Annotated in this window: 57 protein-coding genes and 2 tRNA genes (2 of these 59 cut by a window edge); 28 read left to right on the top strand and 31 right to left on the bottom strand. The window is 69.9% G+C overall.

Annotated features, from left to right (window positions below):
- The 4 genes in view from V1227_RS20540 to V1227_RS20555 are tightly spaced (at most 37 nt apart) and all read left to right on the top strand, a layout consistent with a single transcriptional unit that may run on beyond the window.
- Positions 1–245: the end of a DUF6346 domain-containing protein gene (locus V1227_RS20540; protein WP_329787219.1), read on the top strand. The gene continues 730 nt to the left of window position 1, outside the view; only the last 245 of its 975 coding nucleotides appear in the window; its start codon lies off the left edge, out of view; its stop codon occupies positions 243–245.
- 37 nt (positions 246–282) lie between these two features.
- Entirely contained in the window at positions 283–732 is a 450-nt protein-coding gene (locus V1227_RS20545) for a YbaB/EbfC family nucleoid-associated protein (protein WP_236222931.1), read from the top strand.
- Positions 733–741: 9 nt separating this feature from the next.
- A complete protein-coding gene (locus tag V1227_RS20550; RefSeq protein ID WP_236222929.1) occupies positions 742–1,047 on the top strand; it encodes a hypothetical protein in 306 nt (101 codons plus the stop codon).
- Positions 1,048–1,050: 3 nt separating this feature from the next.
- Complete coding sequence (locus tag V1227_RS20555; protein WP_329787220.1) at positions 1,051–2,091, top strand: WXG100-like domain-containing protein; 1,041 nt, start codon at positions 1,051–1,053, stop codon at positions 2,089–2,091.
- A 66-nt stretch (positions 2,092–2,157) separates the two neighbouring features.
- Here the strand turns inward: V1227_RS20555 and V1227_RS20560 are convergent, their stop codons facing one another.
- Genes V1227_RS20560 through V1227_RS20570 form a run of 3 tightly spaced genes read right to left on the bottom strand, consistent with a single transcriptional unit; the run spans position 2,158 to position 6,541 of the window.
- Entirely contained in the window at positions 2,158–2,574 is a 417-nt protein-coding gene (locus tag V1227_RS20560) for a DUF4233 domain-containing protein (RefSeq protein WP_329787221.1), read from the bottom strand.
- Complete coding sequence (folC, locus tag V1227_RS20565; protein ID WP_329787222.1) at positions 2,571–3,917, bottom strand: bifunctional tetrahydrofolate synthase/dihydrofolate synthase; 1,347 nt, start codon at positions 3,915–3,917, stop codon at positions 2,571–2,573. Before folC ends, V1227_RS20560 begins: the two co-directional genes overlap by 4 nt.
- Complete coding sequence (locus tag V1227_RS20570; protein ID WP_329787223.1) at positions 3,914–6,541, bottom strand: valine--tRNA ligase; 2,628 nt, start codon at positions 6,539–6,541, stop codon at positions 3,914–3,916. Before V1227_RS20570 ends, folC begins: the two co-directional genes overlap by 4 nt.
- A 252-nt stretch (positions 6,542–6,793) precedes the next feature.
- On the opposite strand from V1227_RS20570, the gene V1227_RS20575 reads away from it, so the two are divergent.
- Positions 6,794–9,082, top strand: a complete 2,289-nt coding sequence (locus tag V1227_RS20575) for an FdhF/YdeP family oxidoreductase (protein WP_329787224.1) — start codon at positions 6,794–6,796, stop codon at positions 9,080–9,082.
- On the opposite strand, the gene V1227_RS20580 is transcribed toward V1227_RS20575, so the two are convergent.
- The 4 genes from V1227_RS20580 to V1227_RS20595 all read right to left on the bottom strand — a co-directional run bounded on the left by V1227_RS20580 (position 9,083) and on the right by V1227_RS20595 (position 11,950).
- Positions 9,083–9,244 carry a hypothetical protein gene (locus tag V1227_RS20580; RefSeq protein ID WP_329787225.1) on the bottom strand — a complete coding sequence of 54 codons (162 nt, stop codon included), beginning with the start codon at positions 9,242–9,244 and terminating at the stop codon, positions 9,083–9,085.
- A gap of 27 nt (positions 9,245–9,271) precedes the next feature.
- Positions 9,272–9,829 (bottom strand): winged helix-turn-helix domain-containing protein, encoded by a 558-nt coding sequence (locus V1227_RS20585; protein ID WP_329787226.1) that lies wholly within the window; start codon positions 9,827–9,829, stop codon positions 9,272–9,274.
- Between the two features lie 67 nt (positions 9,830–9,896).
- Positions 9,897–10,388, bottom strand: coding sequence for a hypothetical protein (locus V1227_RS20590; protein ID WP_089922227.1), 492 nt, complete (start codon positions 10,386–10,388; stop codon positions 9,897–9,899).
- Between the two features lie 47 nt (positions 10,389–10,435).
- A complete protein-coding gene (locus tag V1227_RS20595) occupies positions 10,436–11,950 on the bottom strand; it encodes a phytoene desaturase family protein (protein WP_329787227.1) in 1,515 nt (504 codons plus the stop codon).
- Between the two features lie 65 nt (positions 11,951–12,015).
- Between V1227_RS20595 and fdhD the strand changes: the two genes are divergently transcribed.
- The 3 genes from fdhD to V1227_RS20610 are packed head-to-tail and all read left to right on the top strand — an operon-like array spanning position 12,016 to position 14,874.
- A complete protein-coding gene (gene fdhD, locus V1227_RS20600) occupies positions 12,016–12,843 on the top strand; it encodes a formate dehydrogenase accessory sulfurtransferase FdhD (RefSeq protein ID WP_329787228.1) in 828 nt (275 codons plus the stop codon).
- Entirely contained in the window at positions 12,830–13,960 is a 1,131-nt protein-coding gene (locus tag V1227_RS20605; protein WP_329787229.1) for a CaiB/BaiF CoA transferase family protein, read from the top strand. The genes fdhD and V1227_RS20605 overlap by 14 nt, the downstream gene beginning before the upstream one ends.
- 38 nt (positions 13,961–13,998) lie before the next feature.
- A complete protein-coding gene (locus tag V1227_RS20610) occupies positions 13,999–14,874 on the top strand; it encodes an alpha/beta hydrolase (protein ID WP_329787230.1) in 876 nt (291 codons plus the stop codon).
- Here V1227_RS20610 and V1227_RS20615 read toward each other — a convergent pair.
- The 6 genes from V1227_RS20615 to tig form a co-directional block, all read right to left on the bottom strand.
- The gene (locus tag V1227_RS20615; protein WP_329787231.1) at positions 14,871–16,169 is read right to left on the bottom strand and encodes a serine hydrolase domain-containing protein; all 1,299 of its coding nucleotides are present in this window, start codon (positions 16,167–16,169) and stop codon (positions 14,871–14,873) included. The genes V1227_RS20610 and V1227_RS20615 overlap by 4 nt on opposite strands.
- Before the next feature lie 20 nt (positions 16,170–16,189).
- A complete protein-coding gene (locus tag V1227_RS20620) occupies positions 16,190–16,768 on the bottom strand; it encodes an RBBP9/YdeN family alpha/beta hydrolase (RefSeq protein ID WP_329787232.1) in 579 nt (192 codons plus the stop codon).
- A gap of 98 nt (positions 16,769–16,866) precedes the next feature.
- A complete protein-coding gene (gene clpX / locus V1227_RS20625) occupies positions 16,867–18,147 on the bottom strand; it encodes an ATP-dependent Clp protease ATP-binding subunit ClpX (protein ID WP_090100149.1) in 1,281 nt (426 codons plus the stop codon).
- A 241-nt stretch (positions 18,148–18,388) separates the two neighbouring features.
- Complete coding sequence (locus V1227_RS20630; RefSeq protein WP_236223015.1) at positions 18,389–19,003, bottom strand: ATP-dependent Clp protease proteolytic subunit; 615 nt, start codon at positions 19,001–19,003, stop codon at positions 18,389–18,391.
- Positions 19,004–19,038: 35 nt separating this feature from the next.
- Positions 19,039–19,626: an ATP-dependent Clp protease proteolytic subunit gene (locus V1227_RS20635; protein WP_236223014.1), complete on the bottom strand. Its 588-nt coding sequence runs from the start codon at positions 19,624–19,626 to the stop codon at positions 19,039–19,041.
- 196 nt (positions 19,627–19,822) lie between these two features.
- A complete protein-coding gene (tig, locus tag V1227_RS20640) occupies positions 19,823–21,169 on the bottom strand; it encodes a trigger factor (protein WP_329787233.1) in 1,347 nt (448 codons plus the stop codon).
- A gap of 564 nt (positions 21,170–21,733) precedes the next feature.
- Here tig and V1227_RS20645 point away from each other — a divergent pair.
- Entirely contained in the window at positions 21,734–22,633 is a 900-nt protein-coding gene (locus V1227_RS20645) for a LysR family transcriptional regulator (RefSeq protein WP_236222903.1), read from the top strand.
- A 94-nt stretch (positions 22,634–22,727) separates the two neighbouring features.
- On the opposite strand, the gene V1227_RS20650 is transcribed toward V1227_RS20645, so the two are convergent.
- Complete coding sequence (locus V1227_RS20650; RefSeq protein ID WP_329787234.1) at positions 22,728–23,720, bottom strand: LacI family DNA-binding transcriptional regulator; 993 nt, start codon at positions 23,718–23,720, stop codon at positions 22,728–22,730.
- Between the two features lie 106 nt (positions 23,721–23,826).
- On the opposite strand from V1227_RS20650, the gene V1227_RS20655 reads away from it, so the two are divergent.
- The 7 genes from V1227_RS20655 to V1227_RS20685 all read left to right on the top strand — a co-directional run bounded on the left by V1227_RS20655 (position 23,827) and on the right by V1227_RS20685 (position 32,265).
- Positions 23,827–25,080 carry an ABC transporter substrate-binding protein gene (locus V1227_RS20655; RefSeq protein WP_329787235.1) on the top strand — a complete coding sequence of 418 codons (1,254 nt, stop codon included), beginning with the start codon at positions 23,827–23,829 and terminating at the stop codon, positions 25,078–25,080.
- Positions 25,077–25,946, top strand: coding sequence for a carbohydrate ABC transporter permease (locus tag V1227_RS20660; protein WP_329787236.1), 870 nt, complete (start codon positions 25,077–25,079; stop codon positions 25,944–25,946). The genes V1227_RS20655 and V1227_RS20660 overlap by 4 nt, the downstream gene beginning before the upstream one ends.
- Positions 25,943–26,749, top strand: coding sequence for a carbohydrate ABC transporter permease (locus V1227_RS20665; protein WP_329787237.1), 807 nt, complete (start codon positions 25,943–25,945; stop codon positions 26,747–26,749). Before V1227_RS20660 ends, V1227_RS20665 begins: the two co-directional genes overlap by 4 nt.
- A gap of 16 nt (positions 26,750–26,765) precedes the next feature.
- Positions 26,766–27,872: a glycoside hydrolase 5 family protein gene (locus tag V1227_RS20670; protein WP_329787238.1), complete on the top strand. Its 1,107-nt coding sequence runs from the start codon at positions 26,766–26,768 to the stop codon at positions 27,870–27,872.
- A gap of 5 nt (positions 27,873–27,877) precedes the next feature.
- Entirely contained in the window at positions 27,878–30,784 is a 2,907-nt protein-coding gene (locus tag V1227_RS20675) for an alpha-mannosidase (protein ID WP_329787239.1), read from the top strand.
- A 4-nt stretch (positions 30,785–30,788) separates the two neighbouring features.
- The gene (locus V1227_RS20680) at positions 30,789–31,688 is read left to right on the top strand and encodes a glycosyl hydrolase family 18 protein (RefSeq protein WP_329787240.1); all 900 of its coding nucleotides are present in this window, start codon (positions 30,789–30,791) and stop codon (positions 31,686–31,688) included.
- Between the two features lie 400 nt (positions 31,689–32,088).
- The gene (locus V1227_RS20685; protein WP_329787241.1) at positions 32,089–32,265 is read left to right on the top strand and encodes a hypothetical protein; all 177 of its coding nucleotides are present in this window, start codon (positions 32,089–32,091) and stop codon (positions 32,263–32,265) included.
- A 75-nt stretch (positions 32,266–32,340) separates the two neighbouring features.
- On the opposite strand, the gene V1227_RS20690 is transcribed toward V1227_RS20685, so the two are convergent.
- The 3 genes from V1227_RS20690 to V1227_RS20700 are packed head-to-tail and all read right to left on the bottom strand — an operon-like array spanning position 32,341 to position 36,259.
- Positions 32,341–33,297 carry an ABC transporter substrate-binding protein gene (locus V1227_RS20690; RefSeq protein ID WP_329787242.1) on the bottom strand — a complete coding sequence of 319 codons (957 nt, stop codon included), beginning with the start codon at positions 33,295–33,297 and terminating at the stop codon, positions 32,341–32,343.
- A gap of 11 nt (positions 33,298–33,308) precedes the next feature.
- Complete coding sequence (locus V1227_RS20695) at positions 33,309–35,246, bottom strand: ABC transporter permease (RefSeq protein WP_329787243.1); 1,938 nt, start codon at positions 35,244–35,246, stop codon at positions 33,309–33,311.
- Positions 35,246–36,259 (bottom strand): quaternary amine ABC transporter ATP-binding protein, encoded by a 1,014-nt coding sequence (locus V1227_RS20700; RefSeq protein ID WP_329787244.1) that lies wholly within the window; start codon positions 36,257–36,259, stop codon positions 35,246–35,248. The genes V1227_RS20695 and V1227_RS20700 overlap by 1 nt, the downstream gene beginning before the upstream one ends.
- 248 nt (positions 36,260–36,507) lie before the next feature.
- Between V1227_RS20700 and V1227_RS20705 the strand changes: the two genes are divergently transcribed.
- A complete protein-coding gene (locus tag V1227_RS20705) occupies positions 36,508–37,446 on the top strand; it encodes an ABC transporter substrate-binding protein (RefSeq protein ID WP_329787245.1) in 939 nt (312 codons plus the stop codon).
- Between the two features lie 9 nt (positions 37,447–37,455).
- On the opposite strand, the gene V1227_RS20710 is transcribed toward V1227_RS20705, so the two are convergent.
- The gene (locus V1227_RS20710) at positions 37,456–39,210 is read right to left on the bottom strand and encodes a hypothetical protein (RefSeq protein ID WP_329787246.1); all 1,755 of its coding nucleotides are present in this window, start codon (positions 39,208–39,210) and stop codon (positions 37,456–37,458) included.
- A 19-nt stretch (positions 39,211–39,229) separates the two neighbouring features.
- Between V1227_RS20710 and V1227_RS20715 the strand changes: the two genes are divergently transcribed.
- Positions 39,230–40,000 (top strand): alpha/beta hydrolase family protein, encoded by a 771-nt coding sequence (locus tag V1227_RS20715; RefSeq protein WP_329787247.1) that lies wholly within the window; start codon positions 39,230–39,232, stop codon positions 39,998–40,000.
- 46 nt (positions 40,001–40,046) lie between these two features.
- On the opposite strand, the gene V1227_RS20720 is transcribed toward V1227_RS20715, so the two are convergent.
- Positions 40,047–40,120, bottom strand: a tRNA-Pro gene (locus V1227_RS20720).
- Between the two features lie 62 nt (positions 40,121–40,182).
- On the opposite strand from V1227_RS20720, the gene V1227_RS20725 reads away from it, so the two are divergent.
- A tRNA-Gly gene (locus V1227_RS20725) sits at positions 40,183–40,253 on the top strand.
- Between the two features lie 125 nt (positions 40,254–40,378).
- Here V1227_RS20725 and V1227_RS20730 read toward each other — a convergent pair.
- Entirely contained in the window at positions 40,379–40,933 is a 555-nt protein-coding gene (locus V1227_RS20730; protein WP_329787248.1) for an NAD(P)-dependent oxidoreductase, read from the bottom strand.
- 57 nt (positions 40,934–40,990) lie between these two features.
- On the opposite strand from V1227_RS20730, the gene V1227_RS20735 reads away from it, so the two are divergent.
- The 3 genes from V1227_RS20735 (at position 40,991) to V1227_RS20745 (ending at position 42,160) form a co-directional block, all read left to right on the top strand.
- The gene (locus V1227_RS20735) at positions 40,991–41,293 is read left to right on the top strand and encodes a winged helix-turn-helix transcriptional regulator (RefSeq protein ID WP_329787249.1); all 303 of its coding nucleotides are present in this window, start codon (positions 40,991–40,993) and stop codon (positions 41,291–41,293) included.
- Positions 41,290–41,625 carry a VOC family protein gene (locus V1227_RS20740; RefSeq protein ID WP_329787250.1) on the top strand — a complete coding sequence of 112 codons (336 nt, stop codon included), beginning with the start codon at positions 41,290–41,292 and terminating at the stop codon, positions 41,623–41,625. Before V1227_RS20735 ends, V1227_RS20740 begins: the two co-directional genes overlap by 4 nt.
- Before the next feature lie 199 nt (positions 41,626–41,824).
- The gene (locus tag V1227_RS20745) at positions 41,825–42,160 is read left to right on the top strand and encodes a histidine triad nucleotide-binding protein (protein ID WP_236222874.1); all 336 of its coding nucleotides are present in this window, start codon (positions 41,825–41,827) and stop codon (positions 42,158–42,160) included.
- On the opposite strand, the gene V1227_RS20750 is transcribed toward V1227_RS20745, so the two are convergent.
- The gene (locus tag V1227_RS20750) at positions 42,141–42,749 is read right to left on the bottom strand and encodes an MBL fold metallo-hydrolase (RefSeq protein ID WP_329787251.1); all 609 of its coding nucleotides are present in this window, start codon (positions 42,747–42,749) and stop codon (positions 42,141–42,143) included. The two genes, V1227_RS20745 and V1227_RS20750, sit on opposite strands and share 20 nt — an antisense overlap.
- Positions 42,746–43,420, bottom strand: coding sequence for a 2-phosphosulfolactate phosphatase (locus tag V1227_RS20755; RefSeq protein WP_329787252.1), 675 nt, complete (start codon positions 43,418–43,420; stop codon positions 42,746–42,748). Before V1227_RS20755 ends, V1227_RS20750 begins: the two co-directional genes overlap by 4 nt.
- Before the next feature lie 21 nt (positions 43,421–43,441).
- Between V1227_RS20755 and V1227_RS20760 the strand changes: the two genes are divergently transcribed.
- Both V1227_RS20760 and V1227_RS20765 read left to right on the top strand, forming a co-directional pair.
- Positions 43,442–43,906, top strand: a complete 465-nt coding sequence (locus V1227_RS20760) for a ribose-5-phosphate isomerase (protein WP_329787253.1) — start codon at positions 43,442–43,444, stop codon at positions 43,904–43,906.
- A complete protein-coding gene (locus V1227_RS20765) occupies positions 43,906–44,706 on the top strand; it encodes an Fpg/Nei family DNA glycosylase (RefSeq protein ID WP_329787254.1) in 801 nt (266 codons plus the stop codon). The genes V1227_RS20760 and V1227_RS20765 overlap by 1 nt, the downstream gene beginning before the upstream one ends.
- Positions 44,707–44,764: 58 nt before the next feature.
- On the opposite strand, the gene V1227_RS20770 is transcribed toward V1227_RS20765, so the two are convergent.
- The 4 genes from V1227_RS20770 to V1227_RS20785 all read right to left on the bottom strand — a co-directional run bounded on the left by V1227_RS20770 (position 44,765) and on the right by V1227_RS20785 (position 48,437).
- Positions 44,765–45,478, bottom strand: a complete 714-nt coding sequence (locus V1227_RS20770; protein ID WP_236222865.1) for a hypothetical protein — start codon at positions 45,476–45,478, stop codon at positions 44,765–44,767.
- A 57-nt stretch (positions 45,479–45,535) separates the two neighbouring features.
- Complete coding sequence (locus V1227_RS20775; protein WP_329787255.1) at positions 45,536–46,747, bottom strand: GNAT family N-acetyltransferase; 1,212 nt, start codon at positions 46,745–46,747, stop codon at positions 45,536–45,538.
- A 41-nt stretch (positions 46,748–46,788) separates the two neighbouring features.
- Positions 46,789–48,141: an aldehyde dehydrogenase family protein gene (locus V1227_RS20780; protein WP_329787256.1), complete on the bottom strand. Its 1,353-nt coding sequence runs from the start codon at positions 48,139–48,141 to the stop codon at positions 46,789–46,791.
- A 101-nt stretch (positions 48,142–48,242) separates the two neighbouring features.
- Complete coding sequence (locus tag V1227_RS20785; protein WP_329787257.1) at positions 48,243–48,437, bottom strand: hypothetical protein; 195 nt, start codon at positions 48,435–48,437, stop codon at positions 48,243–48,245.
- Between V1227_RS20785 and V1227_RS20790 the strand changes: the two genes are divergently transcribed.
- Positions 48,436–48,672 (top strand): hypothetical protein, encoded by a 237-nt coding sequence (locus V1227_RS20790; protein WP_329787258.1) that lies wholly within the window; start codon positions 48,436–48,438, stop codon positions 48,670–48,672. The genes V1227_RS20785 and V1227_RS20790 overlap by 2 nt on opposite strands.
- Positions 48,673–48,764: 92 nt before the next feature.
- Here V1227_RS20790 and V1227_RS20795 read toward each other — a convergent pair whose 3' ends face one another.
- Entirely contained in the window at positions 48,765–49,373 is a 609-nt protein-coding gene (locus V1227_RS20795; RefSeq protein ID WP_329787259.1) for a mycothiol-dependent nitroreductase Rv2466c family protein, read from the bottom strand.
- A gap of 163 nt (positions 49,374–49,536) precedes the next feature.
- Here V1227_RS20795 and pepN point away from each other — a divergent pair, with 163 nt between their 5' ends.
- Entirely contained in the window at positions 49,537–52,098 is a 2,562-nt protein-coding gene (gene pepN, locus V1227_RS20800; RefSeq protein ID WP_329787260.1) for an aminopeptidase N, read from the top strand.
- Positions 52,099–52,161: 63 nt separating this feature from the next.
- Positions 52,162–52,797: a GNAT family N-acetyltransferase gene (locus V1227_RS20805; protein WP_329787261.1), complete on the top strand. Its 636-nt coding sequence runs from the start codon at positions 52,162–52,164 to the stop codon at positions 52,795–52,797.
- A gap of 48 nt (positions 52,798–52,845) precedes the next feature.
- Here the strand turns inward: V1227_RS20805 and V1227_RS20810 are convergent, their stop codons facing one another.
- Genes V1227_RS20810 through V1227_RS20820 form a run of 3 tightly spaced genes read right to left on the bottom strand, consistent with a single transcriptional unit; the run spans position 52,846 to position 54,744 of the window.
- The gene (locus tag V1227_RS20810; protein ID WP_329787262.1) at positions 52,846–53,325 is read right to left on the bottom strand and encodes a DUF5130 family protein; all 480 of its coding nucleotides are present in this window, start codon (positions 53,323–53,325) and stop codon (positions 52,846–52,848) included.
- Complete coding sequence (gene ctaJ, locus V1227_RS20815; protein ID WP_329787263.1) at positions 53,312–53,557, bottom strand: aa3-type cytochrome oxidase subunit CtaJ; 246 nt, start codon at positions 53,555–53,557, stop codon at positions 53,312–53,314. Before ctaJ ends, V1227_RS20810 begins: the two co-directional genes overlap by 14 nt.
- Positions 53,558–53,577: 20 nt before the next feature.
- On the bottom strand, positions 53,578–54,744 hold the full coding sequence (locus V1227_RS20820) for an MFS transporter (RefSeq protein WP_329787264.1): 1,167 nt from the start codon (positions 54,742–54,744) through the stop codon (positions 53,578–53,580).
- A gap of 249 nt (positions 54,745–54,993) precedes the next feature.
- Here V1227_RS20820 and V1227_RS20825 point away from each other — a divergent pair, with 249 nt between their 5' ends.
- A complete protein-coding gene (locus V1227_RS20825; RefSeq protein WP_329794069.1) occupies positions 54,994–55,629 on the top strand; it encodes a DUF2345 domain-containing protein in 636 nt (211 codons plus the stop codon).
- Between the two features lie 17 nt (positions 55,630–55,646).
- Here V1227_RS20825 and V1227_RS20830 read toward each other — a convergent pair whose 3' ends face one another.
- Positions 55,647–56,251: the 3' portion of an HNH endonuclease gene (locus tag V1227_RS20830; RefSeq protein WP_176959939.1), read on the bottom strand. It continues 64 nt past the right edge of the window; only the last 605 of its 669 coding nucleotides appear in the window; its start codon lies off the right edge, out of view; it ends in the stop codon at positions 55,647–55,649.

Below are 56,251 nucleotides of genomic sequence, written 5' to 3' on the forward strand. Positions count from 1 at the left end.
GACAGTCCTACCTCGACGGGAAGAAGCCGGTGCCCAGCGGCGGAAGCAGCTGGGTGCCGACGGCGTTGCTCGCCGCCCTCGTCGTGTGGGCGGTGGTGGAAGTGGTCCTGGCCGTGGGAGACGCGCCGCCGCTCGTGTGGCTCGCGGGCAGCCGGGACGCGCTCGTGCTGCTGGCGGTCCTCGCGGTCGTGGCCTCCACCCGGCAGTCCGCAAAGGACGTGGTCGCGCAACTGGTCCGCGAGTAGCGGGAACCGGGAGGCGGCCGCGGCAGTCTCACGGGGCATGACTTCCGCAGAACTGGGTGCTGGGCAGCAGCGTCTCGAGGAGTACATGCGCCGGGTCGGTGACATCCAGCGCAGAGCCGAGGAGACGCAGGCCCAGCTCAAGGCGTTGCGCGCGGACGTGAGCAGCCCCGACCGCGCGGTCACGGTCAGGATGGCGCCGGGCGGCCGGCTCGAGAAGCTGAGCCTGACGCCCGCGGCGATGCGGATGTCGCACGAGCAGCTCGCCGCCCTGATCACCGAGACGGTCGGCAGGGCGCACGCGGCCGTCGCGGGGCAGATGGAGGCGACGATGCAGCCGTTGATCGGCGGCACGTCCGCGATGGACTTCCTGCGCGACCAGGTCACCGCGGCGCAGCAGCCGGAGGAGACCGAGGAGCAGCAACCGCAGCAGCGTCAGCGTCCGGCTCGCCCGGACGACGACGAGCCGTTCGGCACGATCTACCGGTAAGGGGTCCCGGTGTCAGAATTCGCAATGGTGCCCGCCGACGTGGTGAACCACGCCGGCAACGTGCAGTCGATGGGCATGGAGCTCACGAACGCCGCCGCGCGCGGTCAGAGCGTCGACCTCGGCGTCGAGACGTACGGGATCATCGGCCAGGTCTTCAGCGTGCCGGTGCGCATCCACATCGCGGCGATCGCGAACTCGATCAACGAGCTGGCGAACGCGCTGCCCGACGTCGCCGACGCGTTGCGCGACTGCGCCGACGCCACCCGCCAGACCGACGACGACCACGCGAAGCTCTTCGCGAAGTACCAGGGGTGAGTGATGGTTCTCGACGTCAGTGCGGACAACGCGACCGACGGTGCGCGGATCGTCGACACCGTCTGGAAGTGCGCGGAAGACTTCAACAACCCCAGTGACTGGGCCTTCGACGGTGTCGCGCTGGGACTCGACGTGCTCGGCTTCGTCGCGAACCCGCTCGGCACGCTCGTCGGCGCGGGCATCGGCTGGCTGATCGAGCACGTGTCGTTCCTCAAGGAGCCGCTCGACGACCTCGCCGGCGACCCCGGCGCGATCAACGTCGTCGCGGCCGCCTGGGGCGAGGTCGCCAAGGCGTGCGCGAAGGTCGGCAACGACTACGCGCAGGCCGCGACCAGCCAGACCGGCACGTGGACCGGCCAGTCCGGCGACGGCTACCGCAAGGCGGCCGCCACCCTCGCCGAGCAGGTCAAGGCGCTGGAAGGTGCCGCGAACGCGGTCGCCACGGGCATCCGCGGCACGGGCGTCCTGGTCGCGGCGGTGCGCGGCATCATCCGCGACATCGTGGCGGACGTCGTCGCGGAGTTCATCATCGCCGCCGTGACCGCGCTCGCGACGAGCTGGTGCAGCTTCGGCGCCTCGATCGCCGCCTTCACCGGCTGGGCCGTGGCCCGCGCGGCGTCGACCGCGGGCAAGATCGCGGGCAAGGTCAGCAAGCTGCTCATGAAGCTCGCCCAGGCCGTCCGCAAGTTCGACAACCTCAAGGGCGTGTCCGACGCGCTCGCGAAGGCCGCCGTGAACATCGGCCGCAAGGCCAAGGACGTCGGCCGCGCGATCGGCAGGAACCACTCCTCGGTCAGGCAGATCGAGGACGGCTTCTCCAGCGCCAACAACGCCATCCGCGACAAGCTGACGTTCGGCAACGACGCGGCGAAGAACGCGGCGAACCGGGTCGACGACATCATGGCGCCGCGCGGCCGTGACGGGTTCGCGGACACCATCAAGCCCATCTCGCTCGGCCGGACCGGTGCCTCCGAGGCTTTCAAGGAAGGCGCGAACTGGGACGAGAGCTACGAGAAGGGGCAGGAGGAGCTCAGCAAGAAGTAGGCGCCGGGGCCTGGCCACGTGGGCGCGGGGTCAGGCCCCTTCCGGGGTGCGAGGAGCCGGACCGGCTCACTCGGGCTTCGGCGCCTGCTCCGACTCCTCCTCCTGCTGCTGCGCCGGCAACCGCCCCTGCGCCATGCGCTTGAGCAGATCCCGCCGCAGCCACAGCAGATAGGCCCACACCAGCCCGAAGATCACGCCGATCACGCCCATGGCCGGCAACAGCAGCCACGAGGCGATCAGCAGCACGTGCAGGCCGACCACGGTCGGGATGGCCCACGGCTTGCGCACGAACGCGCACATCGCGATGAACACCGCGATGAAGCCGAACGCCACCCAGCCGACGAGCGACGTGACGCCGCCGTGCAGCTTCGCGATGACCGGCAGGGCCAGGGCCACGACGATGACCTCGAGGATCAGCGTGCCGGCCATGATGCCGCGGAACGCCTTCATCGGGTCTTTCTTCAGAGGGGCCGGAGCGGTCATGCCGGTTCCTTCCCGAACAGCGCGCGGGCCTCGCCCGCGGTGACGACGGAGCCGGTGATGATCACGCCGCCGCCGGACTGCTCGTCCTCGATGAGGTGGATGGCCTCCTCGACGGCGTCGACCAGGCGGGGACGCACCTCGAAGCGGTCCTCACCGAAGATCGGGACGGCCAGGCCCGCGAGGACGTCCGGGTCCATCGCGCGCGAGGAGGAGTTGGTGGTGATCACCAGTTCCTGCACCACCGGTTCCAGCGCGGCGAGAATGCCCTCCGCGTCCTTGTCGGACATGACGGCGACGACGGCGACGAGCTTGCGGAAGCCGAACTCCGACTCCAGGGCTTTCGCCAGTGCCGCGGCGCCGTGCGGGTTGTGCGCGGCGTCGACGAAGACGTTGGGCGCGGAACGCACGCGCTCCAGCCTGCCCGGCGTGATCACCGAGGCGAAGCCCTCGCGGACCATCTCGATGTCGATCTTGCGCTCGGGGCCGGCGCCGAAGAACGCCTCGACGGCGGCCAGCGCCAGCGCGGCGTTCTTCGCCTGGTGTTCGCCGTGCAGCGGCAGGAAGACGTCCTCGTAGACGCCTCCGAGGCCCTGCAGCGTGATCATCTGGCCGCCCACGGCGACGGCCCTGGTCAGGACGCCGAACTCGCTGCCGAAACGGGCCACCATCGCGTCCACCTCGGCGACGCGTTCGAGGATCACCCTCATGACTTCGGGGGTCTGCTCGGCGACGATCGCGACGGAGCCCGGCTTGATGATGCCGGACTTCTCCACCGCGATGTCCTCTGGACGGTTGCCCAGGTACTCGGTGTGGTCGACGCCGATCGGGGTGAGCACGGCGACGCGGGTGTCCACGATGGACGTCGCGTCCCACGTGCCGCCCATGCCGACCTCGACCACGGCGACGTCGGCCGGCGCTTCGGCGAAAGCCGCGTAGGCCATGCCGGTGAGCACCTCGAACTTGCTCATCCGGATCTCGGACTGGGCGTCCACCATCGCGACGTACGGCTCGATGTCGCGGTAGACCTCGACGTAGCGCTCCGGCGAGATCGGCTGGTTGTCGAGGCTGATGCGCTCGGTCGCCAGCTGCAGGTGCGGGCTCGTGTACCGGCCGGTGCGCAGGCCGATGCGCGTGAAAAGCGCGTCGACCATGCGCGACGTCGACGTCTTGCCGTTCGTGCCTGTCAGCTGCACGACCGGGTACGACGTCTGCGGGTCGCCCAGCACGTGGGCCAGCGCCTTGATCCGCTCCAGCGACGGCTCGAGCTTGGTCTCGGGCCACCGCTGGTTGAGCTCGTTCTCGACGTCGAGGAACTCGTCGAGGTTGGTGTCCACCGTGCTCACGCCTCCGGCAGCGCGGCCAGGCGCTCGTTGATGCGGGCGATCTCGGACTCGGCCACGGCCTTGCGCTCCTCGATCTTGGCCTTGACGTCGGCGGGCGCCTTGGCGAGGAACGCCTCGTTGCCGAGCTTCTTCGTCGTGCCGTCGAGCTCCTTCTGCGCCGCCGCGAGGTCCTTCGCGAGCCGCTTGCGCTCGGCCGCGACGTCGATCGCGCCGGACAGGTCCAGCTCGACCTTCACCGCGCCCTTGGGCAGGCCGACCTCGAGCGTGGCCGAGACGGTGAAGTCGTCGCCCGGCTCGGTCAGGCGCGTCAGGGAACGCACCGACGGGACCTGGTCGGTGAGGCCGACGCAGCACGCGCCGCGGACCTTGCCCGCGACCTTCTGACCGGGCTTCAGGCCCTGCTCGGAGCGGAACCGGCGGATCTCGGTGGCGAGCTTCTTCAGGCCCTCGACCTCGGCCTTCGCGTCGAGGTCCCGCTCGGCACCGGAGGCCTTCGGCCAGTCGGCGACCACGAGCGACTCGCCGCCGGTCAGCGACGTCCACAGCGTCTCGGTGATGAACGGGATCGCCGGGTGCAGCAGGCGCAGCAGGACGTCGAGGACGTGGCCCAGGACGGACTGCGTGGCCTCGGCGCGGCCCTCCGCGATCTGGACCTTCGCGATCTCCAGGTACCAGTCGCAGAACTCGTCCCACGTGAAGCTGTAGAGCGCCTCGCAGGCACGCGAGAACTGGAACGCCTCGAAGTTCGTGTCCACAGCGGACACCAACGCGTCGAGCTCGTCGAGGATCCAGCGGTCGGCCGCCGTCAGCTCGTCGCGCGGAGGCAGCGGACGGGCGACCGTCGCGCCGTTGGCCAGCGCGAAACGGGTGGCGTTCCACAGCTTCGTGGTGAAGTTGCGGGACCCGGCGGCCCACTCCTCGGCGACGGCCATGTCCGAACCGGGGTTCGTGCCGCGCAGCAGCGTGAACCGGGTGGCGTCCGCGCCGTAGCGCTCCATCCAGTCCAGCGGGTCGATGCCGTTGCCCTTGGTCTTCGACATCTTCTTGCCGAACTGGTCGCGGATCAGACCGTGCAGGAAGACGTCGTTGAACGGCTGCACGCCGTCCATCGCGTACAGGCCGAGCAGCATCATCCTGGCGACCCAGAAGAAGATGATGTCGTAGCCGGTGGACAGCACGGACGTCGGGTAGAACTTCTCCAGGTCCTCACTGGACTCCGGCCAGCCGAGCGTCGAGAACGGCCACAGGCCCGAGGAGAACCACGTGTCGAGGACGTCCTCGTCCTGGTGCCAGCCCTCGCCGGTCGGCACCTCGTCGTCCGGTCCGACGCAGACGACCTCGCCGTCCGGACCGTAGAAGACCGGGATGCGGTGGCCCCACCACAGCTGGCGCGAGATGCACCAGTCGTGCAGGTTGTCGACCCAGTCGAAGTACCGCTTGTTCATCTCCGGCGGGTGGATCTTGGTGCGGCCGTCGCGGACGGCGGCGGAGGCCTCGGCGGCCAGCGACTCGACCTTGACCCACCACTGCAGCGACAGGCGCGGCTCGACGACCGTGTCGCACCGCGAGCAGTGGCCGACGGCGTGGACGTACGGCCGCTTCTCCGCGACGATCCGGCCTTCCGCGCGCAGCGCGGCGACGATCGCCGGGCGCGCCTCGAACCGGTCGAGACCGAGGAACGGGCCGTTCGCGGTGATGGTCGCGCGCCCGTCCATGATCGTGAGGTTCGGCAGGTTGTGGCGCTGGCCGATCTCGAAGTCGTTCGGGTCGTGCGCGGGCGTGACCTTGACGGCGCCCGTGCCGAACGCCGGGTCGACGTGGGTGTCGGCGACGATCGGGATGCGGCGGCCGGTCAGCGGCAGCTCGACCTCGGTGCCGATGAGGTGCCGGTAGCGCTCGTCGTCCGGGTGGACGGCGACCGCGGTGTCGCCCAGCATCGTCTCGGCGCGGGTGGTCGCGACGACGATCGAGTTCTCCCCGTCGCCGTAGCGGATCGAGACGAGCTCGCCGTCGTCGTCGTTGTGGTTGACCTCGACGTCGGAGAGCGCCGTCTGGCAGCGCGGGCACCAGTTGATGATCCGCTCGGCCCGGTAGATCAGGCCGTCGTCGTACATCTTCTTGAAGATCGTCTGGACGGCGCGCGACAGCCCCTCGTCCATGGTGAAGCGCTCGCGCGACCAGTCGATGCCGTCGCCGAGCCGCTTCATCTGGTCGAGGATCTTGCCGCCGTACTCCTCTTTCCACTCCCAGACGCGCTCGACGAACTTCTCGCGCCCGAGGTCGTGCCGCGACAGGCCCTGCTTCGCGAGGTCGCGTTCGACGGAGTTCTGCGTCGCGATGCCGGCGTGGTCCATGCCCGGCAGCCACAGGACCTCGTAGCCCTGCATGCGGCGGCGCCGCGACAGCGCGTCCATGACGCTGTGGTTCATGGCGTGGCCCATGTGCAGGCTGCCGGTGACGTTCGGCGGGGGCAGCACGATCGTGAACGGCGGCTTGTCGCTCTTGACGTCCGCCTCGAAGTACCGCCGGTCGAGCCACCGCTGGTACAGCTCCGCCTCTACCTCCGCCGGAGTCCACGCGGCGGGGAGGTCGGGACGCTGGGTTGCGGTGTCGAGTTCAGTCACAGCGGTGAAGTCTACGGAGGGCTGGCTATCGACTTACACCGAGATACCTGCTAACGAGCCGACGGCCGCGGGTTCGGGGCGGAGCGCCTGGCCGCCGCGACCGATCACTCGTTCAGAGGTGCCGGGAATGAGTGACGGCGATCACAATTGACCGTCACGGACCGTTCAACCCCTTGGGGCCCGTGGCGACGGCGCCGCCGCGTTCTTCGGGGGCGCTGGCGGCGCCGACGTCGATCGGCGTTCAATGGACGTATGAGCAGCAAGCCCCCGCAGCACGACGTCGACGAGTCCGCGATCGAAGTCAGCACCCCCAAGACCTGGGCCGCGGGGATTCCCGGTGTGCTCGTGTCGCTCGACCGCGCTGTCGAGCAGATGGGTGTCGGGCGCACGGTCAAGACGTTGCGGCTGCTCAACCAGCGCGAAGGTTTCGACTGCCCCGGCTGCGCGTGGCCCGAGCCGCAGGGCCACCGCAAGATGGCGGAGTTCTGCGAGAACGGCGCGAAGGCCGTCGCGGAGGAAGCCACGAAGCGGCGGATCGGCCGGGAGTTCTTCGCCGAGCACCCCGTCGCGAGCATGCGCACGAAGACCGACTACTGGCTCGGCCAGCAGGGCCGGCTCACCGAACCGATGGTGCTGCGGCCCGGTGCCACGCACTACGCACCGATCGGCTGGGACGAGGCGTTCACGCTCATCGCCGACGAGCTGACAGCGTTGTCGTCCCCGGACGAGGCGATCTTCTACACCTCCGGCCGCACCAGCAACGAGGCCGCGTTCCTCTACCAGCTGCTGGTCCGCTCGTTCGGCACGAACAACCTGCCGGACTGCTCGAACATGTGCCACGAGTCGTCCGGGTCGGCGCTCAACGAGACCATCGGCATCGGCAAGGGCTCGGTGTCGATCAAGGACTTCGACCTCGCCGACCTCATCGTGGTCATCGGCCAGAACCCCGGCACGAACCACCCGCGCATGCTCAGCGCGCTCGAGGACGCCAAGAAGAACGGCGCGAAGATCATCGCGATCAACCCGCTGCCGGAGGCGGGCCTGATGCGGTTCAAGAACCCGCAGAACGTCGCCGGTGTCGTCGGGAAGGGCACCGCGCTGTCCGACGAGTTCGTGCAGATCAAGGTCGGCGGCGACCAGGCGCTGTTCCAGGCGGTCGGGCACCTGCTGCTGCGGTGGGACAAGGTCGACAAGGCGTTCGTCGAGTCCAAGACGCACGGCTTCGAGGCCTACGCCGAGAGCCTGCGCGAACTCGACTGGGACCGCGTGCTCACCGCGACCGGCCTGACGCGCGAGCAGATCACCCGCGTGGCCGGCATGTTCGTCGACTCGAAGGCCACGATCGCCTGCTGGGCGATGGGCCTCACGCAGCACAAGCACAGCGTGCCGACGATCCGCGAGATCGCCAACGTCATGTTCCTGCGCGGCATGATCGGCAAGCCGGGCGCGGGCCTGTGCCCGGTGCGCGGCCACTCGAACGTCCAGGGCGACCGGACGATGGGCATCTACGAGAAGATGCCCGAGTTCTTCCTGAAGGCGCTGGAGAACGAGTTCGGCATCACGGTGCCGCGCAAGCACGGCTACGACACCGTCGACGCCATCAACGCGATGCGCCACGGCCGCGGCAAGGTGTTCATCGCGATGGGCGGCAACTTCGTCAGCGCCACCCCGGACACCCCGGTGACCGAGAAGGCGCTGGAGCAGTGCTCGCTCACGGTGCACGTCTCCACCAAGCTCAACCGCTCGCACGTGGTCCACGGCAGGACGGCGCTGATCCTGCCCGCCCTCGGCCGCACGGAGAGCGACGTGCAGCACTCGGGCGAGCAGTTCGTGACGGTCGAGGACTCGATGTCGGTCGTGCACCGCTCCCGTGGCCGGCTCGCGCCCGCCTCGGACCGGTTGCTGTCCGAGGTCTCGATCGTCTGCCGGCTCGCGCGCAAGACGCTCGGCGCCTCGCACCCCGTGGCGTGGGAGGAGTTCGAGAAGGACTACGACGTCATCCGCGAGCACATCGCGCGCGTCGTGCCGGGCTGCGCCGACTACAACACGCGGGTGCGCCGGCCCGACGGTTTCGTGCTGCCGCACCCGCCGCGCGACTCGCAGGAGTTCGCGACGGCGACCGGCAAGGCGAACTTCACGGCGAACGAGCTGACCGTCATCGAGGTGCCGCAGGGGCGCCTGCTGATGCAGACCCTGCGCAGCCACGACCAGTACAACACCACGATCTACGGTCTGGACGACCGCTACCGCGGCGTGAAGGACGGCCGTCGGGTGGTGTTCGTGAACCCCGACGACCTCAAGGAGCTCGGGTTCTCCGACGGCCAGATGGTCGACCTCGTGTCGGAGTGGAAGGACGACCCGACGGGCGTCGTCGAACGCCGCGCCGAGTCGTTCCGGATCGTCTCGTACCCGACCGCGCGCGGGTGCGCGGCGACGTACTTCCCGGAGGCGAACCCGTTGGTGCCACTGGACTCCAAGGCGGACATCTCCGGGACGCCGACCTCCAAGTCGGTGATCGTGCGCCTGGAGCCCGCGGCCTGATCAGGCGTGCCGGACCCGGACGAACAGCCGTAAGCGGCGTCGTTCGGGTTCGGCCTCGACGTCCTCCTCGGTCTTCTTCACGAGCCGGCGCGCGGCCGCGTCGGCCTCGAAGTCCCGCTGCCGGTACTTCGCGATAGCAAACGCCTGGTGGTGCGAGATCACGTGAGTTCTCCTTCGAGCTGGTTTCCGCTAGTCGGGCGAGACCGTGTGGCTCAGGAAGAACCGGACCGCCCGGGCCCCTTCGGGACGGAGTTCGGGGTTCAGCCGGCGCTCGTCGTACTTGTCCAGCAGCGCCTGAAGCTCCTTGACGAGGGCGACGGCCTCTTCCGCGGTGACGAACTTGACCGTGCCCTCGGTGCCGACCACCTGACGCCACTCCTCGGACAGGTGGTCGAACTGGCGCAGGCGTGACCGGATGCGTTCGAACTCCTGGTCCAGGTAGGCCATCGACGCCGCCTCGGCCGCCATCGCGGCCTCGCCCTCCAGCCCCTCCGACGAGATGGACTGGCGCTTCGGGACGACCTTCCAGGGCTTCTGCCTGCCGGGACCCTCGACCTCTTCGACGAAGCCGTACTTGGCCAGCATGTTCAGGTGGTACGAGCAGCTCGCGACGCTCTCACCGAGGGCCGCCGAGCACTGGGTCGCGGTCTGCGGCCCCTCCTCGGTGAGCAACTGGAGCACCTTCCACCGGAACGGGTGCGACAGCGCCCGGAGCGCTTTGGGGTCGGTGATGGGAGCGTCGGTCATGACATCACCGCACGCGTATCAATAACCTTTAGCAAGGTTCCTTGATATGTAAAACCCCAGGTGGCAGTCACCAGTCCGGCGAGTTGCGCGCCACGGCGGTGACGAGTGGCAACGACTCGATGACCGGCACGCGCAGCAGCTCGGCGGGTACGTCGGGGTCGCGCACGGGTTCGATGAGTTCACGCAGCAGCGCGCCGACGACGTCGTCCGCGGACTGGTCGACCTCGTGGATCAGGTCGCGCAACTGGTCCGCGGCCTCGTTGAGCACGCGCGGGCGTTGCGGCTCCTCCAGCATCAACGCCGCCAGCCGCAGCACACGACGGCACGTGCGCAGCCTCAGACTCCTGCTCGCGGACTCGCGGGTGCCCGCCAGGCCGAGGCGGCCGCGCGTGCGCTCGATCCACGGCTCGACGGTCTCGCGGCGCCAGATCGGGCCGGACGCGAGCTCCGCGTCCGGTTCGGGGATGCCGTGCGAGCGGCGCTTGCGCCAGACCGCCACCAGCTGCCGGCTGAGCCCCATCGCGTCGGCGATCTCGGCGATTCCGTAGAAGTCCCCCACGCCGCCAACTGTAACCAGAGATGACGACGGGCGTCATCACACATGTCTCAGGAGCGTTCGAGCACCGCACGCGCCGCGTTGTGGCCGCCGATGCCGCTCACGCCACCACCGCGCCGGGAGCCCGCACCGCAGAGGAACACGTTGTCGACGTCGGTCTCCACGCCCCACTTGCCGATCTCGTCGTCGTTCTCGGCGAACGGCCAGTCGAGCTCCCCGTGGAAGATGTTGCCGCCCGGCAGGCCCAGCTCGGCCTCCAGGTCCAGCGGGGTGCGGGCCTCGATGCACGGCTTGCCCCCGGCGTCGACCGCCAGGCAGTCCTGGACCGGCTCGACGAGGTGGGCGTTGAGCTGGTCGAGGTAGCGCCCGACCAGTTCGTCTCGCAGCTCGGCGTTGCGGCCCTCGAAGAGCGAGGCGGGCAGGTGCAGCCCGAACAGCGTCAGCGTCTCGTGGCCCGCCAGGGACGGCCCGAGGATGGACGGGTCGGTCAGCGAGTGGCAGTACATCTCGCCGGGCAGCACCGACGGCACCCGACCGGCGGCGCTCTCCCGGTACGCGGTCTCCAGCTGGTCGTAGGACTCGTCGAGGTGGAACGTGCCGGCGAACGCCAGCCGCGCGTCCACGCCGGACTTGAGCTCCGGCAGCCTGCGCAGCAGCATGTTGATCTTCAGCTGGCAGCCCGGCTCGTCGTGGACCTCGTTGCCCCGCAACCGTCCCAGCACCGACGGGGCCACGTTGGACAGCACGAACCGGGCCTCCACCGCCGTGTCGCCGTACGTGACGGACGCCGTCTTCCCGTCCGACTCGACCGACGTCACCTCGGCACCGGTGACGATCCGCGCACCGGCCTCGCGCGCGACCCGTTCGAGCTCGGCGGTGACGGCGCCCATGCCGCCGACCGGGACCTTCCACTCGCCGGTGCCGTTGCCGATCACGTGGTAGAGGAAGCACCTGTTGGCGCGCAACGACTGCAGCGACGAGTGCGTGCCGATCAACGCGTCCGTGGCGACGACCCCGCGCACCAGGTCGTTCTCGAAGAGCTCCTGCAAGGTCGCGCCGATCGGGCGTTCGAAGACCTGCTCCCACACCCTCCCGCCCGCCACGGCGTCGACGTGCGCGCGCAGGTGTTCCCGTGACACCAGCGGCTGGAGGAGAGTCGGCGCCAGCACCCCCGCCACCAGCTCCAGGTCGGCGTACCAGCGCTGCCACCGCTCCCAGTCGCCGAGCGAGCCGCACACGGCCTGGAACGAGGCCTTCGTCGCCTCCCCCGGCGAGCGCTCGACCAGCAGCCCGGCCGCGCCGTCCGGCGTGTAGGACGAGGCCGCGCGCGACCGGAGCGCGAGGTTCAGGCCGAGGTCCGCCACGATCCGGTCCGGCAGCAGCGACACCAGGTAGGAGAACCGCGAGAGCCGCGCGTCGACGCCCTCCCACGGCGACGCGCTCACCGCCGCGCCGCCGGCGTGCGGCAGCTTCTCCAGCACCCTGACCGACTTGCCCGCACGGGCGAGGTAGGCGGCCGCCACGAGCCCGTTGTGGCCGCCTCCCACGATCACGACGTCGTCCATGCCCCGAGATCCCTCCCACGTAGCCTGGTCGGTGGGGAACATAGCGGTCCGAAGGAGATGTGCACATGGGCCGAGTGACGGTGCGCCGGGCGGTCGAGCGGGTGTCGCCGAGCGGCCGGCGGCGCAGGGTCGACGCGCTCGCCGCCGAGGAACCGCTGGAGCTGAGGGTCGGCGGCAAGGCGTTGGCCGTCACGATGCGCACGCCCGGCCACGACGTCGAGCTCGCCCACGGCTTCCTGCTCAGCGAGGGCGTGATCGGGTCGTCGCGGGACGTCGCGGTCGCCCGCTACTGCGACGGCACCGGCCCGGACGGCCTGAACACCTACAACGTGCTGGACCTCGCGCTGGCCGAGGGCGTGCCGCCGCCGGACACCGGCGTGGAGCGCAACTTCTACACCACGTCGTCGTGCGGGGTCTGCGGCAAGGGCGCGCTGGACGCCGTGAAGCTCAAGACCCGCTACTCCCCCGCGGCGGACGAGGTGCGCGTCGCCCCCGAGGTGCTGACGGGGTTCCCCGACGCGTTGCGGGAACGGCAGAAGGTCTTCGAGAGCACCGGCGGGCTGCACGCGGCCGGGCTGTTCGTGAACGGCGAGCCGCTGGTCGTACGCGAGGACGTCGGCCGCCACAACGCCGTCGACAAGGTGCTGGGCTGGGCGGTGCTGCAGGACCTCGTACCGGTGCGCGGCGCGGTGCTGATGGTGTCCGGGCGTGCGTCGTTCGAGCTGGTGCAGAAGGCCGCGATGGCCGGCATTCCGGTGCTCGCGGCGGTGTCGGCACCGTCGTCGCTCGCGGTCGAGCTGGCGCAGGAGCAGGGCATGACGCTCGTCGGCTTCCTGCGCGGCGACTCGATGAACGTCTACACCGGTGGGGAGCGCGTGCTTGAGACCGCTTGACGGCGTCGTGGTGGTGAGCCTGGAGCAGGCCGTCGCCGTGCCGTACGCGACGCGCCTGCTGGCCGACCTCGGCGCCCGCGTCATCAAGGTCGAACGGCCCGGCACCGGCGACTTCGCCCGCCACTACGACTCGGCGTGCGGCGAGGTGTCGTCGTACTTCGCGTGGACGAACGCCGGCAAGGAGTCGGTGTCCCTCGACCTCTTCCACCCGGACGGCCGCGAGGTGCTGGACCGGCTCCTGGCCCGCGCGGACGTGCTGCTGTGCAACCTGTCACCGCGCGTGTGGGACCGGCTCGCGCTGGAGCTGCCGCCGTCGCTGATCGTCGGCGAGATGTCCGGCTACGGCTGGGACGGCCCGTACGCGGACCGCAAGGCGTTCGACGCGCTGGTGCAGTCCGAGGCGGGGCTCGTGTCGCTGACCGGCGAGGGCGACGTGGTGGCGCGGGCCGGCATCTCGGTCGCGGACATCGCGGCGGGCGTCCAGCTGCAGGCGGCGGTCCTGGCGGCGTTGCTGCAGCGTTCCCGGACGGGCGCCGGCGTGCGGCTGCGGCTGTCGCTGTTCGAGGCGATGGCCGAGTGGATGCACCAGCCGGTGCTCTACGCCGCCGGAACGGGCGCCGCGGCTCCGCGGTCCGGCGCGCACCACCCGAGCATCGCGCCGTACGGACCGGTGGCGTGCGCGGACGGCACGGTGCACCTCGCCGTGCAGAACGACGGGCAGTGGCAACGGCTGTGCGAGCTGATCGGTCTCGCCCCGCAGGAGAGGTTCGCCACAGTGGCCTCCCGCGTCGAGCACCGCGGCGAGCTCCAGGAACTGCTCGAACAGGCCTTTTCCGGACTCACCGCGACCGAGTCGCTGGCCGCCCTGGACCGCGCCGACGTGCCCGCCGCGCTGACCCGCCCGATCACCGACCTGCCCTCCCACCCGCAGCTCGACACATGGGTTGACGTGCGCGTTCCCGGCGGAACGGCACGGATGCTGCCACCGCCCGTAGCCGGGTTCGAGTGGTCGCCCGGTGCGGTTCCGGCGCTGGGCGCGCACAATGACGCCGTGCTGAGGTGGCTGGGGTTCTCCGACGAGGAACTGTCCTGGTTGCGCGTGCGTTCCGTCCTCTAGGTGGAAACGGGGGACGGTGCCCGCGCGATGAGGTGAGCATGGGGGAACCGAGGTACAGCCGCCGCACCCTGCTGGCGGCGATCGGCGTGGTCATCGCCACTGCCGCGGGCGGCGCGACGTACGTGTCGTCGTCCACCACGGAGCAGCAGATCGCCACCGCGGACGGCGTCAGGACCGTTCCCGCCGTGAAGCCGACGATCCGCTACGAGCGCGTGTACTCGGCGGCCCGCCACCGCGAGGTCACCCTCGCCTTCCACATCCCGACCGGCGCCAACCCCCGCGGCCTGCCGATGTCGATCCTGCTGCACGGCCTGCACGGCGACGCCCGGCACGCCGCCGTCGGCAACCTCCCCGAGGTGCTGACCGCCGCCGTGGCGAAGCGGTCGGTCCCGGCGTTCGGCTTCGTGGCCGTCGACGGCGGCGACAACTACTGGCACGAGAACGTCCCGGGCGACGACCCGATGGCGATGCTGCTCGACGAGGTCCCGCGCTGGCTCAAGGAACGCGGCTACGGCGAACCGTTCGCGGTCACGGGCGTGTCGATGGGCGGCTTCGGCTCGCTGCTCTACGCGCGCCGCCGTGCCGAGCGCGGCGACCCGGTCGCGGCCGCCGCCGCCATCTCCCCCGGCCTGATCACGACGTGGCCGGAGATGGCCAAGCGCCGCGCGTTCAGGAACGAGGCCGAGTGGGCCGCGCTCGACCCGCTGCGCCACCCGAGGTCGACCGGCCCGACCGCGCTCGGCGTGTGGATCGGCGACCGCGACAGGTTCATCGAGGGCACCCGCCGGTTCATCCGCGAGGTGCGGCCCGAGGTGGGCACGGTGAAGACGGGCGGTCACGACGACGGGCTGTACCGGAAGGTGACGCCCGACGTCGTGCAGTTCCTCGCCAAGTACGCCAAGCGCGCCGTCTAGATCCGGCTCGCCGCACGCCCGAAGTGCAGCCACTTCACCCGGCCCAGCTCGTCACTCCCGCACAGGACGAGCACCGAGTGGTAGCCGCCTTGTGCCTCGACAGCGACGAGGGCGTCCTCTCGCAACGCGGTGAACTCGCGCTCGGTTTCGTCGATCAGTCCCTTGAAGGTGTCGTCGCGGCGCTCGTACCTCAGCTTCACCCGCCCGTCGCCACCGTCCGTGACGTGGATGTCGATCCCCGCGGACCGGTAGACCCCGACGACGCGGTCCACCGCGATCGGGACGGGGCTCGCGGGCGGCTCGGGGAGCGGACGCAGGCTGACGCCGGCGTGCTCTCCCAGCGCCTGCCGGAACACCTCTCTGGCCAGTGGCAGGGAGTCGCCGCCGTTGGTGAGGACGGCGACGGCGAGACCGGCGCTCGGCACGACCCTCAGGTGGGCCTGGAAGCCCCTGGTGGTCCCGTTGTGACCGAGGCCGGTGACGCCGCCGTCGTAGTCGTGCAGCGCCCAGCCGAGGCCCTGCCGGCCGCCCTGGCCGAAGTCCGGCGGCACGACCTGGGTCTCGCGCATCGCGTCGAACTCGGTCGTGCCGAGGTGCATCCGCACGAACTCGAGCAGGTCCCGCCCGCTCATCGCGAGCACCGAACCCGCCGGGGTGTCTCCCTCGGCCATCGGCTTCTCGACGGGCTCCAGCTCCTCGCCGAGGTGCCCGGACGCGCACCTCCGGTGGGCGTACTCGGCGTGGCTGACGGCGGCGGTCCGCAGACCGAGCCGATCGATGAGCCGTTCGCGGAGAACGGTGGTGAAACGCCCGCCGCGCAGCACCTCAACGATCCGGCCGAGCACCACGAACCCGCTGTTGCAGTACGTGTAGAGCTCACCGGGCCGCGTCCGCTGCTCGGTGTCCGCCATCCGCTCGAGGTACCTCGCGAGCATGTCGGGGCCGTTGCCGGTGTCGTGGAAGAGATCGCCGTCGAAACCCGCGGTGTGCGTGAGGAGGTGCCGCGGCGTGATGACCCGTGCGGCCTGCTCGTCGGCGAGCCGGAACTCCGGCAGCACGTCGCGCACCGGCCGGTCGAGGTCCAGCAGGCCCTCGTTCACCAGTTCCTGGACGAGGGTGGCCGTCCAGACCTTGGTGATCGACCCGATCTGGAAGATCGAGTCCGTCGTCACCTCCTCGCCGGTGACGTTGTTCAGCACACCGGCCGCCACGTCGGTGATGGCGCCGTCGTGCAGCACGGCGACCTGAGCGCCGACGACGCCGTGCTCGGCGACCAGCGCGTCCAGTTCGATCATCTTTCCCCCAGGAGTTGTCGCTAGCGCGGCGAGAGCGGCACGGTCTTCGACCGCACCCACTTGAGCACCGCGGGCCACTCCCCGTAGCCCGCGTCGATGTTGATGTGCGCCGCCCCCGGCAGGACGTCGACCTCGATCCGCAGGGCCTCGCCGAGCTGCTTGGCGGCCTCCATCGAGCAGTGCGGGTCGCCCTCGCCCACGACGAGGCGGGTGTCGGTGGCGGCGCGGCGCAGGTTCGCGGGGTCGAGCGGAGACGGCAGGAACGACCTGATGGCGGGCTCGGGGTGGTCGACGGCCGGCGGGGCCACGAGCAGCACGCGGTCGACGTGGACGATGTTCTCCCTGGCCGCGTGGTGCAGCCAGAGGTGACAGCCGAGCGAGTGCGCCACGACGACGCGTTCGCGGTCGGTGGACAGCGCTTCGAGGTGGGTGTCGAGCTCGCGCAGCCACGTGTCGCGGTCGGGCGCGTCGGGGTCGCTGAAGTGCGGCAGGTCGGCGAGGCCGCCGTGCTCGGACACGGTCTGGGCGAGCCAGCGCTGCCAGTGGCCGGGGCCGGAACCGGTGTAGCCGTGGAGCAGGAGCACGTGGGGCAGCGACATGACTTCAGCGTAGTGGCGTGACGCGCGGAGTCGACGGTCCCCGGAACGCCGAAAGGGGCGCCGGTGAGATCACCGGCGCCCCTTGTCGAGCGTGGAACCTAAGCCGACTTCTCCCGCCGTTCGCGGCGCGAGGGCTGCCGGGCGACGATCGTCGGGTTCACGTTCTCCTTCACCGTCTGCTCGGTGATGACGACCTTGGCGACGTCCGTGCGGCTCGGGATGTCGTACATCACCGGGAGCAGGACCTCCTCCATGATCGCGCGCAGGCCTCGGGCACCGGTGCCGCGCAGGATCGCCTGGTCGGCGACCGCTTCGAGCGCGGTCTTGGTGAACTCGAGCTCGACGCCGTCCATCTCGAAGAGCTTCTGGTACTGCTTCACCAGGGCGTTCTTCGGCTCGGTGAGGATCATCACCAGCGACGGCTTGTCGAGGTTCGTGACGGAGGCGACCATCGGCAGACGCCCGATGAACTCGGGGATCAGGCCGAACTTGATCAGGTCCTCCGGCATGGAGTCGGCGAAGTAGTCCGCCGCGTCCACCTCGGCCTTGGAACGGACCTCGGCGCCGAAGCCCAGGCCGCGCTTGCCGACCCGGTCCTGGATGATCTTCTCGAGACCCGCGAACGCACCGGCCACGATGAACAGCACGTTCGTCGTGTCGATCTGGATGAACTCCTGGTGCGGGTGCTTGCGGCCGCCCTGCGGGGGCACCGATGCGGTGGTGCCTTCCAGGATCTTCAGCAGCGCCTGCTGCACGCCCTCGCCGGAGACGTCGCGCGTGATCGACGGGTTTTCACTCTTCCGAGCGATCTTGTCGACCTCGTCGATGTAGATGATGCCCGTCTCGGCGCGCTTGACGTCGTAGTCGGCGGCCTGGATGAGCTTCAGGAGGATGTTCTCGACGTCCTCACCGACGTACCCGGCCTCCGTCAGCGCCGTCGCGTCGGCGATGGCGAACGGCACGTTCAGCATCTTCGCGAGCGTCTGCGCGAGGTAGGTCTTGCCGCAGCCCGTCGGCCCGAGCATGAGGATGTTCGACTTCGCCAGCTCGACGCCGTCGTCACGACCCTCGCGCCCGCGGTCGCCCGCCTGGATGCGCTTGTAGTGGTTGTAGACAGCGACCGAGAGGGTCCGCTTCGCCTCGGACTGGCCGATGACGTACTGGTCGAGGAACTCGTGGATCTCGGCGGGCTTCGGCAGCTCGTCGAGCTTCACGTCGCCGGCTTCGGCCAGCTCCTCCTCGATGATCTCGTTGCAGAGATCGATGCACTCATCGCAGATGTAGACGCCGGGGCCGGCGATGAGTTTCTTCACCTGCTTCTGGCTCTTTCCGCAGAAAGAGCACTTCAGCAAGTCGCCGCCGTCACCGATACGCGCCATGACCGCTGACCTATGTCCCCTCCGGCGCACACCTGCTGTAGTGCGCCTGCTGACTTGCTGTGGCAGTCCCACTGGCTGTGGGTGCTGAGCCCGTTGCACTGACGGTACCTGGCCCACCCCGTTTCAGGGGAGGACCAGCGTCCCCCGACGCGCCGATCAGGCCAGACACCTGGTCTTCCCGGGCGTGTCGGTACGCGTTCTCCCGAGGGCCGGGCCTTCCCAGCCCTCGGGAACACGCGTGTCAGGACTTGGCGGAAAGCTTGCGGTAGGGCAGCACCGAGTCGACGATGCCGTACTCCTTGGCCTCCTCGGCCGTGAGGATGCGGTCGCGCTCGATGCTCTCGCGGACCTCCTCTGCCGTCCGGTTCGTGTGCCGCGCGAGGGTGGTCTCCATCAGGCGGCGCACGCGCTGGATCTCGTTCGACTGGATCTCCAGGTCGGACACCTGACCGTACGCGCCCTCCATGGAGGGCTGGTGGATCAGGATTCGCGCGTTCGGCAGCGCGTGGCGCTTGCCGGGGGTGCCGGCGGCCAGCAGCACCGCGGCGGCCGAGGCGGCCTGGCCGAGGCAGTACGTCTGGATGTCCGGGCGGACGAACTGCATGGTGTCGTAGATGGCCATCAGCGAGGTGAACGAGCCACCCGGCGAGTTGATGTACATCAGGATGTCGCGGTCCGGGTCCTCGGACTCGAGGACCAGCAGCTGCGCCATGACGTCGTTGGCCGAAGCGTCGTCAACCTGCACGCCGAGGAAGATGATGCGCTCCTCGAACAGCTTGTTGTACGGGTTCGACTCCTTCATGCCGTAGCTGGTGCGCTCGACGAACGACGGCAGCACGTACCGCGACTGAGGCATGTGGAACTGGCTCACTTGAGGTCTCCTAGCTGACGTCAGTTGTTCGAGTCGCCGACGGGCTGGGCCCGGGTGACGACCTTGTCGACGAAGCCGTACTCGAGCGCTTCCTGCGCCGTGAACCAGCGGTCGCGGTCGGAGTCACGGGTGATGGTCTCCACCGACTGCCCGGTGTGCTCGGCGATGAGCTCGGCCATCTCGCGCTTGGTGCGCGTCAGCATGTCCGCCTGGATCGCGATGTCCGCGGCCGTACCGCCGACACCGGCCGACGGCTGGTGCATCAGGATGCGGGCGTGCGGGAGCGCGTGGCGCTTGCCGGGCGCGCCCGCGGAGAGCAGGAACTGCCCCATCGAGGCCGCGAGGCCCATCGCGTACGTGGCCACGTCCGGCTGGATGAGCTGCATCGTGTCGTAGATGGCCATGCCCGCCGTGACGGAGCCACCCGGCGAGTTGATGTAGAGCGTGATGTCCTTCTCGGGGTCCTCAGCGGCGAGAAGCAGCAGCTGAGCGGTGATCTGGTTGGCGATGCCCTCTTCGACCTGCGATCCCAGGACGATGATCCGCTCGCGGAGCAGCCGCTCGTACACCGAGTCGTTGAGGTTCATCCCGGCGGTGGCCGACCGCATCTCGGGGGTCGGGAAGGAGTGCTGCGTCACGTCTGCCTGCCTAACTCCAGGTGGAACGAATCTGGAAGCGAAAAACTCTCTGCGATCGACCTTAACGAAGGCGGGCGGCGTCAGATGCCCGACACCGCCCGCGTTCGCTATGAGCTGTATTTCCGGAGCTCGCCCGCTCGCGGGGAAAGGGCGAGCGACTCGGTCGCTACTCCTGGCCGTCCTCATCGGACTTGGTCTCGCCGAAGAGCTCGTCGAGGTCCAGCTTGGCGCCGCTCGTGTCGGACACCTCGGCCTGGCGCACGACGCTCGCGAGCGCCTTGCCCCGGCGGACGTCGGCGAAGATCGCGCCGAGCTGGCCGGACTGCTGCGCGCGCTTGACGTACTCGTCCGGGCTGATGCCGAAGCGCTGGGCCTGGTAGATGATCCGCTCGGTCAGCTCGCCGTCGGACACCGTGACCTGCTCGGCGTCGGCGATCGAGTCGAGCACCAGCTGCGTCTTGACGGCCTGCTCGGCGGCCTTGCGCAGCTCGGTGTCGAACTCCTCCTCCGTCTGACCCTGCTCGGTCAGCCACGCGGCGAACTTCTCGTCGTCGTGGTCGAAGGCGTGCACGGCGTCGTGCTTGCGCGCGTCGACCTCGCCCTGGACGATGCCCTCGGGCAGCGGGACCTCGGTGGTCTCCAGCAGCGCCTCGAGGACCTTGTCGCGCGCCTGCACGCCCTGCTGCATCTTCTTGACGCGGCCCAGGCGGGTCTGCAGGTCGGCCTTGAGCTCGTCGAGCGTGTCGAACTCGCTAGCGAGCTGCGCGAACTCGTCGTCGAGCTCGGGGAGCTGGCGCTCCTTGACGGTGCTCAGCACGACGGTGACCTCGGCCTCGCGGCCCTCGTGCTCACCGGCGACGAGCGTGGTGGTGAAGGTCTTGGTCTCGCCCTCGGAGGCGCCGATGAGCGCCTCGTCGATGCCCTCGACGAGCTGGCCGGAGCCGACCTCGTAGGACAGGCCGCTGGTGCGGGCCTCCTCGACCTCTTCGCCGTCGACGGTCGCGGACAGGTCGACGATCACGAAGTCGCCGGTCTGCACCGGGCGGGAGACGCCGGTCAGCGTGCCGAAGCGGGCGCGGAGCTCGTCGAGCTGGGTGGTCACGTCCTCGTCGGTGACCTCCTGCTCGTCGACGGTCACGGCGAGCTCGCCGAACGCGGGCACGGTGATCTCGGGGCGGACGTCGACCTCGGCGGTGAACTCGAGCGTCTGGCCGTCCTCGATCTTGGTGACCTCGAAGTCCGGGCGACCGAGCGTGCGCACCTCACCGGCGTTGACCGCCTCCAGGTACTTGGCCGGGATGGCCTCCTGGATGACCTCGTCCAGCACCGGAGCGCGGCCGATGCGGTTCTCCAGGACCTTGGCGGGGGCCTTGCCCGGGCGGAAACCGGGGATGCGGACCTGCTTCGCGAGCTTCCGGTACGCCTGGTCGAAGTTCGACTTGAGCTCGTCGAACGGCACCTCGACGTTGATCCGGACCCTCGTCGGGCTCAGGTGCTCGACGGTGCTCTTCAACGTGGACTCCTCGATACGAACAAGAACGTGCAAGACAGCCGGTACCGCCACTCGGGACGCCCGGATTCCCAGCGAGTCTAGGCGAGACCCGCGCTGTGACCGCCGCCACCCCGCTCCAGCGACGTGACAGCGCTTCCGAGGTCCCGCCGTGCACGGCGCACGAGCGCTCCAGCGCGCGTGGCCGAAGGCTCCACGAGAGAGCCGGCCGACCCGACGCCATGGTCTCCGCGGACGTGTTCGCACCGCCAGGAACCACCGCCCGCCGGCGCGCGTCCAAGCGATCTCCCGTTGGTCCGCCGCCGCCACACCCTCCGCCCCTTTTGTTCGCCTCGCGAAAGTCTTCACAGAAAGAAGTCAGCCCGCTACAACCCGTAAAAACGGTCACCACAATTTCACTCGTTCGGCGGAAACAGCCTTTCCGGGGCAGATCGAGATGACTCCATAAGCACCAATCACGCAGCCTCGGCGGACAGGTAGCGTTACTGCGCCCGCACCATCCGTAACAGGACCACGGGAACAAACGAGAAAAAGTCGTCGCACCGTTTTAGCCCGAGGATCCGCCTGATGGAGACACGCCAGCTTCTCGCGTTCACGACCGTGGTTCAGACAGGGAGCTTCACCAAGGCCGCTGCCACGCTCAACTGCTCGCAGCCGACCATCACCACCCGCATCAAGGCACTGGAGGAAGGCCTCGGCGTCGTGCTTTTCCGGCGCCTCCCCAGAGGTATCCAGATGACGTCCGCGGGTGTCGAACTGCTCCCGTTCGCGCGTAACATCATCAACCTCACCGAAAAGGCTCGAAAAGCCATAACGATGAACGGCGAGCCGCACGGCAAACTCGTCATCGGTTCCGCACAGAGCCTGACCGACTACCGTCTGCTACCGCTCATCGAATACATGTGCTGGCGCTACCCGTCAGTTCAACTCTCGCTGCACTCGCGCAACGCCCTCAACAACCTGAACTCGGTGCGCGACGGCCAACTCGACTGCGCCTTCTTCATCGGAGCGATAGAACCGCGCGAGGGCCTCGAGACGACGGTCCTGTGCCCCGAGCCGCTCGTGATGGTCGCCGGCCCGAACCACGCGCTCACCCAGCGCCAGAGCCTCACCGAGGACGACCTGACGAGCAACACCCTGATCCGTGCGGAGAACGGCGCCTCCTACCACGAGCTCTTCGAACACTCCCTCGGCTACGACGACACCCGCGCCCCGGTCCTGGAACTCGACTCGGTGGACGCCGCCAAACGAGCGGTCGCCTCGGGCCTCGGCATCGCCCTCATGCCGGAGGTCACCGTGTCCTCGGAGCTCGCCGACGGCAGGTTGGTCCGCTTGCCCTGGTCGCCGGCCTTCCGCGTCTACACGCAGTTCGGCTGGCGCCAGGACAACTCGACGAACCCGGCGGTGACGGCCCTGGTGTCGGCGGCGGCGCAGGTGGTGAGCGACCAGGTCGCCTCGCTGACCTGACCACCGCACCCGCACCGTCGCGACGGCGAGGCCGAGCCGCCCTGAACGCGAGGTTCGGTGGGGTGGTCCCGTCACCCCACCCGAACCGCACCGCCTACGCGACAGGCGCGCGCCCGGTGCTCCTCCGGACCACCAGCTCGGGCAGCACGTCCTCCTCGTCGGTGGGCGACGCACCCCCGATCACCGAGACCAGCGCCCTGGCCGCCCGGGCCCCGAACGCGAACGTGTCCCGGGACAGCGCGGTCAGCCCCAGCTGCTGGCACAGGACCGAGTCGTCCCAAGCCACGACCGACAGCTCGGACGGCACGGCGACCCCCAGGGAAGCAGCCGCGGAAGCCCCGGCCACAGCCATGACGTCGTTGTCGTACACGATCGCGGTAGGCGGGGACTCCAACGCCAACAACGACCGCGTGGCGGAAGCCCCGGCTTCGGCCGTGTAGTCGCCGGCCACCACCACACCGTCCTCACAGGACGCGGCGAACGCGGCATCCCGCCGAACGGTGTGCAACAACGAGGGCAACCCCGTCACACGGGCGATCCGCCGATGCCCCAACGTCTTCAGGTGCTCCACCACGGAGGTCATCGCCGCGTAGTCGTCGGCCCACACCGAAGCGAGCTGCCCGTGGTGCCCGGCGCCGCCCACCACGACGGCCGGCAACCCGAGCGACGACATCAGCTCGACCCGCGGATCCGACACCAGCAGGTCGACCAGGAACACCCCGTCGACCCGGTGCTCGGCCCACCAGCGCCGGTACAGCGAGATCTCGTCCTCCCGCGACGACACCACCTGCAGCAGCAGCGCCGACGACATCTCGGACTGCATCCCGGCGATCAGCTGGAAGAAGAACGCCTCGTCCCCCAGCGCGCGGGGCGGTCGCACCAGCACCAGCCCCACGGCGTCGGCGGAGGCCGAGGACAGCGCCCTGGCCGTCACGGACGGCCGGTACCCCAGGGACGAGGCCACCTCCAGCACGCGGGAGCGGGTCGCCTCCGAGACGCCGGCGCGGCCGTTCAGCGCCAGCGAGACAGCACCCTTGGACACCCCTGCCCCCGCCGCGATGTCCTTGATCGTCGGTCTCTTCACCACGCGCTCACCGCACCGCACCTGTCCGGAACAAGACAACAAGACGGTCGGAGGCTAGCCGGAGATAAACCGGTTTAGCTAGGGTCCGCGAGCAAGGAGGTGGGTGTCAATGAAGAGGCGCACGTTCCTCGCGGGCCTGGCGGCGGTGCCCGTGGCGGGCTGTGGACTGTCCGGCACGTCCAGCACGGGCTCGTCGGCGACAGGGCAGGTCACGGGCGAGATCACGTTCCAGACCTGGTCCCTCAAGCCCAAGTACACCGACTACGTCAACGGTGTCATCGACGCTTTCCAGAAGCAGCACCAGGGCACCGCGGTGAAGTGGGTCGACCAGCCCGCGGACGGGTACCTGGCGAAGGTCATGGCCGACGCGAGCGCGGGCAGTCTGCCCGACGTCGTCAACGTGCCGCCGGACCTCAGCTTCCCGCTGGCCGAGGCCGGGCAGCTGGTCGACCTCGACGAGTCCCTCGAAGACGCCAAGCACGACTACCTCGAGAACGCCTGGCAGGCGTTCGAGATCCCCGGCAAGGGCGGCTGCTGCGGCTTCCCCTGGTACCTCAACACCGGACCGGTCTTCTACAACAAGGCCCTGTTCCAGCAGGCCGGCCTAGACCCGACCAAGCCGCCGACGAACTTCAAGGAGCTCGAAGAGCAAGCTTTGAAGCTCGCCGAGAAGAAGATCGCCATGCTCGGCCAGACCCCGAGCATCGCCGACTTCGGGCTCTACGGCGTGAAGCTCTTCGAAAACGACAAGTTCACCTTCAACGAGCCCAAGGGCGTCGAGCTCGTCGAGGTCTACAAGCGGATGTACGACGCGGGCGCGCTGATCCCCGAGGCGCTCACGCAGAACTACACGGGCGCCGGCACGAAGTTCATGGCGCAGCAGACCGCGCTCAACCCCGGCAGCGCCTACGACCTCGGCAAGTTCAAGACGGACGCGCCGAGCCTGTACGCGAACGTCGGCATCACCAAGCCCATCACGAACACGGGCAGCGCCAACATGTTCCTGCACGGCGTGAGCGTGCCGAAGAGCAGCGGGAACCAGGCCACGGCGCTCGCGTTCGGGCGGTTCGTCACCAACGCCGAGAACCAGGTCGCGTTCGCCAAGCTCGCCTCGATCTTCCCGAGCACGTCCCGGGGCGGCGACGACCCGTACTTCACCACGGAGGACGGCACCGACGAGGCCCGCGTGCGGGTCGCGGCGGCCAAGCAGCTCAAGACGGCGGTGAACTACACGCCGGTGCAGTTCAGCGATCAGATGCGAGAGGCGCTGCTGCAGCAGCTCGCCGACGCCATGCTCGGCAAGAAGTCCCCGAAGCAGGCGTTGGACGACGCCGTGAACGAGTGCAACAGGCTGCTCAAGTGACGCACCGGCCCTACACGCCGTGGCTGTTCCTGGCCCCAGGACTGGCCATCTGCCTGATGTTCACGATCTTCCCGTTCGTGAACATGGTCGTGCTCGCGTTCACCGACGCGAGCGCGCTGGGCGGCGGCCGGTTCACCGGCGTGGACAACTTCGTGCGGATGGCGGAGGACCCGAAGTTCTGGGTGGCGGCCCGCAACAGCGCGCTCTACATGGCCGGCGTGGTGCCGCCGCTGGTGCTGTTGCCGTTGCTGATCGCGATGCTCGCGCAGAAGGTCGTGCCGGGCATCGGGATCTTCCGCACGGCGTTCTTCACGCCGGTGATCGCCTCCACGGTCGTGGTCGGGCTCATCTGGACGTGGCTGCTCGACAGCCGCGGCCTGGTGAACAACGTCGTGGAGGCCTTGGGCGGAACCAGGATCCCGTTCCTGACCGACTCGACGCTGCTGCTGGTCAGCTCGATGGTCGTCACGGTCTGGCGCGGCCTGGGCTACTACATGGTGATCTACCTGGCCGCGCTCGCGAACGTGCCGAGGGACCTGCACGAGGCCGCGATGGTCGACGGCGCGGGGCCGGTCAGGCGGTTCTGGTCGGTCACCGTGCCCGCACTGCGGCCGACCATGGTGCTGGTCGCGGCGTTGAGCGCGGTCAACGGGTTCCGGGTGTTCTCCGAGATCTACCTGCTGTCCGGCGGCACCGGCGGGCCCGGCGGGGCGAGCACCACGATGGTGCTGCTCATCCAGTCGGTCGGCCGCGGCCTCACCGGCGAGGTCGGGTACGCGTCCGCGCTGAGCCTCGTGCTGTTCGTGGTCCTGCTGGGGCTGCTGCTGGTCACCCTCAAGCTCAACCGCAGGGAGGAGCAGCTGTGAAGCTCGCACTCCGCTACAGCGCACTCCTCGCCGTCCTCGCGATCAGCATCGGACCGTTCCTGTGGCAGTTCGCGACCAGCGTCAAGGGCCCGAACGAGGACGTCTTCGTGCCCGACTTCATCCCGGACGACCCGACCCTCGGCAACTACGCGGCCGTGGCCGACGTGGTGCCGGTCTGGACGTTCGCGCTCAACTCGCTGGGCGTGGCGAGCGTCAACGTCACCACGAACTGCCTCGGCGCGGCGATGGCCGGCTACGCGTTGGCACGGTTGGAGTTCAAGGGCCGCAGGCTCGCCGCGGTGATCTTCGCCAGCAGCATCCTGGTGCCGTTCGAGGCGATCCTCATCTCGCTGTTCCTGGTGATGCGCGGGCTCGGCCTCACCGGCACCCTGACCGCGGTCGTGCTGCCCGGCGCGATCGCCGCGCTCAACGTCCTGTTGCTGCGCAACGCCTTCCTCGCACTTCCCGCCGAAGTCGAGGAAGCCGCGATCATCGACGGCGCCACCGCGTGGCAGCGCTTCACCCGCCTCGCGCTGCCGTCGGTGAAGGGCACGCTGGTCGTGGTGGCGTTGTTCTCGTTCATGTTCAGCTGGGACGACTTCCTGTGGCCGCTCGTGGTGCTGAGCGACCAGGAGAAGTACACGCTCACCATCGGCCTGGCGTACCTCCAGGGCACGTTCGTGCAGAACCAGCGGCTGGTGGCGGCGGGCACGATCATCGCCGTCCTCCCGCTGATCCTGTTGTTCCTGTTGCTGCAGAAGCACTTCTTCCGCGGAGTGGGAGAAGGCGCGATCAAGGGATGAACCATTGCGTTTCGGCGTGAACTACACCCCGTCCACAGGTTGGTTCCACCACTGGCTCGACTTCTCGCTGGACGACGTCAAAGCCGACTTCGAGGCGATCGCCGGGCTGGGACTCGACCACGTGCGGGTGTTCCCGCTGTGGCCGGTGTTCCAGCCCAACCGCGGCCTCGTCCGGCCGAAGGCGGTCGAGCAGCTCGGGCACGTGCTCGACGCGGCGCACGAGTTCGGCCTGGACGTGCAGGTCGACGTGCTGCAGGGGCACCTGTCGAGCTTCGACTTCTACCCGTCGTGGGTGCAGACCTGGCACCGCGCCAACATCTTCACCAACCGAGACGTGATCAGCGGGCAGAAGCTCTACATCCGCACGCTCGCGCAGGAACTGGGGGAACGGCCGAACTTCCTCGGCTTCACCCTCGGCAACGAGGTCAACCTGCTCACCGAGTCCCACCCGTGCACGCCCGAGCAGGCCGCCGAGTGGATCGACACCTTGCTCGCCGAGTGCGCGGAAGCAGCGCCGCACCAGCCGCACGTGCACTCCGAGTACGACGCCGTCTGGTACGAGAGCGAACATTCGTTCCTACCCGAGCACGCGGCGAACAAGGGCGCGATGACGACCGTGCACTCATGGGTCTTCAACGGCACTGCGCAGCGCTACGGCCCGATGTCGCCGGAGAGCGTCCACCACGCCGAGTACCTCGTCGAGCTCGCGAAGGCCCACGCGAAGGACCGGCAGCGGCAGGTGTGGCTGCAGGAGGTGGGCGCCGCCCAGCCCGAGATCAGCGCCGAGCAGGCGCCCGACTTCGCCGAGCAAACGCTTGCGAACGTGCTGACGTGCGCCAACCTCTGGGGCGTCACGTGGTGGTGCTCGTTCGACGTCGACCGTGCGCTGGTGGACTTCCCCGAACGCGAGTACGAGTTGGGGCTGATGACCACCGAACGCAAGGTCAAGCCGCTCGGCGAGGTGATCGCCCGGATCGCTCGGACGACGCCGCCCGCGCCGGCCGAGCGCACGCCGATCACGCTGCACGGCAACCGGCCCTCGTGGGGCCCCGGTGGCGCCTTCTTCGACGAGTGGATGGCCCTCGCGCGCACGGGTGTGCGGGCCTCGATCGAACTGGGGTAGACGACATGCACGACGAACGCGCGCTGCTGGAAGAACGGCTCAACCGCACGCTGAAGGAACGCATCCGCCCGGCCGTCTACGGCGAGACCGCACCGCTCGAACTCGCCGTCTGGACGGTGCCGGACGAGCCCGTCCCGGTCGCCGAAGCCCTCGAAGCCACCTACGTCCCGGCGGCGGTCGGCGACGCGTGGGGCGCGCCCTGGAGCACGAGCTGGTTCCGCCTCAGCGGCACCGTCCCGGAGTCGTGGCAGGGCGAGCAGGTCGAGGTCGTGCTGGACCTCGGCTTCACCCACCCCGGTCCCGGTTTCCAGGCGGAGGGCCTCGCCTACAACGCCCGGGGCGAGCCGATCAAGGGCATCGAGCCGCGCAACACCCACCTGCCCGTCGACGGCCGCGAGGTGCTGTTCTACCTGGAAGCCGCCGGCAACCCGACGATCCTCGACTTCCACCCGTTCCTGCCGACCCCGCTGGGCGACAAGCGGACGGCGGGCACCGAGCCGCTGTACAGGATCCTCAAGGCGGAGCTCGCGGTGTTCCGGCCGCAGGTGTGGCACCTGATGCTCGACATCGAGGTGCTGCAGTCGCTGATGGGGGAACTGCCCGGCCACGACCCGCGCCGGCACAAGGTCCTGCACGCGCTGGACCGGGCGATGGACGTTCTCGACCTGAACGAGGTCGCCGCCACCGCCGACCTCGCCCGCGCGGAGCTGGCCGGTGTCCTCGCGCTGCCCGCGAACGCCTCCGCGCACAAGGTCTCCGCGATCGGTCACGCGCACATCGACTCCGCGTGGCTCTGGCCGTTGCGCGAGACCGTCCGCAAGTGCGCCCGCACGTTCTCGAACGTCACGAAGCTGATGGACGAGTACCCGGACTTCTACTTCGCGTGCTCGCAGGCCCAGCAGTACGCGTGGATGAAGGAACACCACCCGCACGTGTGGGAGCGCGTCCGCGAGAAGGTCCGCGGTGGGCAGTTCGTGCCCGTCGGCGGCATGTGGGTCGAGTCCGACACGAACATGCCCGGCGGCGAGGCGATGGCGCGCCAGCTCGTGCACGGCAAGCGCTTCTTCCTCGACAACTTCGGCGTCGAGACCGAGGAGGTGTGGCTGCCGGACTCGTTCGGCTACAGCGCCGCGCTCCCCCAGCTGATCAAGCTGAGCGGCTCGCGGTGGTTCCTCACCCAGAAGCTGTCGTGGAACCAGATCAACAGGTTCCCGCACCACACGTTCTGGTGGGAGGGCATCGACGGCACGCGGATCTTCACGCACTTCCCGCCCGTCGACACCTACAACTCGTCGCTGTCCGGCGAGGAGCTGGCGCGCGCATCAAGGCAGTTCGCCGAGCACGCCAAGGCCTCGCGGTCGCTGGTGCCGTTCGGCTACGGCGACGGCGGTGGCGGTCCCACCCGCGAGATGATGGAGACCGCGCACCGCGTCGCGAACCTCGAAGGCTCCCCGACCGTGCGCGTCGAACCTCCCCGCGACTTCTTCCAGGCGGCACAGGACGAGTACCCGGACGCGCCGGTGTGGGCGGGCGAGCTGTACCTGGAGAAGCACCGCGCCACCTACACCACCCAGGCCAAGACCAAGCAGGGCAACCGCCGCAGCGAGCACCTGCTGCGCGAGGCCGAGCACTGGTCGACGGCCGCTGCCCTCGCGGGTGCCGAGTACCCGTACGACGACCTCGACCGGCTGTGGAAGACCGTGCTGCTGCACCAGTTCCACGACATCCTGCCCGGCAGCTCGATCGCCTGGGTGCACCGCGAGGCCGAGGCCACCTACGCCCGCGTGGCGTCCGAGCTCGAGGCGCTGACCGCCTGGGCCGTCGACGCGCTGAAGGGCGAGGGCGACGACGAGCTGACGTTCGACGTGCTCGGCGGCGACGCCCCGCGGCCGTTCGTGGCACCGGCGGACGGCGTGCTCGACAACGGCAGGCTGCGCGTCACGATCGACGCCGACGGCATCGTGACCTCGGTCCTCGACCTCGAAGAGGGCCGCGAGGTGCTGCCGCCGCACGGCTTCGCCGGCCTGCCGCAGCTGCACCGCGACAACCCGAACCAGTGGGACGCCTGGGACATCGACCCCTTCTACCGCAACTGGAAGGCCGACCTGATCCCGTCCGAACGCGTCGACACCACCGACGGCGTGGTCGTGCGGGCGGAGTTCGGCGACTCGGTGCTCACCCAGACCGTCCGCCTGCGCGAGGGCGCGAAGCAGGTCGACTTCGAGACCGAGGTCGACTGGCAGGAGCGCGAGAAGCTGCTCAAGATCGCGTTCCCGCTCGACCTGCGCGCCGAGGTCTCCACGGCCGAGACCCAGTTCGGCCACCTGCACCGCCCGGTGCACACCAACACCTCGTGGGAGGCGGCGAAGTTCGAGATCTGCGCCCACCGCTTCCTGCACGTCGGCGAACCCGGCTACGGCGTCGCGGTGGTCAACGACTCGACCTACGGCCACGAGGTCACCCGCACCACCCGTGAGGACGGCGGCACCACCACGACCGTGCGCCTGTCGCTGCTGCGCGCACCCCGTTTCCCCGACCCGGAAACCGACCAGGGCGAGCACCGCTTCCGCTACGCCCTGGTGGTCGGCGACCTGCCGGCGGCCATCGACGCCGGCTACCGCATCAACCTGCCGCCGCGGTCCGCCCGCGGCTCCGCGGCACCGCGACCCCTGGTGCGCACGGACAACCCCGCGGTCAGGGTCGAGGCCGTGAAGCTGGCCGACGACCGGTCGGGCGACGTCGTCGTCCGGCTCTACGAGGCGCACGGCGGTCGTGCGCGCGCCTCGATCAGCACCTCCTTCGCCCACCGGCGGATCCAGGAGACCGACCTGCTCGAACGGCCACTGGCCGACGCGTCGGCCGAGGTGGTGCTGCGCCCCTTCCAAGTGATCACCCTGCGATTCACGAGGTAGCGCAATGAAGAAGCTGTTCCTCGCCCTGCTGCTGGTGGCGCTGGCCGCGCCACCGGCCCAGGCCGCCACCCAGAAGCGAACCGTCGTCTACTACCAGACCCAGTACAGCAACGGCGCGACCGGCACCTACGTCTCGCCCAAGCCCCTGGTCGACCGCAACACCGGCGTGACGGACGTGCTGGTGGCCGCCCTCCACCTCAACGGCAACAGGATCGTCCACCTCAACGACCACCCGCCGTCGCACTCGCGGTACGCGCGGATGTGGCAGGACCTCGCCGCGATGCAGGCCCGCGGCGTCAACGTGATCGGCATGGTCGGCGGCGCGGCGCCCGGCTCGTTCCAGCGGCTCGACACGCGGTTCGCCGAGTACTACCCGTTGCTGCGCGACACGATCCGCACGTACGGGCTCGACGGCGTCGACCTCGACGTCGAGGAGCGGATGTCGCTCGCGGGCATCCGGCGGGTGATCGACCAGCTGAAGGCCGACTTCGGCGCGGGCTTCATCGTCACGCTCTCCCCGGTGGCGAGCGCGCTGTGGGGCGGCGGCAACCTGTCGGGCTTCGACTACGAGGAGCTGTACCGCAGCCACGGCTCGAAGATCGCGTGGTTCAACGGCCAGTTCTACAACGGCTGGGGCAACGCGGGCAGCACGGCGCACTACGACCAGATCATCAACCGGCGGCTGATCCCGGCGCACAAGGTCGTGCTCGGCACGCTCACCAACCCGGCGAACGGCGGGTCGGGCTACGTGAGCACGGCGACGCTCCGGAACACGGTGACGTCGTTGAAGACCAGGTACTCCGACTTCGGTGGCGTGGCCGGGTGGGAGTACTTCAACTCGCTGCCCGGGGGCACCGCGGAACCGTGGAGGTGGGCCGCGGACGTGACGGCGATGCAGCGGTAGGCCTGATCGGCTGGTCGAAGCGGACCGTGGCTGTCTCGGACTGCTACGGCAGCGTGCTGGTCGTGACGGAGGCCGTGCACCACTCCTCGAGCCACGCGGTCATGAGCGTCTCGTCAGTGAGGCCTTAGCCGGCGGAGAAGTGCTCCCCGTCGGACAGCACCCGCTGCTCGTCGTAGTGGACCTCGGTGGCGGGTCCAAGAAACTTCGCAGGTCGCGCGGGCAGGTGGGCGGTGGCGTCGATCGCGGCCCCTTACCCCGGCCGCGGGGATCCGCTGATCCGGCTGCGGGAGTGCGGCGTAAGGGGTTCTGCGGCGCGACCATGGGTGATCGTCCGATGTCGGGGTTCACCCCTCAGGAGCAATCTCATCCTCGTCGGAGAACGAACTGAGGAGTGAGTCGGATGGAATGGACGCCCGAGGCGATCAAGGCGGAGATGGACTACCGGCAGGAGGCGCTGCGCGAGGACGCACGCCGTGCGCGGGAGTACTACCGCAACGGTGGCAAGCAGCGGTCGTGGTGGCACCGCATGACACACCGCCACGAGCCTGAGGTTCCCGCCGGACCACAGGCTGCGTGATGCCGGGGGTGGCCGTGGGGGTGGCCCTGTTCCTCTCGTCCGGGAACGGGAACCACCCCCACGGCCGGAGCGCTCCTAGGCCTTGGCCGGCAGCCACGCCTTGATCTTGTCGGCGTTGGCGTCCGCCCACCTCTTGGCGGCGTCCTCGGGCTTCATCTTGTCCTCGGCGATGTACTTCGCCACGGTGTTCTGGTCCTCGTTGGTCCACTGGAATTTCTTGACCAGCTGGAAGGCAGGGCCGCCGCCGTCGGCGAACTTCTTGGACACGATCTTGTCGAGGTCGTAGTCCGGGTAGTCGCAGGCGACCTTCTCGGCGTCGGCGTCACAGCCGGGCTCGTACTCGGGCAGCTTCACCTTCTCGAGCTTGATCTCGTTGAGCAGCCACTGCGGCGAGTAGAAGTAGCCGATGACCCACTTCTTGTCCTTCTCCGCCTGGCGGAAGGCCTGGATCAGCGCGGTCTCGCTGCCGCCGTAGACGACCTTGTAGTCGAGGTTCAGGTTCTTCACCAGGGCCTCGTCGTTGGTCACGAACGACGGGTCGCCGTCGAGCAGCTGGCCCTTGTCACCGGACTCGGACGTCTTGAACCTGTCCGCGTACTTGTTGAGGTTGTTCCAGTCGAGGATGTCGGGGTGCTCCTTGGCGAGCCACGGCGGCACGTACCAGCCGATCTGCCCCTTCACACCGGTGGACCCCGCGCTGACGGCGGTCTTCTGCTCGTCGATGTACTTCTTGCGCAGGTCGTCGTGGCCCCAGTTCTCGACGACGGCGTCGACCTCGCCGGTGCCGAAGCCCTGCCAGGCCACCTCTTCCTTGAGCTCCTTCTTCGTGACCTTGCAGCCCAGCTCCTTCTCGGCCACGTGAGCGAGCACGGCGGCGTTCGCCTCGTAGCCGACCCACGGGTTGATCGCGAGGTTGAACGTGCCGCAGTCGCCGGTCGCACCCGAGGAGGTGTCACCGACCTTGGCGCCACCACAACCAGCCAAAGCGAGCGCTCCCACCAGCACCGCTCCCAGCACGCTGTGCCCAGCCACTTCCAGACCTCCTAGTTGGTCCACCGCTGGGCGGCCGCCCGGGTGAGGCGGTCGAGCATCACGCCCAGCACGACGATCGCGACACCGGCCGCGAGCCCCTTGCCGTACAACTGGCCCTGCGAGAACCCGGCCACCACGTCGTAGCCGAGCGCGCCGGCGCCGACGAGCCCGCCGACGACGACCATCGAGAGCACGTAGACCAGTCCCTGGTTGGCGGCGAGGGTCAACGCCCCGCGCGCCATGGGCAGCTGGACCTTCACGATCGTCTGCCACGAGCTCGACCCCAGCGCCGTGGACGCCTCGACCGTCGCGGGCGACACGGCGCGGACGCCGTCGGCGATGATCTTGATGGCGACCGGGGCGGCGAACACCACGGCCGCGATGATCGCCGTGAAGCGCGAGGCGGAGAACAACGCCAGGAACGGCACCAGGTAGACGAACGCCGGCATGACCTGCGCGGCGTCGAGGACCGGCCGGACGACCCGGTCCGCGCGCCTGCTGCGCCCCACCCAGACACCGACGACGACGCCCAGGACCATCACCATGATCGTGGCGACCAGCGTGGACGCCAGCGTGATCATCGAGTCCTGCCAGAGCCCCGTCGCGACGAGCAGGCCGAGGCACACGGCGGAGACGATCGCGGGCCTCAGACCGCCGATCAGGAACGACAGCGCGACGACCACGAGCGCCACGAGGAACCACGGCGACTCGGCGAGCAACGCCTGCAACGGGTTGATCAGCGCGAACGTCACGAAGTCCTTGAAGCCGTTCGTGAGCACCGGCAGCGAGTCCTGCGCCCACTCCGTGACGGCGGTCGCGCCCTTGGTGATCGAGCTGCCGATCTCCACGTCCGTTCCGAACTCCGCCGCCCAGAGGTAGGTGTGGGAGAGGTACGCGCAGACGCCCGTGACGCCGAGCCCGCCGAACAGCGCCCAGCGCGGGAGCCCGCGGCGCTCGGTGGCGGCGGTCGTCACGCGGTCCAGCACGATCGCCAGCACCACGATCGCGAGGCCCGCGTTGAACGCCGTGCCGACGTCGAGCGTCTGCAACGCCTTCACGACCGTCTTGCCGAGACCGGGTGCGTCGATCAGCGCGGCGATCGTGACCATCGACAGCGCGGCCATGATCGTCTGGTTGACGCCGAGCACGATGGTCTTGCGCGCGGACGGCAGCAGCACCTTCACCAGCGTCTGCGTCCGCGTCGCGCCGAGGGACTCCGACGCCTCGACGGTGTCGCGCGGTACCGAGCGGAGGGCGTGCGCGGTGATCCGGATCGCGGGCGGTGCCGCGTAGATCAGCGTCGCGATCGTCGCCGAGGCCGGCCCGATCAGGAAGAACAGCGTCAACGGCGCCAGGTAGACGAAGGTCGGCATCGTCTGCATGAAGTCGAGCACCGGTGTCATGACCCGGTGGGCCCGGTCGGACAGTCCCGCCCAGATCCCCAGCGGGATGCCGAAGAGCAACGAGATCACGACCGCCGAGAGCGTCAGCGCCAGCGTGTCCATGCTCTCCTGCCACAACCCCTGCAGGCCGAGGAACACGAAGCCCGCCACGGCGAGCAGCGCGATCCGCCAGCCTGCGACCGCGAGGCTGACGAAGCCCGCGATCGCGACCACGCCGAGCCAGCCGATCACCGGCACCGGCCGGCCGAACGACGGCTGCGCGATCAACGCCTGGACGAACGTCACGAACTCGTCGATGACGAGCCGGATCTCGTTGAAGAAGTACAGGAAGACGGGGCTGGAGTTCCTGGACGCGCCGACGGCGTCGTTGACGTCGTTGATCCACCGGTGCAGCGGGGTCAGCTCGGAGGCGTCGAGCGGCAACGTGCCGACGTTGCGCAGCGCCACCCACAGCACGGCCCAGGCGAGCACGATCCCGCCGAGGACGAGCGCCTTCTTGTGCTGCAACAGCCGAGGGGGCCGTCCGGGAGCGGCGACGGCGACCATCACGCCTCCCCGGCCACGACCCCGAGGATCTCCTCGTCGGCCACGACCCCGAGCAGTTCGCCGTCGCGCACGACCTTCACCGGCTTGCCGGCGCCGAGCACGCCGCGAACGGCCTCGCGCACCACGGTCTCCGGCGCGAGCTCCGGTCCGTCCAGGTCGTCGCCGGGGCGCGGCGGACGCATGATCCACTTGAGCGTCAGCACGTCCGGGCGCGGCACGTCCCGCACGAAGTCGCGCACGTAGTCGTCCGCGGGCGCGCCGACCAGCTCGTCGCCGGTGCCGACCTGCACGACCCGGCCGTCGCGCATGATCAGGATGCGGTCGCCGAGCTTGAGCGCCTCGCTCAGGTCGTGGGTGATGAAGACCATCGTCTTGCCGACCTCGCGGTGCAGCCTGATGACCTCGGACTGCATGTCGCGCCGGATCAGCGGGTCGAGCGCCGAGAAAGGTTCATCGAAGAACAAAACATCGGGATCGCCCGCGAGTGCGCGCGCGAGGCCGACTCGTTGCTGCATACCGCCGGAGAGTTGATCCGGATACGACTTCTCGCAACCGGTCAGCCCCACCAGGTCGATCACTTCCCGGGAGCGCTCCCCGCGTTTCGCGCGCGGTACCCCGCGGATTTCCAGACCGTAACCGACGTTGTCGGCGACGGTGCGGTGCGGGAGCAGACCGAAGTGCTGGAACACCATGGAGAACTTGTTCCTGCGCAGTTCGCGCAAACGCTTGGCGTCCGCCTCGAGAATGTTCTCGCCCTCGAACGTGATCGCGCCCGCGGTCGGTTCCACGAGCCTCGTGAGGCAGCGGACCAAAGTGGACTTGCCCGACCCGGACAGGCCCATGACCACGAACATCTCACCTGGAGCGACCTCGAAGTCCACTCCCCGCACGGCCGCGACGGACCCCGTCCGGTCCATCAGCTCCGATCGCGGCAAAGCCCTGAGCTCGTCCGAACCCACCACTTGCGACGCCTTGGGCCCGAACACCTTCCACAGGTCCCTGACCGAAATCACGGGATCCACGCCAAACCACTCCGACCTGTTGCGGACTGCGCACACCGTTTCTCGATGCGCGACAGCATTGACCTGTCGCACGGGTACGGTCAAGGCCCGAAACGAATCCGCTCCTTTTTGGACAACCAATCATCCCATGACTTGACTCTGTCTGATCGATGGGGAAAAGGTGACCTCACCGGTCTCCTGAACCGCTCGTTCCCCCCGACGAGGAGCTGTTCGTGCAAGCCCCCAGAATTGTTCTGGCAATGACGTTCGTGGTGACGATCGCCGGTTGCGGCAGCGGATCGACGGCGTCCCCCCGCTCCAGTCCGGCCGCACCGGCCGAGCCCTGCGACTCCATCACCATCGCGGTCAACCCGTGGGTCGGCTACGAGGCGAACGCGGCCGTGATCGCGTACCTCGCCGAGAAGCGGCTGGGTTGCAAGGTCACGAAGAAGGAGGTCGACGAGCAGACCGCCTGGCAGGGCCTGGACTCCGGCGAGATCGACGTGATCCTCGAGAACTGGGGCCACGAGGACCTCAAGCAGAAGTACGTCGAGGAGAAGCGCACCGCCGTGCGGGTCGGCCCGTCCGGCAACAAGGGCGTGATCGGCTGGTACGTGCCGCCGTGGATGAAGAAGGAGTTCCCGGACATCACGAACTGGCAGAACCTCAACAAGTACGCGGACAGGTTCAAGACCCCGCAGTCCGACGGCAAGGGCCAAGTGCTCGACGGCGACCCCTCGTACGTGACGAACGACGAGGCGCTGGTCAAGAACCTCGGCCTCGACTACAAGGTCGTCTACGCCGGCAGCGAGCAGGCGCTCATCAAGGCGTTCCGCCAGGCCGAGGAGAAGAAGACCCCGCTGATCGGCTACTTCTTCGAGCCGCAGTGGCTGCACCTCGACATCGAACTGGTCAAGATCGACCTGCCCGCGTACACGGCGGGCTGCGACGCGGATCCGGCCGAGGTCGCCTGCGACTACCCGCGCTACGAGCTCGACAAGATCGCCTCGAAGAAGTTCGTCGAGAAGGGCGGGCCCGCGGCACGGCTGGTCCGGAACTTCCAGTGGAGCAACGCCGAGCAGGACACGGTCGCGTCGTTCATCGCGAAGTACAAGATGTCGCCCGACGAGGCGGCGAAGCGGTGGGTCGAGGCGAACCCGGACCGCGTCGAGGACTGGCTCACGAGGGCCAAGCCGTAACTTCCGTCCTCAGTTCCGGCCCCGCGACCACCACTTCTCGTCGGGGCCGGAGATGTCCTCGACGCTGAGCCTGCGCACCGACCCCGTGCGCTTGAGCCGGGCCACCAGCTGGTCCTCCCGCTGCGCGAGCCGGCGGTAGATCTCCACGGCGGAGGTCTCCTGCCGGCCCTGCCGCCGTTCGACGGTCCGCCAGTTGCCGAGGAACTCGAGCGTCAGGTCCGCGACGGCCTGCCCGGCGTGGGCCGTGAGCGTGTCGGCCGGGGAGGCGAACCGCCCGGCGTGGAACGCGAGGTTGCGGGTGACGTAGAGCCACTCCAGCAGCGCGGCGGCGGTGTCCTCCTGCTCGCGCAGCCAGGCCGCGAGGACCTTCGAGTCGGCGAGCCGGTCGCGCCACAGCCCCGCCAGGTCGTGGACCAGCCCGCCCTCGTTCTCCGCCAGCGCGGTGACGGCCTGCTGCGCGGCCGCGAGCCGTTCGTCCGGGCGGTTGTGCTCGATCAACACCTCCAGCCAGGCGTCCACGGACCTCAGGTGGTGCTTCACCCCGGTCGTCGGCACGTGCGCGTCGAGCGGTTTGCGCAGTTCGGTGTCGTGGTTGGTGAGCACGACGTGCAGGCTGACCAGGTGCTGCCGCAACACCTGCAGCGCGCACGCCTTCGCCAGCCACGCGATCTTGCCCGGGTCGAGCCCCGTCGCCTCCAGCGCGCTCCACGCGAGCCCTGCGCTGGCCATCGGCGCGTCGACCTGGCGCGCGAGGTTCGCCACCCGCATCGCGCTGCGCAACTCGGCCGGCCAGTACGCGGTGAGCGGGTAGGCGTTGTTCACGGTCCGCCGGTGCTCGGTGCCGCGCGTGACGCGGCCGCCCGGCCCGCTGACCTGCCAGACCGGTGCGATGGTCAGCTCGGTGAGCCGCTCCCCCGCCGCGTACTGGTCGAGCACCTCGTTGAGGATCCGGCGCCCCTTCAGCGCGGCCGTGTGCACGTCCGCCGCCTCGACCGGCAGCCGCACCAGCACCGACGACCCGTCCACCGCGGCCTTGAGGAAGTCGTCCTTCGGCAACCTGTTGCGGTGCAACGGCTCCTGACGCGCCTGCGGCAGCAGCTCGTCGAGGTGCCGCAGCACGCGGGCACCCCGCACCACGAACGCCACGACGTGCCGACGCGGCTCCGGCCACAGCACGTGGCCGAGGTCGCCGGGCTTCTTGAGCCACCGCAGCAGGTCGGCCCGCAACTCCCTGCCGTCTCTGCCGTGCACCGCCACGACGACCGCGATCTCGGCGGTCATCCTGGTGCGCAACGAAAGCCCGACGCCGTTCCACAGTGGAGCGATCCAGCTCCGCACGGCCTTCTCCAGCGCTCCCTTGTCGAGCTCCGCCGCCGCCGCGGCCGTGACCACCGGGTCGAGCCTCTGCCCGTCGGCCGCGATGGCGGCTTCGACCCCGAGGAGGACCTTGCGCGCCGCGGCGAGCTCCTTCGCGCCACCGTGGGCGTACGCGGGCCTGGCGGCGTCCATGCACGCCAGCGAGGTGGTGATGATGCGCCGCAGCAGGTTCCACCGCGGCTGGTCCTCGGCGGCGTGGCTCTCCAGCGCGGTCTTCGCCCGCGTGACGGCGAGGAACGCGCTGTTGAGACCCGCCACGTGCTCCCCGAGGTGCGCGTCGGGATCGAGCGCGCGCAGCACCCCCTGCAGGAACGCCCGCTGCCCGCGGTCGAGCCCGGCGTCGTCGAAGGCCTGCCTCAGCCGGGCGTCGAGGTACTGGTAGCGCACGTGACGCACCATAGAGGGCATGGACAACCGGAAAGCGGTCTTCGCGGGCGCCCACGGCCAGGCACTGGCCGGCCGGCTCGAACTGCCCGCCGGCGACGTCACGGCGACGGCCGTGTTCGCGCACTGCTTCACCTGCGGCAAGGACTCGGTGGCCGCGACCCGCATCGCCCGCGAGCTCGCCTCCCACGGCGTCGCGGTGCTGCGCTTCGACTTCACCGGCCTCGGCCAGTCCGACGGCGACTTCGCGAACACGACGTTCACGTCCAACGTCGACGACCTCGTCTGCGCCGCCGACCACCTGCGCGACACCATCGGCGCCCCGAGCGTCCTCATCGGACACTCGCTCGGCGGCGCCGCCGTCCTCGCCGCCGCACACCGGATCCCGGAGGTCAGGGCGGTCGCCACGATCGGCGCCCCCGCCGACACCGCCCACGTCGAACACCTGCTCGGCTCGTCGCGGGAGCAGATCGAGGCGGACGGCGTGGCCGAGGTGCTGCTCGCCGGCCGCCCGTTCCGGATCGGCAACGACTTCCTGCTCGACATCAAGCAGCAGAACCAGACCGCGTGCATCGCGGGCCTCGACCGCGCACTGCTCGTGATGCACTCCCCGCAGGACGACACGGTGGGCGTCGACAACGCCAGGGTGATCTTCGACGCAGCCCGCCACCCCAAGTCGTTCGTCTCGCTCGACGGGGGTGACCACCTGCTGACCGACCGCGCGGACGCCGCCTACGTGGCACGGGTGCTGGCGGCGTGGGCGAGCCGCTACCTCGCCGAGGACATGGTCTAGATGCGAAAACCCGCAGCGGTGAGGTCGCTGCGGGTTTCGTCAACCGTCGGGGCGACAGGATTTGAACCTGCGACCCCCCGCTCCCAAAGCGGGTGCGCTACCAAACTGCGCCACGCCCCGGTTGCACCAAGCTTACCGCCACCCGCTAAGGTATTGACCGCAGCCCCGACAAGGGCGGCAATGCGGGCGTAGCTCAATGGTAGAGCCCTAGTCTTCCAAACTAGCTACGCGGGTTCGATTCCCGTCGCCCGCTCGCGGCCGAGGCCGACCTGTGTCTGCGAAGAGCGCAGACCGGGTCGGCCTCTCGCATTTCTCCTGGGGCCGAGCCCCCAGGCCCCGGCCGGGGCGGTCCCCGGACCCCCGTCTGTGTTGTGTGGCTCACGTCGATGCGATGCCCACCTGCGTGCGGCGGTGCGCGGGACGGTCGATCTCGTCCACGACGGCCAGCGCGAAGTCCTCGTAGGTCAGTTCGTCGGCCGGGTCGACCGAGCCGATCCGGTACGTGCCCGTCGCGGTGCCGCCGAAGTTGCCGACGGGGCTCATCACCAGCCAGTCGGCCTCGGAGGCCGCGAGCACCTCGACGCCCGCCGCGTGGCCCAGGCAGAACGGCCGGTGCTCGGCCGGGAAGTCCGGGCCGTCGACCAGGCGGAGCCCCGGCGCCGTCTCCAGCAGCGGGTAGATGCCGACCACGATGATGCGGCCGGCGCCGGAGGCCACCAGTGCGCGGGCCGCCTCCGCGTAGAACTCCGCCGGGTCGCGGGAGAGGTCCACCACCGCGCTCACCGCCACGTCGTGCGCGGCGGCCACCTCCGCCGCGGCCTGCACCCCTGGAGTGCGGCCGACCTCCGTCACCTCGTGACCGCGGGCTCGCGCCACCTGCGTGATCTGGCGTCCCGCCTGGCCGGACGCCCCGAAAACAACGATCTTCGCCATGAGCGCGAAGGTAGGGTGCGGGGGTCCGGTTCCCGCAACGACATCGGGGGTGACCAGGTGGAATGCGCGCACGGGGAACTGCCGTACCGCATCGGTGACAAGTGGACCGCGCACGTGCTGCGGGCGTTGCAGGGCGGGCGGCGGCGGTTCACCGAGCTGCGAGCAGGGCTGCCGGGCGTGACGGCCAAGGTGCTCACCGAGACGCTGCGGGCGATGGAGCGCGATGGGGCGGTTTCGCGCGAGGCGTTCGCGGAGAACCCGCCGCGGGTCGAGTACGAGCTGACGGCTCGCGGGCGCAAGCTGCTCGGCCTGCTCGACCTGTGTTGTGACTGGGCACGAGAGAACCTGGTGGAGACGTGAGGCTCGGACAGATCGTCATCGACAGCAACGATCCCGGCAAGCTCGTCCGGTTCTGGGCGGAGCTGCTCGGCGGTGAGCCGGTGAACCGCGCGCACGGCTGGGCGCACGTCGAGTCGCCCGGTGGTGTGCGGATGTCGTTCCAGCCCGTGCCGGAGCGCAAGGACGAGAAGAACCGGCTGCACCTCGACTTCGAGGTCGACGACATCGAGGCGTCGGTCGTGAAGGCGGTCAGCCTGGGCGCCACCCGCGAGGGCGTCGTGCACACCGACGAGCAGGGCAGCTTCCAGGTCATGCGCGACCCCGAGGGCAACGAGTTCTGCTTCGTCCACTGAGGAACTACTGGACGGCGCGCCAGAGCGCCTCACCGAAGCGGATCGCGAGGAGCAGGAGCAGCAGGCCGATCGCGAAACTGATGAGGCACCGGACGACGACCAGCAGTTTGGTGCCCTTCACCCGGCCATGCTCCACCGCGGGCGGGCACGGGCGACAGAGGCCATCGGGCCCAATGCCCGTTGCCAATACCATGCCGGTGTGACCGACTGCCTGTTCTGCCGCATCGTCGCGGGCGAGATCCCGGCGACCGTCGTGGCGGAGACCGACACGACCCTCGCGTTCCGCGACATCGACCCCAAGGCGCCCACGCACGTCCTGGTGATCCCCAAGGAGCACCACCGGGAGATCGGCGACGTCGACCCGGCGCTCGCGGGGCAGGTCCTCGCCACCGCGCACCAGGTCGCGAAGTCCGAGGGCATCGACTCCTCCGGCTACCGGCTGGTGTTCAACACGGGCCGGGACGGCGGCCAGACCGTCTTCCACGTGCACTGCCACGTCCTCGGCGGGCGCGGCCTCACGTGGCCTCCGGGATAGCCATCTCCCGCACGAACGCCGCGTCGACCGGGTTCCCGTGACCCGGCACGACGATCCGCGGGTCCAGCCGGAGCAGCAGGTCGAGGACGCGGCGCCAGTTCGACGGCGTCGCGTCCGGGCCCGCCTGCGCGGGAGCGCCCTGCTCGACCAGGTCACCCGCGAACACCACCCCGGCGTCCGGCACGTGCACGACGACGTCGTGCGAGGTGTGCGCGGGCCCGAAGTGGTGCAGGTCGACCCGCCGGCCGCCGACGTCGAGCGTGACGGTGTCGCGGAACGTGTGCGTGGGCGCGACCAGCCTGCCCTCGAACGGGTCGCGGTAGTACTTCGCCCGGTCGTCGAGCAGCCTCTCGTCGACCACGCAGTCCTCGTGCGCCCACACCTCGCACGGCAGGAACGCCTCGGTGGCCAGCACGTGGTCGAAGTGGTTGTGCGTCAACACGATCCGCGACGGGCTGATCTCGCGTGCCAGGGCGGGGTCCATGCCGGAGTCCACGAGCAGCGAGTCACCGGAGCCGGTGACGTGGCCGAGCGTCAGGTCCAGCTCGGTGTGCCGGCGGACGAACACGCCGTCCGCGATCTCGATCACCGCAGCACCCCGCCGAGCAGCACCGGTGCGGTGTCGCTGACGCCGAGCTCGACCGCGAGCTCCACGTCGGCGGCGTGCCCGTTGCCGATCAGCTCCCGGCCCGACCCGCACTCCCGGACCGCGGTGGCGACGTCGGTGCCCCGGAACGCCGTGACGGCGAGCCGCGCCTCCGGTGAGGCCTTCCCGTCCAGCGCGGCCAGCACCGCGCCCGCCCCCAGGTAGTCCTCGACGCACGGCCGCAACGGCCCGAACTCGCGCGGCCCGCCGCCCGTCGAGATGTCGAGACCCCAGCGTTCGCCGCCGGGGACCAGTCCGATGGTCTCCCCCAGCTCCTGGGCGCGCCGCGCGACCGCCTCCGCGTTGCGCAGGCAGGCCGCCAGCACGTGGGCTCCCGTCCGCGCCGCCAGCTCGCAGAGGTTCGACCCGTTCGGCGACGGCAGGTCGACCACACCGGTGGCCCCGACGAGTGATGCCGGTCGCGGCGTCCTGCCCGAGGCCGGTCCCCACCGCGACGGCCGCACCTGGCCACCGCCCGAGACCACGAGGTCGACGGACGTGGTGAACGACAGCACGTCGACGACGACCAGCACGTCACAGCCCCGCAGGGCCTCGACGCCCTCGGGCCCCCACTCCAGCCTCAGCTGGTACCCCTCCTGGCTGAACACACCCACCAGCGTGTCAGACTCCGTGACGTGCGCGTTTATCTGGCAGCAGACCACGCTGGCTTCGAGCTGAAGTCCCACCTGTCCACGGCCCTCACCGAGCAGGGCTACGAGGTCGTCGACGTCGGTGCCCACACCTACGACGCCCAGGACGACTACGTGTCGTTCTGCGTCGACGCCGCGGAGAAGGTCGTCGCGGATCCCGGCAGCCTCGGCGTCGTCATCGGCGGTTCGGGCAACGGCGAGCAGATCGCCGCGAACAAGGTGAAGGGCGCCCGCGCCGCGCTGGCGTGGAACGTCGACACCGCCCAGCTCGCCCGCCAGCACAACGACGCCCTGCTCGTCGGCATCGGTGCCCGCCAGCACTCGGCGGAGGAGGCGACCGAGATCGTGTCGGCGTTCCTCAGGACGCCGTTCTCGGGCGAGCCGCGCCACCAGCGCCGCATCGACCAGGTGAGCGCCTACGAGACCAACCCCGCCGAGAACAAGGCCTGATGCCCGAGGGCCACACGCTGCACCGCCTCGCGCGGCTGCACCAGCGCCGGTACGCGGGCAGGCCCGTGTCCGTCAGCAGTCCGCAGGGACGCTTCGCGGCGTCCCTTGTGGACGGACGGAAGCTGGTCCGTGCCGAGGCGCACGGCAAGCACCTGTTCCACGTGTACGGGCCGGACGCGATCGTGCACGTGCACCTCGGGCTGTACGGGACGTTCACCGAGTCGCCGCTGCCGGTCCTGCCGCCCGTCGGCCAGGTCCGCATGCGGATGGTCGGCGAGACGCACTGGACCGACCTGCGCGGGCCCACGGCGTGCGAGGTGCTGAACAAGGCCGAGGCCAAGGCGATCCGCGACCGGCTCGGGCCCGACCCGTTGCGCCGCGACGCCGACCCCGGCCTCGCCTTCGAGCGGATCACGCGGTCCAGGCAGTCGCTCGCCGTGCTGCTGATGGACCAGCGGGTCCTCGCGGGTGTCGGCAACGTCTACCGCGCCGAGGTGCTGTTCCGGCACAACGTGAACCCGCTGCTGACCGGCGACGAGGTGAGCCGCGAGCTGTGGGACGCCATCTGGGCCGACCTGGTCGTGCTGATGAAGGACGGCGTGAAGGTCGGCCGGATCGACACCGTCCGCAAGGAGCACCTGCCGAAGGCGATGGGCCGGGCACCGCGCGTGGACCGGCACGGCGGTGAGGTGTACGTCTACCGCCGCGCCGGAGAGCCGTGCTTCCTCTGCGGCACCGAGGTCCTGACCACGGAACTGGCAGGCCGGAACCTCTTCTGGTGTCCCGTCTGCCAGTCCTGATCCGAGGTCGGGCCGGTTTTCCCGGGGTGCGGCCGGACGGTGCTCGACCGACGAGCACTCAGAAGTCGAACCCGCCCATGTCGCCGAAGTCGAAGCCGCCGGCGTCGCCCATGTCGGCGGCGCCGCCCATGTCCCCCATGCCCATGTCGCCCATGCCGTAGTCGCCGACACCGTGCATGCCGGAGAACATGGCGTCCATCAGCAGGAACGTGCCCACGCCCCATGCGCCGGCCACGAGCGCGGGCTTCCACCACGGCTCGGAGTACCAGCCGCGCGGCACCGGACGGCCCGCGACCACACCGCCGGGGTAGTAGTACGGCGTGCCCGAACCGGAGTTCGGCGAGGCGGCGTACCGGTGACCCTCGACGCTGACCTGCCGGCTCTCGCTGACGGCACCCGCCTGCCGCTGGGCGGCGCTCTCGGGCAGCGCGGGTCCGGGGTCCATGCCCATGGCCTCCCGGGCCGCGCGCACGTAGTGCAGGCCCTCCATCGCCGTCTCGGTGACGAGCCGCGCCTGCGGGATCGTGCGGGCCTGCTCCATCTGCGACCCGGCGGCGGTGAAGCGCTCGGACGCGTCCGCCATCGCCTGCGTCGCCGCGGCGTTGCTGCCGGTGAGGCTCATCACCTGCCCGCCCAGCCGTTCGACCCAGCGGCGTGCTTCCGCCTTGGCGTCGTCGAGCTCACGCGCCTTGCGCGCGTTGCTCTGGCTGACCAGGTAGAACACGCCCGCGACCAGCAGTACCAGCACGACGACCCACACGATGGTGCCCACGGCATTACCTCCCACGCCAGGTAAACCGTCAACGTGTGAACGCCGGTGGTAGTTCCGTCAGAACACCTCGGGGCAATGCGGCTCACGTTCGCCGAGGAAGGCCAACGAGAGCGCGTTGACGTGCCCGGCCGTGTGCTCCACCACGCGGTGTGCCCGCGCGAGCACGGAAAGCCGGGCGCCGCCGAGGAAAGCGCTGCCGAGCGCGGCGACGTCGAGCGACACGTCCGCCGGGTCCTCGGTGCGCGTGACGACGGCCTCGCCGCCCTTCGCGGTGAAGCGCCACCGGCCGGAGTTCCACGGGCAGAACCGGTCCTCGACCTCCAGCACACTGTCCACATCGGACGAGTACCGGCGCAGCGGCAGCGCCTTCTCGACGTCGACGACCCGCAGCCACAGGGCGTCGGTCAGCTCCCGCTGCACCTCCCGCGGGTTGTCGACCATGTGCAGGACCGGGTCGTCCGCCGCCGTGAAGAACGAGATGCTGCCGGCGAGGTCGAGGTCCAGCAGGAACCGGTAGAGGTCCGCGTAGGCCTGGTCGGTCTCGCACACCAGCTCGCGCACGTGCAGCTCGTGCTTCGGGCCGCCGCCGTCGCTGTTGTGCTTCACGCGGAACACCACGTACCCCTCGGGGTGCAGGCAGTAGCGGTAGGACGTGAGGCCGCCGCGGTCGCCCTCGGCGTCGGCGAGGTGGACCTCCCACGACTTCTCCACCCGGCTCAGCCAGCCGGTCTTCACGCGGCGCACGCGGTCGTGGACCTCGCGCATGAACGGCATCGCCTCCTCGCGCGTCACCTGCCGGATCCGCGCCGGGCTCACGGACACGCCGGGGTGGAACGGCATCCGCGTCGGCATCGTGAGCTTCGCCAGGCTCGACGCGTACTCGCCGTAGCCGAACCGCCGGTAGATCGAGCCCTCCGACGCCCAGAGGATCGCGATCGACTCCCCGGCCCGGCGGATGTCGTCCAGCTGCGTCCTCATCAGCAGCGACGCCATGCCGCGACGGCGGTGGCCCGGTTTGACGCCGACCACGGTCACCGCGCCGACGCCCGCCTGGACGCCGCCGGGCACGGTGAGCTCGCGGGTGAGGACGCCTCCGGTGCCGATCATCTCGTCGCCGTCGAACACGGCGTGGGTCCGTTCCAGTTCGAGCACCTTGAGCCAGCGGTGGTCCTCCGCGGGTTCGTCGAGGAACGACCACGCGAACACCCGGTGGAAGTCCGGGAGGTCGGTGCTGTCGATGGTCCTGATGCTCAGCGCCGAGTCAGCCATAGCGGCAGTGATACGCCGCCACGGCGACTCCCGCAGCTCAATTACCGCTGGACCGACTTGAGCTCGCAGAACTCGTCGAGGCCGAACCTGCCGAACTCGCGCCCGTTGCCCGACTGCCGGTAGCCGCCGAACGGCGCGCTGGTGTTGAACGCGGCGGCGTTGATGTCGACCTGCCCGGTGCGCAGCCGCCTGGCGACGCGCAGGGCCCGGTCGGTGTCGGCGGAGAACACGCCACCCGCCAGCCCGTAGATGGTCGAGTTCGCGATGCGCACCGCGTCGTCCTCGTCGGTGTACGGCATGACCGACAGCACCGGCCCGAAGATCTCCTCCTGCGCGATCGTCATCTCCGGCGTGACGCCGCCGAACACCGTCGGCGTGACGTAGAAGCCCTGCGGGAGCGGCGCTTCGGGCCCGCCGGCGGCGAGCCGCGCACCCTCCTCGACCCCCTTGCGGATGTAGCCGACGACCCGGTCGCGCTGCGCCTTCGACACGGCCGGCCCGATCCGCGTCCGCGGGTCACCCGGATCGGCCGGGACGTACTTCGCGGCGGCCTGCGCGGCGAGCTCCACGGCCTCGTCGTGCCGGTCGGCCGGCACGAGCAGCCGCGTCCACGCGCTGCACGCCTGGCCGTTGTTCATGAACGAGTTCGCCACGGCGATCTTCACCGCACGCCCGAGATCGGCGTCGTCGAGCACGATGCACGCCGACTTCCCGCCGAGCTCCAGCGCGACCCGCTTGACCGTCTCCGCGGCCACCGCCGACACGCGCCGCCCGGCCTTGGTCGACCCGGTGAACGACACCATGTCGACGCCGGGGTGCGCGGCCAGCGCCTCGCCGACCACCGGCCCGGTGCCGTGCACGAGCTGGAACACGCCCTCGGGCGTCGCCCCGGCGACGATCTCGGCGAGCAGGTCCGCCGTCCCCGGCGCGAGCTCGCTCGGCTTGAGCACCACGGTGTTGCCCGCGGCGAGCGCCGGAACGACCTTCGCGACCATCTGCTGCAACGGGAAGTTCCACGGCGTGATGGCCGCGACGACCCCGACCGGCTCGCGGAAGACCAGCGAGTTGCCGATCTCCTCCGGCTCGAAGTACCCGCCCTCCAGCACGTCCGCGACACCCTCCGCGATGGCGATGGGGTTCGTGACCTGCACCTTCTGGCTGAAGGTGAGTGGCGTACCCATCTCCCGCGTCATGGTCGCGGCGAGCTCCTCGGACCGTGCCCTCAGCCCGTCGATGATCGTCCTGACCACCTCGGCGCGCTCGCCGACCGAGGTCCGCGACCACGCCGGGAAGGCGGCGACGGCGGCGGACACGGCCGCGTCGACGTCGGCCGGCGTGCCTTCGGCGACGGTGCCGACGACTTCCTCGGTGGCGGGGTTGACTACCTCGATCACGGGAGCCCTCCAGGCGGGGTGTGACACTTGCGACGCAGACAGGATCCAGACTGTCACATCCACCCGCCGGGGTCACGCCGGCCCGGCGTGGTCGCCGGTGCTCACCCGTCGATCTTCTGCGCGGTCAGCAGGATCTTCGTGCCGCAGTCGACGACCGTGCCCGGCGCGACGTTCTGCGCGGTGGTCTTCCAGTTGCGGTCGTTGACGAGCAGACGGCCCTGGCCGCTCGCGTCCTCCTCGGTGAGGAAGAACAGGCCGGCTTCCTGCATGGTGTCCTGCGCGGTCTGGTGGATCATGCCGACGACGTTCGGCACGGTGCAGGTCTTCACCTCGGACGCGGCCGCGGTCGTCGGCGGTGCCTGCGCGGGCTGGGACGTCTGGGGGGTGGACGCGGCGGGCGGCGTGGGTGCGTTCGACGACGAAGTGGTGGTGGTCGGCGTGCACGCGGCGGTCAGGAACAACAGCGAGGCGGCGGCGAGGGCGGTGCGCATGACCGGGCTGTCGCGGAAGGCACCGGTTCCCGTTACCTAGCGTCACCCGTACGCGTGAACGGCGATGGCGCCGCACCGGGTCGCGAAGACCACGGCACGGCGCCATCCACCGCCGACCGGAACCGGAGCGGCTCAGCTGAAGTCGAGCTCGCCCGTCCGGGTGCGCTTGAGCTCGAAGAAGTACGGGAAGCCGGCCAGCATCCGCGCACCGTCGAAGATCGTGCCCGCCTCCTCGCCGCGGGGGATCTTCGTCAGCACCGGGCCGAAGAACGCGACGCCGTCGATGTGGATGGTCGGCGTGCCGACGTCCATGCCGACCGGGTCCATGCCGCGGTGGTGCGAGGCGCGCAGGGCCTCGTCGTACTCGGTCGAGGTGGCGGCCTCGGCGAGCTCGGCGGGCAGGTCGGCGTCCGCGAGAGCCAGCTCGATGACCTCCGCGAAGTCCTGGTTGCCCTCGTTGTGGATGCGCGTGCCCATCGCGGTGTACAGCTTCGGCAGCACCTCGTTGCCGAACTTCTGCTCCGCGGCGATGGCGACGCGGACCGGACCCCAGCCCTTGGTCATGAGCTCCCTGTACTGCTCGGGCAGGTCGCGGCCCTCGTTCAGAACGGCAAGGCTCATCACGTGGAAGCTCAGGTCGATGTCGCGGACCTTCTCCACCTCGAGGATCCACCGGGAGGAGATCCAGGCGAACGGGCAAAGTGGGTCGAAGTAGAAGTCGACCTTCGCCTTGTCGGTCATGCGTGCCCCTTTAGTGACGGTAGGTGGCGTTATCGCCCCATCAGCCCAACCAGATCACCCCGTCATCTCTTCCCGTGCGCCGGTTCCGTGATTGGATGCGGGAGTCATAACCATTCCCGACGACGTCAGCGCGTAACCAAACGCGTGGCAGACGAGGTGACCAGTGGCCGCGCCCAACCTCACCCGCGACCAGGCTCAGGAACGTGCTGAGCTGCTGGAAGTGGAGTCCTACCGGATCGAGCTGGACCTGACCGACGGCGGCGGAAAGCCGGGTTCGGACACGTTCCGCTCCACCACCACCGTGGTGTTCCGCAGCCGGACTCCGGGTGCTTCCTCGTGGATCGACCTCGTGGCGGCGACCGTGCACCGCGCTGTGCTCAACGGCAGCGAGCTCGACGTCTCCGACTACCGCGAGGAGGACGGCGTCAAGCTGCCGGACCTCGCGGAGACCAACGAGCTGACGATCGAGGCCGACTGCCGGTACATGAACACCGGCGAGGGCCTGCACCGGTTCGTCGACCCGGTCGACGGCGGCGTGTACCTGTACTCGCAGTTCGAGACCGCGGACGCCAAGCGCATGTTCGCTTGCTTCGACCAGCCCGACCTCAAGTCCGTCTACTCCATGAAGGTGACGGCACCGCACGACTGGAAGGTCATCTCGAACGGCGAGATCATCGCCACCGAGGCCGGCGAGGGCGGCGCGGACGTGCACACGTTCGCCACCACCAAGCCGATGTCGACCTACATCGTGGCGCTGGTCGCCGGTCCGTACGCCGAGTGGCGCGACGAGTTCGTCGAGGGCGACTTCAGGATCCCGCTCGGCATCTACTGCCGCGCGTCGCTCGCCCCGCACATGGACCACGAGCGGCTGTTCACCGAGACCAAGCAGGGCTTCGGGTTCTTCCACAAGGCGTTCGGGGTGCAGTACCCGTTCGGCAAGTACGACCAGTGCTTCGTGCCGGAGTTCAACGCGGGCGCGATGGAGAACGCGGGCTGCGTCACGTTCCTCGAGGACTACGTCTTCCGCAGCCGCGTCACCCGCTACCTCTACGAGCGCCGCGCCGAGACCGTGCTGCACGAGATGGCGCACATGTGGTTCGGCGACCTGGTCACCATGCGCTGGTGGGACGACCTGTGGCTGAACGAGTCGTTCGCCACCTGGGCGTCCGTGCTCGCGCAGGCCGAGGCCACCGAGTACCGCCAGGCGTGGACGACGTTCGCCAAGATCGAGAAGTCGTGGGCCTACCGGCAAGACCAGCTGCCCTCGACGCACCCGGTCGCCGCGGACATCCCGGACGTGCAGGCGGTCGAGGTCAACTTCGACGGCATCACCTACGCCAAGGGCGCTTCCGTGCTGAAGCAGCTCGTCGCGTACGTCGGGCTGGAGAACTTCCTGGCGGGCCTGCGGGTCTACTTCGCCAAGCACGCCTGGGGCAACGCGACGCTCGCGGACCTGCTCGGCGCGCTGGAGGAGGCGTCGGGCCGCGACCTGTCGTGGTGGAGCGCGCAGTGGCTGGAGACGACGGGCCTGAACCTGTTGCGCCCCAAGTTCACCGTGGACGCCGACGGGAAGTTCACCGAGTTCGCCGTGCTCCAGGGCGGCGCCCGTCCGGGTGCCGGCGAGCTGCGCACCCACCGCATCGCGATCGGCGTCTACGACGACGACGGCTCCGGCAAGCTCGTCCGCACGCACCGCCACGAGCTGGACGTGACGGGCGACCGCACCGAGGTCCCCGAACTGGTCGGCGTGCACCGCGGCAAGATCGTGCTGGTCAACGACGACGACCTCACGTACTGCACGATGCGCCTCGACCCGGACTCGCTGGCCGCGCTGATCGACCACATCTCCGACATCGCCGAGCCGCTGCCGCGCACGCTGTGCTGGTCGGCCGCGTGGGAGATGACCCGCGAGGCCGAGCTCAAGGCCCGCGACTTCGTGAACCTGGTCCTCGGCGGCCTGGGCTCCGAGACCGAGGTCGGCGTGGTGCAACGGCTCCTGCTGCAGGCGCAGACCTCGCTGTCGTCCTACGCGGACGACTCGTGGCGCGCCGAGGGCTGGCGCCGGTTCGTCGCGAAGGCGCTGGAGCTCGCACGGGCGGCCGAGCCGGGCTCCGACCACCAGCTGGCGTTCGTCAACGCGCTGACCTCGTCGGTGCTCGACGACTCCACTGTGGACGTCCTGCGCGGCTGGTACGACGGCAGCGCCGTGCTGGAGGGCCTGGACGTCGACACGGACCTGCGCTGGCGCCTGCTGCACGCCCTCGTCGCGCACGGCAAGGCGGACCTGGCGGAGATCAACGCCGAGGAGGAGCGCGACCCGACCTCCACCGGTCACCGCCGCGCCCAGTCGGCTCGCGCCCTGCGCCCGACCACCGAGGCCAAGGACGAGGCGTGGGACCGCGCCGTGAACGACGACGACCTGCCCAACGCGGTCAGCGAGGCGATCATCGCGGGCATCTCGCACCCCGGTCAGAAGGAACTGCTCGCCCCGTACGTCGAGCGCTACTTCGCCGACGTGAAGGGCGTGTGGGACCGCCGCTCCTCCGAGCGCGCGCAGTCCATGGTGGTCGGCATGTTCCCGGCGTGGGCGATCTCGAAGTCCACCGTGGAGGCAGCCGACGCGTGGCTGGCCGACGAGCACCCGCCGGCCCTGCGCCGCCTGGTGTCCGAGGGCCGGGCGGGCATCGTGCGAGCCCTTGCGGCACAGGAGTTCGACCGCTCCTGACGCTCGTGGCGAAGCCCCGCACCGTGTTCGCGCGGTGCGGGGCTTTCGCATAACGTCACGAGCATGATCGGCGAACTGGTGGAGCGCTGGCACCGCGGCTGGACCGCGGCCGAAGGGCTGACGTCCGAGCGCCGCGACGGCTACCTGGTCGTGCACGTGAACCGGCCGCACCGGGTGTACGAGTGGATCGCCACGGACGACGCGCGGACCGCCGCGATGGCCGGGGTCGTGGCCGCTTCGCGGGAACCGAACTGGCTGAGCGTGCCCACGCACGCACCGGCGAGGGTGATCGCGGAGATCGAAGCGGCCGGGCTGGTCGTCGCACGGCCGGACGAGACGTTCATGTGGCGCGCGCTGGCGGGCCACCCGGCACCGGAACCGCCGGAGGGCTACGCGGTCGAGGTGACCGGCGGTCCGGTGATCGGGGTGCGGGTGCTGGCGGACGGCGAGGTGGCGGCGAGCGGGCTGATGGCCGTCGTCGGCGAGGACGCCGTCGCCCACCGCGTCGAGACGGCGCAGGCGCACCGGCGGCGGGGGCTCGGCAGCGTCGTGATGGGCGCGCTGACCGGGGAGGCGGTGGCGGGCGGGGCGCGGACCGGGCTGCTGTTCGCCTCGGCCGACGGCGTGCACCTCTACCGGAAGCTGGGCTGGGAGAAGATCTCCGACCTGGTGGTGGCGCGCAACGCCGTCGAGCCCTAGACACGCGAACGCCCCCGGCACGGGCCGGGGGCGTTGCTCGGACGTTCGTCAGGAACGCGGCGCGTGGCCCGCCTGGTCGGTCAGCATGCGCAGGCCCGACACGAGGCCGCCCGCGAGGTCGCCCTCCTTGAAGGACGCCACCATGCTCATCACCGCGAGCTTGGCGCCGCGGTCGGCGAGCCGGCGGTGCGACTCCTCGCCCGTCACGACCTCGACGACGCGCTCGCCCGGCGACACGGCCACGAGGACGTGGTGCGACGGGCGCTCGGTGGAGGCGTGCAGCTCCCGGGCGCGCTCGTGGGCGTTGCCGCCCAGCTCGCCGAGGTAGACGCTGAAGTCCAGGCCGGTCGTGCGGCTGGAGAGCGTCAGCGCCTCGTCCAGCTGCGCGAGCTGGGTCGGCGTGAACGGCAGCTCCGGCGCGTGCGGCTCGTACATCTTCGCCGCGGACACCCGGCCGCTGTTCGTCACGACGGCTCCGAGGGGCAGCGTCGACGGGTCGACGGCCTCGATCGCCTTACCAGTTGCCACGGGCACCTCCCTTGGCGGTCGAACCCGAAGCAGCGGGCTCGGCGGCGCTGTGGTGCTCCGCGCTCAGCCCAGCCGGGTTCGCACTCCACCACACCGGGGCGTAGCCCCACTCCTGGCCGGGCCGGTACCGGGGGATCCGGGTGGCCTTTGGCCTCACCGTCAGCAGCGTGATCACGCTGTAGATCGCCAGCGGGATCAACGCGAAGACGAGAACGGTCTCCACGATGGTCACGGCGGGTACGGTAGCCGAACTCAGCCGCGCGCGAGCGGCCGGGCCAGCAAGATCGCGGTCAGTCCCACGATCGAGCCCGCCACGACGTAGACCGCGCCGAGGGACGTCGCCGCGGCGAGCGGGCCCGCCAGCCCCGCGCCCAGCGGGGACAACCCCCAGGCCAGCACCCGGTACGCGCTGGTCACGCGGCCCATCATCGGCCCCGGCGTGAGCCGTTGGCGCCGGGTCGCGGACAGCACGTTCCAGCCGGCGGACGCCAGGCCGAACAGCACGCACGCGACCACGGCCACCGCCAGCCACGGCGTGAGCCCGAACAGCGCGAACGCCGCGCCGAGCAGCGCGAGGAACCCGACCATGACCCGGCCGGCACCCCAGCGCGACGCGAGCCGCGGAGACACCCGCGCCCCTAGCAGAGCACCGGCCGCCATGCACACGACGAGCACCGGAACCACCGGTTCGGCAAGGCCGAGCACCTGGATGGAGTAGAGCGCCAACATGGCGTTGACGGCGGCGGCGGCGAAAGCCGTGATTGCGACGGCAACTACCAGTGACCGCAGGCCGGGAGTCCGCAGGAGGAACCCGGCCCCCTCGGCGAGTTGACCGCGAAGATCACCGCGCGAGCGGTCGGGGGCGACGTCCGGCACGCGGGAGACGAGCACCGCGGCGGCCACGAAGGAGATCGCGTCGAGCGCGAAGCAGGCCGCCGGGGCCCACCAGAACAGCGCCGCGGCAGCCAGCGGGCCCGCGAGGTCCATGCCGACGGTCTCGACCGTCACGAACCTGCCGTTGGCCGCCTCCAGGTCCGGTCCGGCCAGCTCGACGAGCAGCACCTGCGACGCCGAGTCCGCGAACGTCTCGGCGGAGGTCAGCACGAAAGCCGTGGCGCACAAGACGACGACCGTCGCGTGTCCGGTGTGGACCGCCAGCGCGAGCACTCCGGTCACCCCGGCGCGCAGCCAATGCGCCACCACGACAACGGTTCTCGGCCGCCAGCGGTCCACGAGAGCGCCGGCGGGCAGCGCCACGAGCAACCAGGGCAGGGTCAGGGCCACCGCGACGGCGGACACGGCGAGCGGACTCCGCGTGCTCGCGGCGGTGAACAAGGGCAGCGCGACGACGCGCACGCCGTCGCCCACGAGCGACACGGCCCAGGCCGCGGTGAGCGCTCGGAAACCACGTTCATGCACGCCTTTCACGGTATGACGCACATCACGGTCCATCAGTCTGAACGCTACAGAGCGTGTCCATACCGGCCAGTAAGGGCAATGAGTGCTCTCGTGCGGCGCAGCGGTTACACCCGGTCAGTCCTCACCCGGTCGGCGGCGAACGGGTGCCGGTTTGGGGTCTTGTTCCCGGAACACCCACCTCCTAGCTTTTCACCTATACGGGTCTTGCGCACCCGCCCCAGACGAGTTGGAGGACACAAAATGTTCACGATGACCCGCCCGCAGGCCGTGACCTTCACTCTTCCGAGCTACAAGGACGATTCGGTACGCATTACCGCAAGTGACTCCGTCCGGATCACGACGAACGACTCCGTTCGGATCACCGCCCACGATTCAGTGCGCATCACGGCCCGCGACTCCGTGCGCATCACCATGGACGACAGCGTCCGCATCACCGCGAGCGATTCGGTCAGGACCACGATGGCCGATTCGGTCCGCATCACCGCCCGCGAGGACTCCGTTCGGATCACCGCGCGGCAGGACTCGGTCAGGATCACTGCGCGTGAGGACTCGGTGCGGATCACCATGGACGATTCGGTCCGGATCACGGCGCACGACGACAGCGTCCGCATCACCGCTCAGGACGACTCGGTCCGCATCACGATGGACGATTCCGTGCGCATCACGGCGCACGACGACAGCGTCCGCATCACGGCGCACGACGACAGCGTCCGCATCACGGCGCACGACGACTCGGTCCGCATCACGGCGCAGGAAGACTCCGTGCGCATCACCATGGACGACAGCGTCCGCATCACGGCGCACGACGACAGCGTGCGGATCACCGCACTCGACGACTCCGTGCGCATCACGGCGCGCCGCGACGACTTCTCCCTCGCGGCCTGACCCACCCGAACGGCGGCTCAGGCCGCGGGTTCACCCAGGTACGGCAACCACTGCGGATCAGCCTCGGCCACGCCGGCGAGCAACCGCCAGTGCGGGCCGCGCGGCGCCGCCGGAACGACGCGCAGCCGCCAGCCCAGTTCGGACAGCAGCTTGTCCGCCTTGCGGTGGTTGCACTTCGCACAGCAGGCGACGCAGTTGGTCCAGGTGTGAGGTCCGCCACGCGAGCGGGGCACCACGTGGTCGATCGTCTCGGCCCGCCCGCCGCAGTAGGCGCAGCGGTACCGGTCGCGGTGCATGAGCCCGGCGCGGGTCATCGGCACACGGCCGCGATAGGGAACACGGACATATGTGCTCAGCCGGATCACGGACGGCACGAGCACCTCGGACTTCGACGAGTGCAGCACGAGCCCGGAGGCGTCCCCGTGCACGACTTCGGCCTTCCCGCACACCACGAGGACGACCGCGCGGCGCAGCGACAACGCCGTGAGCGGCTCGAACGTGGCGTTCAGCAGCAGGACCTTGCGTCTTCCCCAGGGGAAGACCGCCGGCGTCGGACCGGAACCTCCCCCGCCTCGATCCCCGTCCGGCACCGACCGCAGCTCGGGCTGATTTCGGCATGGGG

Source organism: Lentzea sp. DG1S-22 (assembly GCF_036321065.1).
GTDB lineage: Bacteria > Actinomycetota > Actinomycetes > Mycobacteriales > Pseudonocardiaceae > Lentzea > Lentzea jiangxiensis.

Bases quoted from the DNA above. Each gene is read 5' to 3' on its own strand.
- V1227_RS20545 (WP_236222931.1), top strand. From the start codon at position 283: ATGACTTCCGCAGAACTGGGTGCTGGGCAGCAGCGTCTCGAGGAGTAC.
- V1227_RS20555 (WP_329787220.1), top strand. From the start codon at position 1,051: ATGGTTCTCGACGTCAGTGCGGACAACGCGACCGACGGTGCGCGGATC.
- V1227_RS20560 (WP_329787221.1), bottom strand. From the start codon at position 2,574: ATGACCGCTCCGGCCCCTCTGAAGAAAGACCCGATGAAGGCGTTCCGC.
- V1227_RS20575 (WP_329787224.1), top strand. From the start codon at position 6,794: ATGAGCAGCAAGCCCCCGCAGCACGACGTCGACGAGTCCGCGATCGAA.
- V1227_RS20585 (WP_329787226.1), bottom strand. From the start codon at position 9,829: ATGACCGACGCTCCCATCACCGACCCCAAAGCGCTCCGGGCGCTGTCG.
- V1227_RS20595 (WP_329787227.1), bottom strand. From the start codon at position 11,950: ATGGACGACGTCGTGATCGTGGGAGGCGGCCACAACGGGCTCGTGGCG.
- fdhD (WP_329787228.1), top strand. From the start codon at position 12,016: ATGGGCCGAGTGACGGTGCGCCGGGCGGTCGAGCGGGTGTCGCCGAGC.
- V1227_RS20610 (WP_329787230.1), top strand. From the start codon at position 13,999: ATGGGGGAACCGAGGTACAGCCGCCGCACCCTGCTGGCGGCGATCGGC.
- V1227_RS20615 (WP_329787231.1), bottom strand. From the start codon at position 16,169: ATGATCGAACTGGACGCGCTGGTCGCCGAGCACGGCGTCGTCGGCGCT.
- V1227_RS20620 (WP_329787232.1), bottom strand. From the start codon at position 16,768: ATGTCGCTGCCCCACGTGCTCCTGCTCCACGGCTACACCGGTTCCGGC.
- clpX (WP_090100149.1), bottom strand. From the start codon at position 18,147: ATGGCGCGTATCGGTGACGGCGGCGACTTGCTGAAGTGCTCTTTCTGC.
- V1227_RS20630 (WP_236223015.1), bottom strand. From the start codon at position 19,003: ATGCCTCAGTCGCGGTACGTGCTGCCGTCGTTCGTCGAGCGCACCAGC.
- V1227_RS20635 (WP_236223014.1), bottom strand. From the start codon at position 19,626: ATGCGGTCGGCCACCGCCGGGATGAACCTCAACGACTCGGTGTACGAG.
- V1227_RS20645 (WP_236222903.1), top strand. From the start codon at position 21,734: ATGGAGACACGCCAGCTTCTCGCGTTCACGACCGTGGTTCAGACAGGG.
- V1227_RS20655 (WP_329787235.1), top strand. From the start codon at position 23,827: ATGAAGAGGCGCACGTTCCTCGCGGGCCTGGCGGCGGTGCCCGTGGCG.
- V1227_RS20675 (WP_329787239.1), top strand. From the start codon at position 27,878: ATGCACGACGAACGCGCGCTGCTGGAAGAACGGCTCAACCGCACGCTG.
- V1227_RS20680 (WP_329787240.1), top strand. From the start codon at position 30,789: ATGAAGAAGCTGTTCCTCGCCCTGCTGCTGGTGGCGCTGGCCGCGCCA.
- V1227_RS20685 (WP_329787241.1), top strand. From the start codon at position 32,089: ATGGAATGGACGCCCGAGGCGATCAAGGCGGAGATGGACTACCGGCAG.
- V1227_RS20695 (WP_329787243.1), bottom strand. From the start codon at position 35,246: ATGGTCGCCGTCGCCGCTCCCGGACGGCCCCCTCGGCTGTTGCAGCAC.
- V1227_RS20705 (WP_329787245.1), top strand. From the start codon at position 36,508: ATGACGTTCGTGGTGACGATCGCCGGTTGCGGCAGCGGATCGACGGCG.
- V1227_RS20715 (WP_329787247.1), top strand. From the start codon at position 39,230: ATGGACAACCGGAAAGCGGTCTTCGCGGGCGCCCACGGCCAGGCACTG.
- V1227_RS20730 (WP_329787248.1), bottom strand. From the start codon at position 40,933: ATGGCGAAGATCGTTGTTTTCGGGGCGTCCGGCCAGGCGGGACGCCAG.
- V1227_RS20765 (WP_329787254.1), top strand. From the start codon at position 43,906: ATGCCCGAGGGCCACACGCTGCACCGCCTCGCGCGGCTGCACCAGCGC.
- V1227_RS20775 (WP_329787255.1), bottom strand. From the start codon at position 46,747: ATGGCTGACTCGGCGCTGAGCATCAGGACCATCGACAGCACCGACCTC.
- V1227_RS20790 (WP_329787258.1), top strand. From the start codon at position 48,436: ATGCCGACGACGTTCGGCACGGTGCAGGTCTTCACCTCGGACGCGGCC.
- V1227_RS20785 (WP_329787257.1), bottom strand. From the start codon at position 48,437: ATGATCCACCAGACCGCGCAGGACACCATGCAGGAAGCCGGCCTGTTC.
- V1227_RS20795 (WP_329787259.1), bottom strand. From the start codon at position 49,373: ATGACCGACAAGGCGAAGGTCGACTTCTACTTCGACCCACTTTGCCCG.
- V1227_RS20805 (WP_329787261.1), top strand. From the start codon at position 52,162: ATGATCGGCGAACTGGTGGAGCGCTGGCACCGCGGCTGGACCGCGGCC.
- V1227_RS20825 (WP_329794069.1), top strand. From the start codon at position 54,994: ATGACCCGCCCGCAGGCCGTGACCTTCACTCTTCCGAGCTACAAGGAC.